The organism is Hymenobacter mucosus (assembly GCF_900188255.1).
GTDB lineage: Bacteria > Bacteroidota > Bacteroidia > Cytophagales > Hymenobacteraceae > Hymenobacter > Hymenobacter mucosus.
Genome location: NZ_FZNS01000001.1, coordinates 517,116 through 574,164 on the forward strand (window position 1 = coordinate 517,116; position 57,049 = coordinate 574,164).

Below are 57,049 nucleotides of genomic sequence, written 5' to 3' on the forward strand. Positions count from 1 at the left end.
ACCACATCCCCGTTACGCTCTTGTTCAACAAAACCGACCTGTACGACGAGGACTTAGCCGACTACCAAGAGCAGGTCCTGAAGATGTACCAGCGCGTGGGCTACCCCGGGCTACGCTGCTCGGCCCATTCCGGCGAGGGTGTACCGGCCATTGATGCCTTGCTAGATGGCAAAGTATCCCTACTGTCGGGCCACTCTGGGGTTGGCAAGAGCACGTTGATTAATGTGCTAGTACCGGATTTGGATTTGAAGACGGCTGAAATCAGCGAGTTTTCCGACAAGGGCGTGCACACCACTACGTTTGCCGAAATGCTGGAAGTACGGCCCGGGACCTACCTCATTGACACGCCAGGCATCAAGGAATTGGGCCTCGTGGATATGAAACCCGGGGAACTGGCGCACTATTTCCCCGAAATGCGGGCCTTGCTGAATCAGTGCCGCTACCACAACTGCCAGCACACCCACGAACCTGGTTGCGCCGTGCGTGAAGCCGTAGACAAAGGTAAAATTGCCCTCCCTCGCTACGACAGCTACGTAAGCATGCTGGAAGGCGATGATAACCGGAAATAGCCTATTCGCGTGCTCAAAACATCGTATTGCTTTGGGTAGCAGACTTTTTTCAGGCTTGATAGTTACTCGGTAAACCATCATGTCCCGGAGCCTGGGTTCTTTGAACTCTGGCCGCCACCTACTACACTCTTCTTTCGCATCTAATTTTTCTTCCATGTCGCACCGCATTGCCTTCCTCGGCCTTGGAAATATGGGCGAGGCCATGGCCGCCAACCTGCTCAAAGCCGGGCATTCGCTCACGGTATATAATCGCACTGCTAGCAAAGCTGCTGGCCTGCAAGCCCAGGGCGCTACCGTAGCAGCTACACCCACAGAAGCCGTACAGAACGCCGATTTCGTGTTTACGATGGTAACCGATGATGCCGCCCTTGAAAGCTTGTGCACGGGTCCTGAAGGCTTCTTACCGGCCATGAAGCCTGGTGCCGTTCATGCATCGTGCAGCACCGTGGCTCCCGATACGAACCGCCGCTTGGCAGAAGCACACGCCCAACACGGCACTTATCTAGTCTCAACGCCCGTGTTTGGTAAGCCCGACGTGGCTGCTGCTGGCAAGTTGTGGCTGGCTGCCGCCGGCCCCGCTTCTGCCCGGCAGCAACTGCTTCCTCTTTTGGAGGCAGTTGGTCAGGGTACGTATGAGTTCGGGGACGACCCCGGCGCAGCCAGCACGGTAAAGCTCTGCGGCAACTTTATGCTGGGCGCGGCCATTGAGGCCATGGCCGAGGCTTTTACCCTGGCGCAAAAAAGTGGCCTTGATCGACAGCAGGTGTACGAGTTCTTCACGAACACGCTGTTCAACATCCCCATCTACAAAAACTACGGCAAGCTGGTAGCCGACCGTCGGTACGAACCCGTTGGCGCAGCTCCGGCCATCATTCGCAAAGATTTGCGCTTGGTGTTGGACGAGTCGCGCACATACGTAGCTCCTATGCCCTTTGCCAACATCATTCATGACAACCTCTCCATTAGCGTAGCCAAGGGCGAGCAGAATGACTGGGCTGGTTTTGCGGAGCGGGCCGCCGAGAATGCCGGTTTGTAGCGTACAGCTAAGTAGATAGCTGCCCGGAAGGAAAACGAGCTATGTCCTTTTCCTTCCGGGCACTTTGCTTTTTGGAGCACGCAAAAAAGCCCGACTGAAGCAGCCGGGCCTTTTCAACCAATCAGGAAATCAAAAGGGGTTACATGGGGGGCAGCAGCACCCCATCAATCACGTGTGTGACACCGTTGCTAGACACCACATCCGCTATTTGCACGGTTGCGGGAGCGTCCTTGCCATTGCTGATCATCACCTTGCCGCCCTGCACAGATATCTTTATTTTTTCGCCGTTCACGGTCGTCAGTTGCTGCCCATCTTTAAGGTCGGCGGCCAGCAACCGGCCCTGGATTACGTGGTAGGTAAGCACGCCTTTGAGATTTTCCTTGCTTTCAGGCTTCATCAGGCCAGCTAGGGCTCCCGTGGGCAGCTTATCGAAGGCAGCATTAGTAGGCGCAAAAACTGTGAATGGGCCGGGGCCGCTGAGTGTGCCGTCAAGCTCAGCCGCTTTCACGGCTTTCACTAGCGTAGTCACGCTGCTGGCCTGCACCGCATTTTGCACGATTGTTTTGTCGGGCGTCATCGCCACACCGTCCACCAATACACCTTTCGGCTTACCCATCCGAGCCGAGTCCGACATCATGGCCGCAGAATCCACGGTGGGAGTGGTCGTCTCGGTGGTAACAGTAGCAGTTTCGGTGGTCGAGTTTTCGCCGCAGCTGGTTAAGCCACTGGTAACGATGCCAGCTGACAACAAAGCCAAGGAAGCAGCGCGCAGGTTCTTCTTCATTGAAGCAGTTAGAAGTTTTGGTAGAGAATAGTGCAAGAAAGTAATTCTGTAAGTGCTACGGTAGTACAGATACGAGAGTAGCTCATCTACTGGATGTAGGACAGGACGTAATTTGGCTACCTTTGCGCCCCCAGCGGCACCCGCTGGGCGGCACTTGCCGTATACTCGCCCGTACCACCCATTTTTCACCCCGATGAAAACTGCCGAAATCCACACCGCAAAAGGTGTAATGAAAGTGGAGTTCTACGAAAAGGACGCTCCGAACACTGTTAAAAACTTCACTGACCTTGCGAAGAAAGGTTTCTACGACGGCCTGAAGTTTCACCGTGTAATTCCAAACTTCGTAATTCAGGGCGGCTGCCCTAACACCCGCGAGGGAGCCAAAGGTGCTCCTGGCACTGGCGGCCCCGGCTACAAAATCGACTGCGAGTTGAGCGGCGACCATCAGTACCACGAACGCGGCGCCCTAAGCATGGCTCATGCTGGCCGCAACACGGGGGGCTCGCAGTTCTTCATTGTGCACGACCGTCAGAATACGGCTCACCTCGACCGCAACCACACCGTATTTGGTAAAGTGGTAGAAGGCCTGGACGTTATCGACCAGATTCGCGCCAACGACGAGATTCAAAAGATTGTAGTAACTGAAGAGGCGTAAGGTTAGCTTCTCTTCTAGTAGTACTGAGTTTACAAAAGCCCGCCGGATTTTCCGGTGGGCTTTTGTGCGTTTAAGCTGGTTATTCAACCTCACTTAGGTGTAGCTCAGAACTGTAAACACTTCTACAAAGTCAGAATAAATTGTTGCAATACGTTTGTAGTCAATACTATATATAATCACATAGATATACAGAAAGTCTTGACAGCAAGGCAGTTGGTTTTGCTGCGGCACGGGGGCTAAGTACGTTCGGAGCAACAAAGCCACCTGCTACTGTAGGGCGCTACGCCTGCCTCTATTAGTACACGTAAGATTATCCTATTCTGTATGGAAACGTCCTGTACTACGCGCCCAGGAGTGCTTGCAGCATTCCGACGGCGCCTACCTGCTTCCTTGCTGAGTGGGGTGACGCTTGTGATCCACATGGTGCTGGCTTCCGGCTGCAATTACTACTGGCCCCAGCAGCAAACAGCTGACCCCGCTGGGGTAGCTAGCTTGGCCTCGTCTAAGTTATTCCTAGTGCACCAAGGCAATAGCGTGTGGCAGCTTCAAAATCCGCAGTTGAGCGGCGAGGCTCTACAAGGACAAAAAGCCGACCTAACGTTGGAATTGCGCCAGTATGCTACTCCCATTATAGGTCAGGGATTGCGCTACAAGCGTCGTGACAAGCATACGGCCCTGAATCTCGTTCATCTCTACCTTACTGATTCGCATACGTTCACGGGCTCCCAGGTTAGTATTCCGCTAGCGGACATGCAGCGCTTGGAGGTGATAGAGCGGGATACCGGCAAAACCATTTTTTCTCATGTGCTTGTTGGCGCTGGAGTTGTAGGCGGGGCCTATGTTATCCTAGGCATCATCGTACTGCTCACCAAGAGTTCTTGTCCTTTCGTGTATGCTTACAATGGGGCGAATTACCAGTTTGTGGGCGAAGCATACGGGGGTGCCATCTTCGCACCTGCTGAGCGCGACGATTACATGCCCCTACCCAACCTGCAGGCCCAGGGGCAGGACTATCAGCTCAAAATCACGAACGAACTGCGGGAGCGGCAGTATACCAACGTGGCAGAGCTGTGGTTGGTGCATCATCCGGCGGCTACGTCCGTGTTGATAGACAGCCAGGGTAATATGCACACCATTGGGCGCCCAATGGCCGCCGTGCAAGCAACTTCCGACGCTGGCACCGACTACACCACCCACCTCGCAACGCGCGACAAGATCGCGCTACTCTTCAACGACGAAACGCCTGGCACTGCTCCCAACAGCGTGGTGCTCACCTTTCCGAACCCCACGCAGGCTAGGGCTGGCAAGTTGGTACTACACGCCCAAAACTCCTTGTGGCTGGATTACCTCTACGGCGAGTTCACAAAGAAATTCGGGTCGTACTACGGCCAGTGGGCCAGCACCCAGCACAACGTACCAGCGCGGGAGCTACGGGAGTGGTCGGAGCAACAGGGCGTTCCGTTGCGAGTATCCATAGAAACGACGCAGGGTTGGCAACTCGTCGAGCAAATCCAGACGGTAGGCCCCCTGGCGTCGCGCGACCTAGTAGTCCCGTTCACGGTGCCGGGCACCACGTCTTCCGGCCCTATTCGCTTGAAGCTGGAAACGGGCTTCATGTTTTGGGAGGTAGACTATGCAGCCGTTGATTTCAGCGCCGATGCGCCCGTGCACATCGAGAAGCTGACGCCGCACAGCGCCCGCGATGAGCAGGGCCGTGACCAGCGCACGGCCCTCGCCACCACCGATAGCCACTACCTCGCCCAAACCCATCCGGGCACCGAGGTGGCCCTGCGCTACCGTGCGGCCAGCACGCCTACGCCAGACCACATGGGCACTACTGCTTTCCTACATACGCGTGGCTACTACGAGCACATCCGCAACTACGAAGGCCTACCCAACCTGCCAGAGCTGTACTCTTTCCGCAAGCCAGGACGGTTTATCACGTTTTCTAAAGACAAGTACCACCAGTCATATCAGGAGCTACACCTAGCAGCCGCTACTCACTAACGTTATGCAAGCTACTATCCTACCCGACCTACCTTACTTAGACCATCCTGCACCGGCTACCACCAAAGCATCGGGCCCCGTAACGGTGCCTACCTTGTCGCCTACCATGGTAGCATCGGGGCTACGGCGCGATGTACTCAACCGCTGCCTAACGCTCGTTGAGACTGGCCTGACTTTACACTACTTGCGCAGCCCCAGCCGCATTCGGCAGGCTGGAGCCGAAGTGCAGGTGCTGCGGCAAGCGTACTATGGCAATTTACGGGTGCAAAAGGTGGCGCACGTAGCCGGGCGGTATTACCGCGAGTTTCAGACGCCGGGCTGGCCTTCGGTGGCCCACGCACGCTACGTAGCTACTACCCTACACCGCCTAACACCCTTCCGGCCCGACGCCCATTCCTTGCAAATGGTGTTTCTGGCTATTACCAAGAAGTGTCCACTTGCCTGCGCCCACTGCTTTGAGTGGGATGCGCTCAACCAACGCGAAAAGCTCACCCTGCCCGACTTACGCCGCATGGTAGCCGAGTTTCAGAGCCGCCACGTTACCCAAATCTTATTTAGCGGCGGAGAGCCCATGCTACGCGTGCACGATATCCTGGATGTGCTACGCACCGCCCAGCCCGGTACCGATTTTTGGGTGTTCACCTCGGGCTTTCATTTTACCCGCAAAAATGCGCAGCTACTCAAGCATGCTGGCCTAACCGGCGTATCCATCAGCCTAGACCATCACGACCCTGCTCAGCACAATGCCTTCCGGGGCTCGCCAGACGCGTACCAACATGCCATAAACGCTGCGCAGTACGCCCACGAAGCTGGGTTGGTAGTGGCCCTCACGGTGTGCGCCACCCGTGAGTTTACTACCCCCGAAAATCTTATGGCCTACGCCCGCTTAGCCAAGCAACTGGGTGTCACGTTTATACACATACTGGAGCCCCGGGCCGTAGGTCACTACGCCGGGCAGGTGGTAGACCTAGGCGCTGCTGAACTAGAACTATTGGAAGAGTTCTACCTAAAGCTTAACTATAGCAAGGACTATCTGGATTGGCCCATTGTGCACTACTACGGTTACCACCAGCGGCGCATGGGCTGCAGCGGAGCCGCCGACCGGTTCTTGTACGTGGACACCGATGGCGATATGCACGCCTGTCCTTTCTGCCAGCAGAAAGCCGGTAGCGCCCTCACCGGGGCGCTAGACACTTCCTTAGCCGCCTTGAAGTGCAACGGCTGTAAGGCCTTCGCGCACGCTCCTATATAAACCGACGTTTGGCCCACTAACACGGACGGGCCATGGTATTACTTTATCCAATTATTAGCTGCACGTATTCTTATCGTCTTATACCTGGCTGTGCTGCTGTTGTAGAGAACTAGTAAGCAACGCCATATGAATTGGAAACAAAACAGCCGCTCCTGGTAGGAGCGGCTGTTTTAGGTTAGTGAGTCGAGCCTTCGTAGTGCTTATTTGCGCTTACGCTTGCGCGACGATTGGTACTCGTCGTCATCGTCGTCATCGCCAAAGTTTGGCATGGTGAACATCGACGACAGCAAGTCCTTGAACTGGGCTCCAGCCGTGAGGCGGTTGCGAGAAATCAGGCTATGCTCGGCCATACCGTGCAAAGCAAACTCCATCCAGAAGTGCATGTTGTCCTTACTTAACTCACCGGGTACGCTCTGCTTCACCAAATCCTGCAAACCAGGCACTACGTCCAGCACCTTGCGGTAGTCGTCATCGGAAGCATCGTGCAGCAGGTCGATGGTGCGCGACCCAAACCAATCCTGTACGGGTTTGTATGGATTGGGCTTGTCGCGCTGCTTTTTGGTTTTCTCGGGGTCGGGGAAGTAGCTCAGGAACTGGGTGCGCAGAGCCTTGCCCATCAGCTTCTCGGCCACAATACCCGCGCCTTCTTGCTCACCTTCGTACACTAGCTCCACCTTGCCCGTTACGGCCGGTACAGCGCCCAAGAAGTCAGCAATGCGCACGTAAGTCTGTTTTTCGCCATTGATGAGAGCTCGGCGCTCAGCAGCAGCAATAACTTGCTCGTAGGCTGAAATAGTGAGACGAGCCGACACGCCCGACTTCGCATCAACGAACTCAGAGCCGCGGGCCTCAATAGCCACTTGTTCTACCAAGTCGTGTACTACCTCATTGGTTGTCACCAAGCCGCGCTGCTCCTCCCGGATGCGCGCCTCTTGTTTGGTGATGCGCTTCCCGATTTCAATGCTCTTAGGATAGTGCGTGATAATCTGAGCGTCAATCCGGTCCTTCAGTGGCGTTACAATGGAACCACGGTTGGTGTAGTCTTCGGGGTTAGCCGTGAAGACGAACTGGATATCGAGGGGCAAACGCACCTTGAAACCACGAATCTGGATGTCGCCTTCCTGCAGGATGTTAAACAATGATACCTGAATACGGGCCTGCAAGTCGGGTAGCTCGTTGATTACAAAGATGCCCCGGTGGGCTCTCGGAATCAAGCCAAAGTGAATTACGCGCTCATCTGAATACGGCAGCTTCAAGGTAGCAGCCTTAATGGGGTCAGCATCACCAATCAAGTCGGCCACCGACACGTCGGGAGTTGCCAGCTTTTCAGTGTAGCGGTCGTCGCGGTGCAACCAAGTAATGGGAGTGTCATCACCCTGCTCGGCCACGAGGTTACGCGCAAATACCGACAGGGGCTGCATAGGGTCATCGTTCAGCTCCGAGCCAGCTACCACGGGCACGTACTCGTCTAGCAGGCTTACCAGCAAGCGGGCAATGCGCGTTTTAGCTTGTCCACGCAAGCCGAGTAGGTTAATGTGGTGACCGGCCAAAATGGCCCGCTGCAATTCTGGAATAACGGTTTCCTCGTAGCCATAAATGCCAGGAAACACATCTTCTTTGCTTTGAAGCTTCTTAATCAAATTGTCGCGCAGCTCCTGCTTCACGGAGCGAGGCTGATAGCCGGATTGCTTCAGGGCACCGAGGGTGCGGATGTCAGGTTGAGTCATACGGGGAGTGGATTACCGGCTTGCCTACGTATCCGGGCTAGTAGCAGTCTGGTTCAGGCCGCCGGATTAGTAGTATAACTAGTAAGCCGGGCGGTTGGTTCGGGCAAAATAAAGTATGCTACCGGAAAGATTAAGGTTGTTGATGCCGGGCGTGGGCAGTTTGGTATCTGTCTGCCCCACGCGGTTGATTCAATATGGCGCGTAGTTCACAACTTGCGGCCGGCTAATCTTTCCGCAAAGCGAAAAAGGCTATGAAGTAAGGAGGCTTTAAAAGTACGCTGCAAGCTTCAGCCGCTGGCAATAGTAAGCCGGCTACTGTTGTCCCTCTCATTTATTACCCGCATGAGCCTACAAGACCATTATGATGCAATGCGCACAACTGCCTTTTCTCATTTCATACAAGGCAAGGCGGAGCTCGACCCGTTACTTACTTCAGGGGAGGACACCCGCCGGGGCATTACGTTATTGGCTCGTCCGCCGGGGCATATCCTCGCTACCATTGAGCGCGTTTTAGCTGATTTTCAGAAGCTAGACCCTACTCAGTACTACTACCCTGCTTCTGACATCCACCTCACCATTCTGTCCATCATCTCCTGTCACAGCGGGTTCACTCTGTCGCAGGCTGACCCAACGGCCTACCAGGACTTAGTGCGCACCGTTCTGCGTAAGGCCCGCCCGTTTACCGTTCGCTACACGGGGCTTACAGCATCGCCGGGGGGCATCATAGTCCAAGGGTTTCTGGAAGATGACAGCCTAGAAAAACTGCGTAGCAAGATTCGGATGGCCTTTCTTAGCTCTGGCTTACAACAATCCATAGACCAGCGCTACACTATCCAAACGGCGCACTCTACTGTTGTTCGCTTCATAGCGCCGCTCCCCCAGCCAGAGGGCCTTGTTACTGCCCTTCAGAACTACCGGTCCGTGCCTATTGGCTTATTTGAGGTAGACGCGCTTGAGTTGGTGTACAACGATTGGTACCAACGAGCGGCCAATACGGTACTGCTAGAACACTACTCGCTTACGCCCAACTAAGCAGCCTGAACGCGGGCGGGGCATTATAAAAGCCGAGCTACCAAGGTAGTTATACCCTGGCGGCTCGGCTTTTATAATGCAGTTATCGTTTCCTACTGCCGGCGCTACACCGACTTGCGGCGGTTGCGCTTGTAGTCCTCGAAGATCAAGTGGCCTAGTCCTTTCAGACCGCTGTAGTAGGCTTTGCCTTGGTTTACTTCCGTAAATTCTTCCACAAACTGCTGCAAGTACGGGTCGGAGGCAATCATGAAGGTAGTGATGGGCACCTTAAGCCGGCGGGCCGCTGCCGCTAAGTTCAGCGTCTTGTTGACAACTTTGCGGTCGAGGCCAAAGCTATTTTTATAATACCCGTTGCCTTCTTTCAAGCAAGTAGGCTTACCATCCGTAATCATAAAAATCTGCTTGTTGGGCGTCTTGCGCTTGCGGAGCAGATCTAAGGCCAGTTCCAAACCAGCCACCGTATTGGTATGGTAGGGCCCTACCTGCAGGTAAGGCAGCTCTTTAACCTCAATCTGCCAAGCGTCGTTACCAAATACGATAACGTCGAGGAAGTCCTTGGGGTACTTCTGCTTCACTAGCTCCGACAGGGCCATGGCAACTTTTTTGGCCGGCGTAATGCGGTCCTCGCCGTACAGAATCATGGAGTGCGAAATGTCGATCATCAGCACCGTGCTGGTCTGCGACTTATGTTCATTTTCGCGTACTTCCAGGTCTCCCTCCGTCAGGATGAAGCTGTCGCCCTCCATGCCGTGGTTGAGCTGGGCGTTGCGAATAGACTCCGTCATCTGAATTTGGTCCAGGGAGTCGCCGAAGCGGAATTCCCGCATGTCGGTGCTCAGCTCGTCGCCCTGGCCGGTGTGGGGAGTGCGGTGATTGCCCTGGCCCGACTTCTTCAGCTTGCCAAAGATTTCTTCCAGCGCCGAGCGGCGAATGTTCTGCTCGCTTTTGGCCGTGATATTGAATGCACCCGGCTCCTGCGGGTCTTCATCGATATACCCTTTCTTCTTCAGGTCTTCAATGAAGTCGCCCATGCCGTACTCATTATCCGTAAGGCCGTGCTGCTTATCTAGCTCGTTTAGCCACGAAAGAGCCTCACTCACGTCGCCGCTGGTGATGGTGACGAGCTGCATGAATATCTTAAAAAGGGAGTCGAAGCCTTTCTCGGTCGACTCCTCGGGCGTAAAGTCCCGAAAACGAAAGCCTGCGGACATAAATCAAGGGGAATGAGTTACCAGAACAACGAGCAGCCGGGCAATGTTCGTTTTCCGCCGGGCCCACGGCGGTAATTGTGCGACTGTCTACCTAAGATAAGTTGTTTTCACTTTTTGGCTGCTGGGCTGTTATTCTCTAACCTCAACCTTACCTCCCCCAATGAAAGCTATCTGGAACAACACTGTCGTGGCTGAGAGCAATGATACCGTGGTAGTAGAAAACAACCACTATTTTCCGGCCGATGCTATTAAGCACGAATACTTCGAGGACAGCATTGCAGGTACCACCTGCCCCTGGAAAGGCCGCGCCAGCTACTACTCCTTGCGCGTAAATGGCGAGCTGAACAAAGATGCCGCGTGGTTTTACCCCGAGCCAAAGGAAGCTGCTCAGCAAATCAAAGGCCGCGTGGCTTTCTGGAAAGGCGTACAAATTGTGCCGTAGGCGGCTACAGAGCGGTTATTTGCGTATACTAGCGCATACGCTTCTTTCTACATGATACCCGCTTCTTTCCGCTTTCCGGCTGCAGCTACTGTTCTGCTAGCCCTGGCTGCCTGCGACACTACTCGCGACACCATCGTAACATCGTCTCCCTCCGTGGCACTACGCAGCGCCGAGTCGGGGCAGGTAGACACGGTCACCAGCTTCCGCCGCAGCTTCACCCAGGGGCCCACTCAATACCAAGTGCGCACCATTGGTGAGGGCAGCCTGCGGTTGCTTACCGTGCGCACTTTGCTAAACGGGCAGGAAATAGGTACGCTGCGCGACACCCTTGATGGAGAAGTGCAGGACGCTGCCCTGGCTTCCCTCAGCGGCCAAACTAACCCCGAGCTGTTGGTTTTTGTGCGTAGCGCCGGCAGTGGTTCCTATGGGTCGGTGTACGGGTATTGGTACGCCGAACAAGGCATGAACCGCTTGCCCGCACTGCCTGAGCTACCCGATCCGGCCGCTCAGGGGTACCAGGGCCAGGACACCTTCCGTATTGAGGGCAAGGAGCTCCTTCGCTCGTTTCCGGTGTACCGTCCAGCTGATGCCAACTGCTGCCCTTCGGGTGGACGGCGTACCGTTCGATATACCCTGCCCACCCGCGCCCGCGGGTTTCAGCAAGTACCAGCTACTAAGACTACTACGCGTTCCTGAGCTACCAAGGGCCTTCTCCGGAATCTTTTGCACGCAGATGGGTTACAATATCCATTCAGGTATATTAATCAATATGTAACAGGAAAAATACAACTCAATTCTGTTACTTGCGTTACCTACAGCTAGTCTCTCTCCCGGGACTTCGTAGTATGTACAACCCCGTGTAGTCTTACCTCGGCCCTTCCTAAAATTTCCCCTTTTCTATATGCTTACTTCTCAGCTTCACCGTCTCCTGCTTGCTTCCGGCATGATTGCAGCGCTGTCTGCCTGCGACACTACGCGTCCCGTAGCCAGCGAATCTTCTTCCGCCGATAATGTGTCGTCGCCTACCGTCGAGGCTTCAGATGTAAGCTTTGACCGGGAAGTAACGCAAGGCAACTATCGGTTCGCGGTTAAGACCTTTGGTTCACAGCCTCAGCGGATAGTTAGCATTCGTTCTTACCGCGGCGCTGCCCAAACTATCGACCCACTACGGGTTGACATTATGGGTGCCGTTACCAACGTAGCCTCTGGTGATTTGAACGGCAACGGCAAGCCTGAGCTCTATATCTTCACGGACAACAAGAACACCAACGGCGGCCTGTACGCCTACGAGTTTGGCGAGCGGGGCTACACCCCCATCACTAACCCTGGTACACCGGCTGGGGCGGCAGGTGCTGGTTACAGCGGCCAAGACACGTACCAGATCAGCGGCAATACGCTTACCCGTACGTTCCCCGTAACGCCGGCTGAAAATGCTACCACTCCCGCGGGCAACCGTACCGTAGAGTACACGCTTGATCCTAGTGGCAAGCTAGTAATGAGCCGTTCTACCGATAGCCCTAACTAGTAACTCCATTACCCAATATCACTGCTGTAGCTTACACAAAAGCCCCCGCTCCTTACGGTGCGGGGGCTTTTATTTGGTATAACCTCCTGGATTGGTAGCTATCTACTCAATCCACTTGAACTTGTATTCCAGCTTGGGCACCGGCATCCGGTCGGCTACGCGGCGCAAGCGGTTTGGTAAGGCCGTAATGTAGTCGCGGGCTTTTTCGGCGGCGCCGTTCAGGCCCGTAATCTGCTCGATCTTCCAGTCCTTAATCAGCGTTTCCAGAATATCGGTGTAGTCTTGGCTGGTGTATACTCCCAAGCGCTGGGCGGCATCGGTGAAGTGGCCAAATGTTTTGCCCATCTCTACGCCTAGCTCACGCATGTAGTGAGCGGGCATCACGATTTTCTTGCGCATCATGTCCTCGAAGGCCAACATCATTTCTGAAGGGTCTACTTCAAAGATTTTCTCAACGAACGTCTTGTAGACACGAGCATGGCGGGTTTCGTCGCCGGCAATCATACCGCAAATTTTCGACAGCTGATCTTCCCCGGCTTTCCGGGCCAGTGTACCTACCCGGCGGTGCGAGAGGTTGGTAGCCATTTCCTGGTAGCTCGTGTACACGAATGCGCGGTAAGGGTCGTGAGCGGTACCCAGATCAAAACCGTCGGCAATGAGATATTGAGTGCTCACCTCAAACTCGCGCATGTTTACGCGGCCCGAGAGGTAGAGGTACCGGTTGAGCAAGTCGCCGTGGCGGTTTTCTTCGGCCGACCAGCCCCGAATCCACTGCGCCCAGCCGTTGTCACGGTCCCGATTCAGGTCATCGAGTTCGTGAAACCAAGCTTCATAGTTGGGTAGAGCCTCCTCCGTAATCGTATCGCCAATGAGGACGGCCAGCAAATCGTAGCTGAGCTCTTTGGCGCGCTCACGCAGGATTTTCACCTCATCAAAAAACGTATCGACACGGGAATCGGGCAGAAAGTCAGATGGTTGCCAGCTGCCTTCCACGCTTTTTAGAAAGGTCCCAATGTTTTCTTTCACAAAAGACTCCATATGCTGGAGAACTTCTGCACGGGAGGTGACACTTGCAATCATGGCGGTGCGGAGTAGGGAAAAAGGAGAATTCTGGCTCAAATGTATGTATTCACTACCCCGCATTCCGCGAAATAAGTCCCAATACCCCCCTATAAAATTTTGGCCTTAGGAGCTATTTCACGTCTTCTACCCAAGCTTTATACGCCTGCGGGCCGACTTCAGGGGCGCGTTGCAACCGCACGTGGGGCTGCTGAGTTTGGCGCCGTAGAGCTAGCTGACGGTTAAGTAGCGCTGCCCCCTCCGGCGAAAGAACCCAAGCTACGTGGGGTTGCTCTGCCAAACGGCGCATACTAGTAGTAAAGTCACGCGTGTCCGTGAGGGCGTGGCGAAGCACGGGCTGCGACGGATCGAGGGTGGGCCAGCCGGCTATTCCTAACAAATGGCCCTGAGTTGGCACTAGATGCTCCTGGAAAGGCGAGGCCGATTTATACGTTTCCTCAACGATATCTGACACCAAGATGCCTCCTCGCACTTTACCAAAAAGTAGGCGCTGCCGCTCATGGTTGCGGCTTCTTTCAGCGCTGAGCACCACCCGCCGGTGGCTGGTTTTGTACGCGTAAGGTACGGCAGCTACCAATAGCAGCACCAACAACAGCAGTGCCGACCGCAACGGAAAGCGGGCGGCGGGCTGCAGGCAGAAGATAAGGTTGCCGAGAACCCAGAAATCCAGTACGGGGAGGGCGAGGCGGGGCGGCAGCTTCAACCCTACCCCCAGGCCTACTACAACAATTGCAAACGCCAGCTGTACTACCCAAAATACCCCCCGCGGCTGCCCACTCCGCCACGCAACCAGGCAGGTACCCACCAGCAGCAGCAACAACGGAAAATAGTCGCGCCCGAGTTGCAGTAGCAGGTTACGCAGCTTGGGCAGTGCCGTGTGCTCTACAAAGTAAGGCAAGTGAACGGGGGTAGCCCGGTTGAAAAAAGCCTCGTTGATAAGCGTGGAGTCGCCTACCATCCAGTGGTGCGTTAGGGCTAGCCCTAAGCTGTCGGGGGCAGATAGTGGGCGGGCGGGCGGGGCCGTGAGGTGGAAGTCGTTTAGGTTTGACTTCAGCACATCGAGGCGGCGGTACGTAGCGGCGGCATCAGAACGGGTGAAGGTAACAAGCAGCCCTGCTACCACTGCAAAGCCTGCCGCTGAGGCCAAGATGGGTACCGCCCGTCGCTGCGCTAACCACCAGGCACCAGGTGCCACGACCAGCAGCGCTAGTACGGCGGCGCTGGGTCGTATCAACCACGCCAGTGCGAAGGCCAGCAGCCCCAGAATAGCAGCTTTCCGTCCAGGCGCTCGTTGCGCGGCATATAGCAAGCCAACGCCAGCGAGCAGCACGGGGATGCGCACGTAGCTAAACCAAAAGCCGTGCTCCAGCCACGCAACTTCAAACAACAGCGTGCTGCACACCAGCACCCAGCCCATAGACAGTCTGGTACTCAACACCTTATCGAGCACAGCAAACAATAGGACGGTAGCAACTACCAGCAGGCCATAGAGCGTAAGCCCATACCACGGCACTGCGGGCGCCGTGGTGTAGAGCCAGGCCCAGAGTGCCGCGTAGCCATGAAAGTACAGGTGCAAGTCGGTGACGGGGGACGCCGCCGATACACCCCGCAGCAACGCCACAATCGTTAGGTCGTCGTTGGTTTCGTAGTAGCACCCCAGCAGCAGGCCATTACCCGCCAAGCATAGCAGCGGCAAGAGCAACATGATAAAACGACGGGCCCGGCCAGAAAAGGTCATGCCGCAAGTTATTGTTTCTAGTACTTGCGCAGACGTAGCAGTGGCTTCTACTCCCCAGGAAAAGCTTACGCGTTTCGCTGAGTCGAATACTTTGCGCATTACTCTGGCCGTTCGATGGCCCGTTGCTATTCCGCTGGCTTGTGAAATAGGAATGACTGCCCAGACCACAATTTGCATTTCGTCGACGCCGGTCCTGCCCGTAGCTTTGCCAACGTGACCCGCTATTCTACCCGCCTGGCCGACTGGACCTTCCTGTTTGTGGCCGTATTTACAGTTGCGTATTTTCTACTAACCCACGAAGGGCTGTATGCGCTAGATGATTACTTCTATTCGCGCTATGCTCATCAGGTGCTTACTGGCACGTTTCAGCTAGCCCCCGATCCGGAAGGCTTGCTTCATGACCCGTTGAAAGAGCGCCCCCTGATTTTTGGGCCCGTGGCATTGTGCTACGCGTTGTTCGGTATCAATATCATCAGCACGACCCTTTGGCCGCTGCTTGCTACGCTGGGCTGCGCGGGCATTCTCTGGAAGCTATACCGCCGAGATGAGCCCCTAGTAGCGGCCACGGCCATGCTGCTACTCGGGCTGCACTACTTCACCCTCAACCTCACCAACTACCTCTACCCCGACAACATTCTGATGTTCTGGTGCTTGGCTGGAGCCGCCACCTTGCTCACTGGCCGCCACCGGCCACGCAACGGTGTCGCCTGGGGCGTGGGGTTTGCAGTGTTGAGCTTTGCCGCTCTCCTCAGCAAAGAAACCATTACTTATTACGTACCCTTCTACCTCGCCGTGCTGGGATGCGATGCCTACCGGCGCAAAAATGGGAGGTTCTGGCTAGCAGCTGTTGGTAGTGGAACCGCTTTGTTGGCTGGCTACCTAGCTTTCTATCAGATATTCACGAATGACGCATTCTACCGCATTCACCTGATTGAGAATACCAACAATTTCCTCAAGGAGGGCAACTACCTAGAGGGCAACCACAGCGCCCTGCTAGCGCGCCTGACCTGGCAGCCTTTCACGTTCTTTCTAGGTATTGGGCTAGGCCCACTACTTGTACTAGCCGGTCGAGCCTTGTTTCCCGACAACGTACCTAGTGAGCCAGACCGGCAGTTTTGGCTGGGACTGGGTTTTAGCGCGCTAGCATTTTACTGGTTAGGTAGCACGTCTATCAGTCAGTATAACCCCATCACCCTACTGCCCCGTATGACCACGCCCTTGCTCCCACCACTGGCCCTGGCGGCGGGGTTTGGCCTTCGCCAGCTACTACAAACGGGGCGCGGACTGGGCCTGGTGGGCCTGCTACTCCTGGCGGGCGGTGGGTGGCTGCACAACAGCTTGTCGGTGCTCTACGGTGGATTGGGACTCTGCTTCGTGGGTTTAGCCCTGGCTCTGCGGTGGCAACGGCGGCCCGCTTGGCTGCAACTAGGCGCCCCTGCTTTAGTAGGCTGCACGCTGGTAGTGCTAGCCGGCAGCCTGGCCCTGCGGCCCACTTATTTTATGACCAAGCCCTCCGTATCGGCCCACTTTGCCCAGGAGCGCGTTATTCGGCGGCAACTCCAAGCGCCGGCGCGGGGAGTGGTATTTGTGGATGACTACCTAATTGGCAACTACGACTTTTACTATGGCTACCGTGTGCCTGCTGGCTTGCAGTACCGCCGCTACTGGGCCCGCGACTCCGTGCGCTTAGCTCCCGGGCAGCGCGCATGGCTGCTACTCAACCGCAGCACTTTAAGCAACGATGAGCTAACCCGCAAGCTTATTCGCTACTCCCCCGATTCAGTACTAAGCTGGTACCCTCGGCGGCACCTGCTGGCCCATGATGGCCAAGTAGAACTGTACCAAGTAAAGCTCGCCTCGCAGTAGAGTATTGCCTTACAAACAGCCCATCACTCTTATTTCCACTAGCTCACAATAGCTGGTGCTTATTTCTGCCAAAAACGCATTTCCAGGGAGATGCGAGTTTCGTCGGGGTTGAGGTTGACGGCCCCGCCGTGGAGCAAGTAGGGCGAAAACAAAAGCACCTGCTCGGCGCCTGGGTTCGGGCGAATAAGCTGCAGTTCGGTGGGTGAACTAGTCACACCAGGTACTGTGTAGGTGGCCCCATTGTATACAGCACCGCCCTGGGTGCGGCCGGTGCGGCTTTCGGGCCACCAGTGGCTTCCCGGCACCAAGCTCAGCGAAGATTGCGGCGTGCTGCCACATACGGGCACATATATATTGATGCAGTCATCATAATCAGGCAGCCATACGTCACGATGCAGTGGGTTATTGTCGGATCGGCCCGGGCGTACCAAGCGCAAGTGAAATACCTCTAGCTCCTCAAACGGGTTGTGGGCCTGCACCGGTCGGCCACACAGCTGCGCCACGCGGGCCTCTACTGCCGAGACTGGTACGGGCAGGCGCACCTGCTGAATTTCTTTAAGCTGCTGCACCACGGCTAAGTGCCGGGCCTGGTCGTCGCCGATAAGGTGATGGTAGGCCGTCATGGGCGCATGGGCGGGTACTGGCAAGCCGGTGGCACGCACGGCCTCGCGCACCAGTTCTTCCAGACCTGCTCGCAGCCTTTCCTGCTCGGGAACTGCCAGAAAAGGAGCTACCACATAACCAGTGTCGGCCCAGGCTGTGCCCGCAGTCAGGTCAAGGCTACTGGCTAGTAGTACCCGGTCGTCGGGCATCTGTACCTCGCCGTCAATCTGGTAGTGAATTTCACGCTCGTTTATGCGGGCTTTCATCATGCAAGGTAGGGCTGGAAGAAAGATGCAAGGTAGCCAAAAGCGCTGTTTTGGGAAGATACAGGCCAAGCACCTTTTGCCAGCGGCGTGCTAGTTGGTGGGTCCGTGGTTACCTTTCCAGTCCGTTTCTTCTCCTGCTTTGCCCGCTGCCATCCACTTGCGCCGACTATCCCTGCCCACGGTTACGCTGCTCATCGTCGGCCTCTTTACAGTTGCGTATTTCTTTCTCACGCACGAAGGCATCTACGACTACGATGATTATACCTACGCCCGCTACGCCCATCAGCTAGCCACGGGTACGTTTGTACCCGCCCCGCCCCCAACTCACCCCGACCACACCCCCCTGCATAACCGCTGGCTGGTGTTTGGGCCCGTGGCGTTGTGTTACAAGCTATTCGGCGTCAATATCTTCAGCACTACTCTCTGGCCCCTGCTGGGCACACTAGGCAGCGTAGGGCTGATATACGCGGCTTACCGCCACCGGGCGCCGGTAGCTGCCAGCGCCTCAATGCTGCTACTCGGGCTGCACTACTTCACCCTCAACCTCACCAACTACCTCTACCCCGATAATGTGCAGCTGTTTTTTGCAATGGCTAGCGCCACTGCCCTCTTACTGGGGCGGCGGAGCAAACCAGCCAAGGCCGCAGCCTGGGGCGGGGGCTTTGCTTTGGCAAACTTTGCGGGCCTGCTCAGCAAGGAAACCATTGTGTACTACTTGCCTTTTTACCTGGTGGTTTTAGCCCGTGACGTAAGGTGTCGCCACCACGGCCGTTTTTGGGGGGCAGCCGTGGCAACGGGGGCCGTAGTACTGGTTGCCTACCTAGGATATTATTCCTGGGTTGCCGATGATGCCCTGTATCCTTTTCACGTAGTAGAGCACACCAACGAAGCCCGCAAGTACCACAGCTACGCTCTGGGCCGCACCGATTTGCTGGCTCGCATTACCTGGCAGCCACTGGCATTGCTAGTAAGCACAGGCCTAGGCACGGTGATGTTGCTAGCCGGGCGGGCTGTAGTACAGTGGCGGCGCCCCACGGACCCAGAAATGCGCTTCTGGTTAGCCCTGGCGGGTAGCTCTCTGGCATTCTACTGGCTGGGCAGCACTTCCCTCACCTATTACAACCCCAATTCCTTGCTACCTCGTATGCTAACGCCATTGCTGCCGCCTTTGTGCTTGGCGGCAGGCTTCGGGTTGGAGCAGTATTGGCGCACGGGCCGCGGCGGCCAGTGGCTAGCAGTGGGGTTCCTGGCGGCAGCAGCGTGGCTTCACAACAGTCTATCTATTGCGTATGCGGTGCCGGGGCTGTTTCTAGCCTTGGTGGCCGGACTTACCCCAGGAACTGAGCGTCAGGGCAACTGGTGTCAGCCCGGCTCCCAAGTCTTCGCTCGAGGCATGTTGCTGGTGCTAGGACTGAGCTTAGCCTTACGCCCTGCATACTTCATGACCAAGCCCAGCCGCTCAGAGTATACAGCTCAGCACCGGCTCCTGCAGCGGGAACTGCGCGGCGCGGCAGGCGGTATAGTATTCGTCGATGATTTCTTAGTGCGCAACTTCGATTTTTCTTACGGCTTTGCTGTACCCCACGGCCTGCAGTTCCTCCCCTACAACTCCTACGATACAGTGAAGGCAACTCCTGCCCGCCCTGCGTGGCTTTTGCTTAATCGTGCCACTCTACGCAACGACGATTTAGTTCCAAGCATCATCTCTTACTCCGCCGAGCAGGTACTGGCTCCGTTTCCGCAGCGCCAACTCGTTGCCCACGACGGGGCCGTGGAACTATACCGAGTAAAGTAAAAGGTCAGTAGCGAAGAACTGATAGTCTTTTCAACTGCACCGCCAACGGCTCCAACGTGCCAGTAGCTGATCAAGAGCAGAAAGATGGCGGGTTTGAGATAACAGATCCGCCAACTGTACGGCGTGCTGATGGTTACCGTGGCGTACGCACTGGCGCATCTCCCAGCGCAGGCGCACGGCCAGGGCCTCGCACTCAGCAGCAGTTCGACACAGTGCCAAGGCTTTACGGCAGGTAGCTAAGGTAGAGTCCAGGTGCGGGTCGCCGGGACGATAGGCGGTGCGCGACATGGCCTGCGGGTGCTTACGCTTCTGCGTGGTTACGGCGTCGAGGAACTGGAAATGCCAGTCGCGCGCGGCCCGCACCCAGAAATCAAAGTCCTCGTAGTACAGCGTTTCATCGTAGCCGCCCAAGGCATCGAGGGTAGCGCGGCGCATGAGCATGGTAGGCGTGCTGATAAAATAGCGCCGCAACACTTCAGCAAACACCTCTCCCGATGCTGGCTGTGGGTGCAACCTGTTCCCTTCGCGCCGAATGTGAAAGCGCAAGTGGCTTCCCTGCTCGTCAATTAGTTCGGCATCGGAGTACAGTACTCCATAGTGCGCAGGCAACTGTTGAAATAGCGCCACCTGCTGGGTCAGGCGTGAGGGTAGCAGCACATCATCAGTGGCGAAATCCACCAAATATTCGCCCGCCGACTGCCGGTAGCCTAAGTTGAAGGCACGACATAAGCCAATATTCTCGGGTAGTAGATGAAGCTGCCAGTGAGGCTGCTGCGCCGCATACTCTTGTAAGATATTGGGGCTACAATCGGTACTACCGTTGTCGATAAGAATGACTTCTACCTGCGGATAGGTTTGAGCCAAGATGGAGTTGAGGGCGTGGCGCAGAAAGGGTGCATGGTTGTGGCAGGTGGCTACAATACTTACTAAAGGCAGGCCAGCGGCCGGAGAAGAGCAGGAACTAGCGGAAGCATTAGCCATGGATCAGCGGCGTAGATAGGTCCGAAAATAGACTACACTGCCTAGTAGCATCAGCCCAAAGCGGGCAGCATGCGCCAATGAAGCTCCCAGCAGTCCGTAACGCGGCAGCAACCCAGCCAACAACGCTGCATAAAGTACCGCCGAGCCGGCCTGCACAGCTACGTAATGTCCTACCCGGGCCTGCACCATCAGTAGAAACAGTAGCATCCAGGTAAGAAACTTAGCCCAGTCGCCAATCAGTTGGGGGGCCAGAAGGAAGCCAGCCGTGGCAAAATGCTGGTCGAAGAGCAAGGGCAACAGCCAGCCGCGTAGCAACCACAGCAGCCCAAACCCGAATGCCAGCAAGCCGGCCAATCCTAGCAGCACTGTGCGCACCAGCAGACGCTGCCGCGCGGGGTCGGCACTCAGGGCAGCCAGGCGCGGATAGTACACGCTGCTCATCACGGCCGAAAACACCATGGTATAGTTGTCGGAGAGTTTGGCTACGGCCTGCCAAAGGTCGGTTTGCCCGAGTCCAACCTGTCGGATCAGTATTTCGCGCAAACTGAAATCCACACTTTTCCCAAACAGCAGCACGCTCAAGGCCATCAGTAGAAAGCGCCCCAGCGTACGCACAGCTTGGCGGCTAATACGCCCACGCAGCTGAGGCAGCAGACCTACCCGGCGCGCTACCACCACGGTGGGTGCCAGCGTCAGGCCTTGAGCCAATAGGTAGGCCAGCAGCGCTGTCGGCACCGAACCGTCGAGCAGGAGTACGGCCCCTACTGCGGTTGGCCCTAGCAGGCTGAGCAGTACGGTGAGTCCCACGTAGGCCTGAAGCTGCCCGGCCGCCAGCAGCATCGAAATTAGGAAGGCATGCCCCGTTAATAGCCCTAGCCCCAACCCAAACAGCGCCATCCAGCCAATGCCTACCTGGAACACGCCCACTAACGGAGCCGGCGCAACCAATAAAACCAGCATGCCCAGCCCAAGAGCAGCCCCGTTGAGTACCACCCCGGCCCCGAGCCACCCCCGGTAACGACCCGAGCCGGGCCGCAACGGGGCTAAGTATTTCACCAGGCCCACGTGCACTCCGTCGTTGGGCAGGGTGGTAAACAGAGACATCAGGTTTTGGAAGTGGGCCAGCAGCGTAAGTCCCCCTGGCCCGCCGTATACGGCCAGCAGTTTGTTGAGTACCAGAGCGCCACCGGCGCGGGCCAGCACGGCCACTCCCGAGCCCACCGACCCGCGCAGGAAACGCCCGAGCACAGCAGCACGGGTTTCGGGCTGGGTGGCAGGCGTATCGGGGTTAGCAGGCAGCATTAGGAGAACTGTAGCCAGGAAAAGCTGATGGGAATGAATGGGCAGCACCCAGTGCTAGTTTACTACTTCTCAAACGTCAGCTTCAGGCTTAGCACACCACCCAAGTGGCGCTTAAACTGCAGCAAGGAGTAGTTGGGGCCCTCCGGCAGCATAGAGGTGCCCAAATCGAGCAAGCGCATGCCGCTAGCTTGACCAAAGGCGTGCAGACCGGCGTTGAGCAGTACTACCGGGCTGAAGCTATTATATGCCAGCGGACTAGCGGGGTAAAAGTTATATAGCACTCCATCATTTACTTGGAGGGCTACCGTCAGAGCGGCCCACTCGCCGTCGGCATCCCGCACCGAGAAAAGAAAGTAGTGCTGTGGAAACAATCGAAACAGCTCCTGCAGGCGCTCTAGCGACAACGACAAGGTCTGGCCTTTCTCCCGGCGGCAACGAGCCAGGAACTCGTAGGCCAAGGGTAGCAGCAGCGGCGTTTCCTGCTCAAAACGGAAGCCGTGCTGCTCGCACTTCCGTAGGCGCCGCCGCTCCGAAGGGTGCAAGTGGGCCCGAAAATCCTGGTGTAGGGGCAGGTGGTTATTAAGCTCGGCGGTTGCAATATGGTAGCCCCGCTGCGTGAAAGCCTGCGTAAGCAGGGCGCTGCCCGCCTCATCGTAGCAACAGGGGTAGTTGCGTACTTGCACCTGCTGCACCCCGCGCCGGCTCATCTGCTCGTCCACTAGTGCAATGAAAGCATCTACCACGGTAGCAGACAAACCCGGCGCTAGTTGTGCGCTACCAAAGGGTGCTTGCCAAGGACTACGTGCCTGGTGCCCAGCAGCATCCAAAAACACGTGAAGCTGGGCTACGGTGCGCCCTAGGCGTTGGTCCTCCAGGTAAAACGTGAGCCGCTCGCCGGGAGCTGGCTGTAGGGCTAGGTGGGCGGGCGTGAGGTAGAGAAAAGAGCTAAAGGCTGTCGGCAACACGGGTTCTACTGGGCTACCCACGCAGCACCGCACCGCGTAATGACCCTCTTCTAAGGGCAAGGGCAGCAAGGCGGGAGTAGAAGCGGCAGTATCCAATGGAAAATGGAGTAGGTGCAACGGGCAGAGGACGAAAGTACGAGGAAAAGCGCCATTCGGCTTACGCTTTAGCATAAACTAGCGCGCTTCCCATCCCCACAATGAGATGCTATATATTGCGCTGGTACGCTCGTTACGCCACTGACTGCTTACGTTTGCAACTCTTCTGGCAAGCACTCATGTGGAGGGGTGGCTAACAACCCGCCGGCATAACTCCACAACGTTTTGGAAGCCAACACTCGTACATTACACGTATTACCTCTGCTCGCCCTTGCATGCACTCCCCTACTTCTGAGCCGACTTCTCCCCCTGCGCATCCGAACCTGGCCGAAGACGAATTGACGCAGACACATCCGAACCTGGCCGACCGCGCCGCTACCCGCCAAGCGCACGAACAGGCCGTGGGCTCCCGGCCGGGCACGCTCATTGTGCGCGAGAATGCGCTGAAACCGCGCCTGTTTCTGATTTCTTACAACGACCAAATCATTGCGGATCGGGAGTATCACGACTATGGTGCCCTGTTTGCTTTTGTGCAGGAGCACCCCGACCACAAGCACTGGATTGATGTGCGGGGGTACGGCGACCTGGGCTTGATGCAGCGCATTCAGGATGACTTTAAGATTCATCCGCTGATGATGGAGGACGTGCTCAACGACTACCAGCGCGCGAAGGTGGAAGAAACCGACCACGGCTTGTTTTTGGTATCCCGCATGACGGAGTTCACGAACATGCTGGACATCGACGACGATCAGCTGTCCATCTTCACTGGCCCGAACTACGTCCTCTCTTTTCAGGATGACTACGAGGACTGCCTGAATGCCGTGCGCATGCGCCTGCTTTCCACCCGCAGCACCATCCGGCGGCGTACCCCGCTGTACTTAGCCTACGCCCTCACCGACGTAGTCTTGGACCACTACTACCCGACTATGGCGGCCATCGGCGACTATATTGAGACGCTGGAAGACCGTATCCTCACCGGCCGCTCCGACCGACGACTTCTTAACCGCATCCTGCACATTAAGAAGGACATCATCCGCTTTCGACGCCTAGTGTACCCTGAGCGGGAGAAGATTTCCGAAATTCTGCGTATGCCAGAAGAAGTAGTACCAGAGGACATTAAGGCCTACTTCAAGGACTGCTACGACCACGCAATTCAAGCCCTCGACTTAGCCGAAACCTACCGCGAAACGGTGAGCAGCCTCGTGGACCTGTACATGTCGAACCAAAGCAACCGCATGAATGAAGTAATGAAAGTGCTGACCATTATTAGTAGCATTTTCATTCCCCTGAGCTTTGTGGTAGGCTTGTACGGCATGAACTTCCAGCGTGAGGGGCCCGATGGGCGCATCAACTACCTTAACATGCCGGAGCTATACAGTCCGTGGGGTTACCCGGTATTGCTGCTCATCTTATTCCTTATTGTTGTTTTCCAGCTCGTGTACTTCTACCGTAAAGGCTGGCTTACTAATCGGTAAGGCCCAAGCACTCTACCCATCGTCGTACCCCCACAAAAGGCTTTGTCATTCTCCGGAATGGCGGTCTTTTGTGGGGGTGTAGTGGAAAAACAGATGATAAAACGGTAGGACGCCCTTGCTGTCTTTGGCTTACACCTTGCTTACGCTAGAAGTAATCAGTTCAGCTTAAGATCAGTACGGCGCAAATCGGCCCCTACCACTCGGAATAAGTAGTACGTAGCAGCCGAGGCATCGTACCCGAGGCCAACAGAAGGCGCCGTGTTGTCAAAGGGCTGCCCTCCTACCAGGCGGAAACTGGCATCGTAGAGGTAGGATTTGCCGGGGCCCGTTTCAGTGAGTACGTATACCTGCCGCCCCGACCCAAAATCGAAAAACTGCACCGGCTTGGGGGCCGACGTCACGAAGGTTTGGGCCAGCAACTGCTTGCCCGCTGGGCTAAACAGAGTGAGGCGCCCACCATCTTCCCGGGCTACTACGTATGAGCGGTTTTGCTGGTCGGGAACGAGGCGGAAAGTGCTGGTCCGGCTCCACGTTCCTACCCGGTTGCGGGCTACTACGTCGCCACTCAAGTTGAAGGTCACCCGCTCGCCATGCTGGGTTACTACCGTAACCCGACTCCGGCGTAGCGTGGGGCCCGTTTCTGCGAGGCCCCCGCCTTGTAGGCGCGCGCCCATGCTGATGGGGAAGCCCGGGTATACGCCGCCGGCTTGGTCATACGCATACACGTAGCCATTTTCCAGCAGCACCACAATCACATCGCGCCCGCCCACGCTGAGGTAATGCGGCGGTGCGGCCAGCCGAAACTCTAGCTGCCGGGGCTGCCAGCCGGGGTAGCTGCGGCCCTGAGTATCGTAAAGAAACAAATTGCCGCTGCCCCCAGCTATTAGCAAGCGCGTCGCCTGCCGGCCCTCCACCGGCGACACCGTGAAAGAGGTTGCCAGCACCGTATCCGGCAGGTTGAGTGGGAAGTTAGGACGGCGCTGGCCTTGCCCGGTGTAGCCAAACACCTGATTGTTGGTGGCCACTAGGTAGCCAGTGCCGCCGGGCAGCCGGTAGGGCGCGCCAACCACTGGCCCCGGTAATGTATCAGACCAGGCCACAGCATTGTCGGGTGTCACGTAGTGCAGTACGAAGGCGGTATCCTGCACTAATACGCCCGGGAGGCGCGTGCCACTCACAGGCACTAAGGTGGGAGCTCCTAGCAGTGGGGTTTTGAAAGCAAGCACCCCACCTGTGCTATTGGGAGTTTGGGGGCTAGCAATGGCAGGGCCCACGGCCGGATGGCGCAGCACCAAATGAGTGAAATACTGCGCGCCTGCTTCACTCTCGTTGGTAGCGGGCACCCATTGCAGGGCAACCTGCGGAAAGCGTTTAAATAGGGTTTCGTTGCGCAGCAAACCCGCACGGCGCTCTTCCTGCAAGCCTCGCAGCAGGAGGTTCCAGGCATTGCGAGTATCCAGAAGTACGCTGAGCCGGGCCAGGGGCTGGGTATCTTGCAGGAAGGCTACCTGCGTAGGCGACCGGCTCCATACCTCCCCAGCGGCTACATCCAAAAGGTACTGCCGAAGAGCATTCACATCGGCCCCGAACACCACGTAGTTGCCCACTTGGGCTACCACCGGCTGCGGGAAGCCCTCAAACAACGACCCGAGCAGGCGCTGAGGCAGTTCGGGCGTGCCGGTCTGGTGTAGCTGGTAGGGACCTACTTTCTCGAAGGACGGGCTGGCGCCGGTGGCACGGCGCAGCTTCCCCAGCAGTATTCCTACGCGCGTAGGGTCGGCGCACCATGCTACGGCTAGCTTGCCGGGCCGCACCCGCGCGGTGGGAGTAGCTAGATAACATAAGGCCACTTCCTGGCGCAGTTGCACGGCGATACTGTCGATGAGGCCTCCCGTAAGGGCCCCTATTAAGTCGGTAGGGGCCACTGCAGGACGGTTTGCGCGCAAGGCAGTGGCCTGCCCTAGGCCTAAGTGCACCAACAGGGCTGTGCGTAAGGGCAATACCTCAGCCATGTGTAAGCGCTGGCTTGGTTGCCCGCGCAGGCGCTGATGCAGGCTACCCCGGGCTGGCTCGGGGTTGGCAAAGCCATTCAGCACGATTTTGTTGCCGGCCAGCTTCATCTGCACCATCTCCTTGCTAGCCAAGCCAGCGGCTTCCGTAAGATCGGCACCCAGCTCAGCCCGGAAGAAGACCCCCAGGAACTGAGGTAGTCGCTGCTGGTTCAGCAGTACGGTGGCATCTACGTCCTTAAGGCGAAAGAAATCAGTGCTTTGAAACTGCGCAATTACTGTCGGCTGCTCAGGATGCTCTAGGCGGCGGGCTACATCTTCTACCAGCTTGGGGCTGGCGCTCAGCAGCAAATGGTTGCGGTAGTTCATCACCGTCAGGCCCTCCCCCGTCTGGCGCACCCGCACCCGCGTAAGCTGCTGGTCGTGGTAGTCGCGGGTGGTTACTAAGTAGCGGGGGTCACGCTCGAAAGCTTCCAGCAAGCCGCGTATTTGCCGGTACTGTCGCACACTGCTGATGGGTACCTGAAACAACACGTCGAAGCGGCCGGGCCCGGTTACGTGCAGGGAGGTAAGCACTTGTTTGCGACCTAAAAACCGAAGTACCACGTTCCGGCCGCCCGCCAAGCTATCTGCCAAAGCCAAGTTGTCTTCTACCTGCTGGAAGTATCGTACCGCCGTGAGGTTATCCCAGAGCTGGGTTTCCTTTAGGTGCCGTACCAGGGTAGGGTGGTCGCGCGTGACGGCTACCAGCACAGCATCGTCGGGCACCAGGGCCCAGGGGTCTACGGGCACTCGCGCTACGGTGCGGCGGTAGTACACGTAGGATCCTAGCGCTGTGAAAACCAGTAGAGCCGTGAAAAATACGAGTACGCGTTGCGACATGCAGAACTGCAAAAGGGCGGGCAACAAAGGTAAGCGGCTGTAGGGAATGCACACAGTCTGGGGCCCACCCCTCCTATAACGCAACCGGCACCTACTTGGCTACATTTCTCGCGTCACTACCTGATGGTGGTACCAGCCCGTTGCCCAACGCGGGCAAGCCAAGGGTTCCTCAGCTAGCGGCTCACCAGCGTCCTTTCAGGCGGCTTTAGTAGGCGGGAGAGAGTAGCATGCAGGCTCGGTGCTGTGTTTTGCCAGCGTATTCGCTTGACTACAGGCCTGCCTGGGTGCTTTTCTTTTCTATCTTCCGGCCCTGTAACTCCTCTACTTCCCTTTATGTCCGAAAAACAAGGCCATTTTCAACGGGCCATCACGCTGTTCGACGCCGTCATGATTGTGACGGGCAGTATGATTGGCTCCGGTATCTTTATTGTGTCGGCCGACATTGCGCGCCGGGTAGGCTCGGCCGGGTGGCTGCTCGTCGTGTGGCTGGTCACGGGCTTTATTACCTTGGCCGGGGCCATTAGCTACGGCGAGCTATCCTCCATGTTCCCAAAAGTAGGCGGGCAATACGTGTACCTGCGCGAGGCCTACAACCGCCTAGTAGCCTTTCTCTATGGCTGGACGCTGTTCTTAGTTATTCAGACCGGCGTAATTGCAGCCGTGGCCGTGGCCTTTGCCCGCTTCACGGGCGTGCTCTTCCCGAGTTTATCGGAAACCAACGTATTGCTGGAGGTGCGCAACATTCCGGGGCTGGGTACCTTCACGTTCACCACCGTACAGCTACTAGCCATTCTGCTGCTGGTGGGCCTCACCTACATCAACTCGCGGGGGGTGCGCTCGGGCAAGCTCATTGCCAACATTTTCGGTAGCACCAAGCTGGTAGCCCTAGGCTTGTTGATTCTGCTGGGCCTGGCCCTAGGTATCAATGAGCAGGCCGTCAGCCTCAACTTCCACGATATGTGGCGGGCCGTGAGCTACGATGCCCAGGGCAACGCTTCGCCCCTAACCACGTCGGCCCTGATTACGGCCATCGGCCTGGGTATGACGGGCTCCCTCTTCAGTTCCGATGCCTGGAATAACATTGGCTTCTCGGGCGACGAAATTGTGAAGCCGGAGCGCACCATTGTCATGAGCATGGCCCTGGGAACAGGTATTGTAACCGCCCTTTATATTCTGATCAACGTGGTGTACCTGCTGGTGCTTCCACTTCACGGCGACCCTACCGCTACCGATGTGGCAGGCCGGGGTATTATGTACGCCGCCAACGACCGGGTAGCTACTGCCGTGGTCGAGAGTATTTTGGGTAAAGTAGGCGCCTACTTCATGGCGCTGCTGATTATGATTAGCACGTTCAGCGCCGACAACAGCATTCTGCTTTCGGGCGCCCGCGCTTACTACGCCATGGCTGCCGATGGCCTGTTCTTCCCGGGTATGGCGAAGCTCAACAAAGCTGGCGTACCTGGGGTAGCGCTCTGGGCCCAATGTGGCTGGGCCTGCCTGCTCTGCCTCACGGGGTCTTACGGTCAGCTGCTCGACTACGTGATGTTCTCAGTAATTCTGTTTTACGTCATTACGATCATCGGCATTTTCGTGCTGCGCCGCACCCGCCCGGAGGCTCCGCGCCCCTACCGCGCCTGGGGCTACCCCGTGTTGCCCTTGCTCTACGTGGTGCTGGCCCTGGCTTTCTGCGCAATTCTGCTGTTCGACCCAGAAAAAGGACCACAAGCCCAACGCGGTTTGCTGCTGGTAGCCCTTGGTATCCCAGTGTTCTTCCTGTTTGGCAAGCGCTTCGCCCGGGTTGAGCCCCCACAGGAAGATACCCTCTAGCTAGGTTCAACTAGTAATATTGGTAGCAACAGAAAGCCCCGCTGGAATACTCCAGTGGGGCTTTCTGTTGGTGGCGACGGCGCTATACGTAGCGTTTACTTCCGACGGCGCCGACCCATATTCTCGCTCGGCAGCAGCGTTACGGTTAGCGGCTGGGTGCCATGCGGCCGCACCTCGTGGTCTTGATACCCGCCGTAGCCATATACCAGGGTATTATCACCGGCTGAGGCTTCTAGGGTGTAGTTACCGTTGGCATCGGTGCCCGTTGCCTTACGCGAGCCTTTCACCATCACGGTGGCACCAGCCAGGGGGCGGCCATCTTCATCCAGAATACGACCCGAGTACGTCACATTCTCGGGGGTAGCCTCCGCGGCTGGGGCCGCGGCTGGCACGGGCTCTATTTCAATTTCTGAGGTAGCAACCGATGCGGTAACGGGTGCAGCAGGAGTTGCTGCCGTTGCTGGGTGGACAGCCAGCCTGGGCGTTTCCTCCGGCTCATCGGCATCCTCTGCTTCATCCGTTGGCGTTTCGGCCGCGGAGGCGCTTTCGGCAGGGAGGCGGCTGGCCGTTACGGTAGCGTCGCCTAGCTCAATACCGGGCATGGCATTCACAATCTGCCGACTAGCTTGGGCAGGCAACATAATGTAGCCCGCAATTACCAGGGCTAACAACGCGCCTACTATCATTGCCAGGCGGCTGTTGCCCGAGGATAAGTCTTCCTCTTCTGGCAATAGGTTGCCGTTGGCTTCCTTTGACTCTACTGGAGTAGTTTTATTAGCATTCATACTGGGTAAAAAGGATGACAAAGAGGGGAACTTGCAGGTAAGTGTCTGAAGAGAATAATAAAAGCGTAGTATTTCTCTGACTTCGTTATGGATGTGATAGTAATTGCTAAAGATAGTTGAGGTTCCAAGCAAAATCCTAACTCGCTTCTATTTATCATATTAGCAATTAGGCACCTGTCTATGCTGATAAGCGCAAAAAAGCCTCGCTCCTACCGGAGCGAGGCTTTCACAAAGTATTAGGAAGTAACCAGATTGGTTAGTCTTCTACGGGCTTGGCAGGTCCTTTGGTAGTAGACTCACCAAACTCCTGGTCGCGGGTACGCAACTGGTGGTCCAGCTCTACACTACCTTCTACGCCAAAGCCAGGGCCGCTGCCCTGCTGGGTGTCGTTATGGTCGTTGCCGCCCTGAGGTACGCCTTCGGCGCCACCAATGTGGAGATTTTCTAGCTGGTCCATTTGGCCAGAACGCTGGGTGGTTCCGCCTGGGCCCTGACTACGATGAGCGGAGGCGTCGTCTTCCGACTTGCCATTGCTTACCAGTTCCTTAAACTCTTTCTCTTCACGCTGTTGCTCGTCCTGGGAAAAGCCTTCGTTATTGCTAGCCATATGGGCGGGGATTTAGTAGTGGGTATGGTTTGATTTACGCGCTACTGGGCGGGAAGTTGAGTGTCGAGCGTAAAAAAGCTACTTTCTCAGTCCCCGGAAGCGCCACGCTAGCTCATCCAAGCTTGGGCAGTGTACGTATGAAACGCCGGGCCGCTTCCTTGTGGCTTCGAAGGCCGGTCGCAACCTTTTTTCCTTCACCTTTGCAGGGCGGCCGGCCCGGCGGCGGTTCTCACTCGCTTATGCAACTTGTTATCATCGGCAATGGCATCACTGGCGTTAGCTGCGCCATTACAGCTCGCCGCCTGCGCCCAGATGCCCACATTACCTTGGTATCAGACGAAAGTCCCTACCATATTTCGCGACCAGCCCTGATGTATGCGTACCTGGGGCACCTGCGCGCTCAGGACCTGAAACCGTATGCCGACTGGTTTTGGGCCGAGAATGCCCTGGAACTGGTGCACGCCACGGCTATGCGCATTGCGCCGGCCCAGCGGCAGGTAGAACTTAGTACCGGCGCAGTTCTCTCCTACGATAAGCTGGTGGTGGCCGCTGGTTCGGTAAGCCGATTTGCTGCCTGGCCCGGGCAAGACCTGGAAGGCGTGCAAGGCCTTTACAGCTTGCCCGATTTGGAGCGTATGCACCGCAACACGCATGGAGTGCAACAAGCCGTAGTAGTGGGTGGAGGCCTCATCGGTATCGAGCTTGCTGAAATGCTTCACTCCCGTGGTGTTAGCGTTACCATGCTGGTGCGTGATGAGCACTACTGGGGCTCGGTGCTGCCTCCGCAGGAAGCAGCTTTGGTGCAGGGCCAGCTTGATGCTCACCACATTCGCGTGCAGTACAGCACAGAGCTTACCGGAATTCTGGGTGATACCCAGGGCCGCGTGCGGGCCGTAGTCGCCTCCGATGAACAGGAAATTCCCTGTCAGTGGGTAGGCTTGGCTACGGGCGTAACGCCCAACCTTGCGCTAGCGCAAGCTTCCGGCTTAGAAACCGACCGGGGCATTTTAGTTGACCGCTACCTGCAAACTAGTCAGCCCCACATTTATGCCGCCGGCGACTGTGCCCAGCACCGGGAGCCAGTGGCCAATGAGGTAGCTATTGAGCAGTTGTGGTACACGGGCCGCAACCAGGGCGAAACCATTGCGCATACCGTGTGCGGAGAGCCGAAACCTTACCAGCGGGGACCGTGGTTTAACTCGGCCAAGTTCTTTCAGCTTGAGTACCAAACCTACGGCAGAGTGCCCGCCCGCGCCTTACCCACCCAGGAGCACTCCTTTTGCTGGCAGCATCCGGCGGGCACGGCCTTGCTCCGCATCAACTTCCGCGCCGATAGCACACTGGCAGTAACGGGAATGAATGCCCTGGGCCTGCGCCAGCGTCACGACACCTGGGACCAGTGGCTACGTGCCGCTACGCCTGTAACTGAGGTGTTGGCTGCGCTGGGGGCCGCTAACTTTGACCCGGAGTTTTTCCGCCAGCACGAGCCGGCCATCGTACAGGAGTTTAATCGGCAATTTCCGCAGTACCCTGTTGCCTTGCGGCGCCGTAAAGGCTTGTTCTCGTTTATGTAATCTCCCGCGGCTCCAATAAGCGCGGGCTGGGGCAGTCCAACTCCATGTTTCGGCTGCTACTTGCTGCCTCGCCTTCTTTCTTGCTCTTTCGCTTACCTACCTACTATGGATCTTTCCAAACTCTACCGCCTCAATGCCCTCAATAGCTTCCAGTACATTGCGCTAGTGGGGGTAGTAATGAGCGCAGGCGCCCAGTTGGTTATTCGGCTGCTGGGCCAGCCCCAACCCAACGGCTACAATTACCTCTACCTCTGCTGGCTTGTGCTGTATATTCTGGGTTCTCTGCTTAACCTGTTTGGTAAGCCCGACGACCATCACCACCACCATCATCACTAACAGAGGCCTCCTCTCACAACTTAAGCAAGCCAGTATACACTGGCTGCTTGCGGTTTCTTTGCTTTCCCACCTATGTCTTCTCCTACCCTATCGGCGGCCCCCACTACCCCGGTTTCTCCTGCCGAAAAGCTCACCCTCACCGTTATTGGGCTAGGGTTGCTGGCCCTACTGCCCGCTACCTTCGATGCCGACCCCTGGCGGGCGCAGCTGTTCTTTTACGTAGCGTTGGGGCTGGTTAGCGCAGGCACGCTGGTGTGGGCAGCGCGCACCTTTGGCCGTCGGCCCGCCGGAGTGCAGCAAGACAACTTGTGGCAGCGGAGTAGTACGGGCCGGGGCGCAGTGGCTTGGCTGACGGCTCTGGTGCTCACCGGCTTTTATGTGATTCTCTACTGGTTTAGCAGCCCCGATGAACACGGCAACTTTGGCGTACTCAACAACCTAGTGCACGCCCTCGACCCGCTCAGCCAGGTCTTGCGCAACCGCCCCGCCGACCAGTGGTTTCTCTACGGCACGTTTTACACCCTAGCCGTACTGGTAATGGGAGGCCGGGCCCTGTGGAAATACCGCCACTCGCCCTACCAGCGTATCCGCACCGTATCGGTGATGTTCTTTCAGTTGGGGTTTGCCTGGCTGCTACCGGGGCTACTACTGGCCTTGCAAAAACCAGAATACTACTTTAGCTACTTCTGGCCCCTGAAATACGACTACCTGTTTCCGGGCACCGTGAGCTACTTACTACAGGATGGCGGCCCCGGCTTGGGTGTGTTTCTTATCTTCTGGGGCGTGGTGATGTCGTTTGTGGGAACCCCGATCCTCACTTACTTCTTCGGAAAACGCTGGTACTGCTCCTGGGTGTGCGGCTGCGGGGGCCTCGCCGAAACGGCCGGCGACCCTTACCGCCACCTTTCCGACAAAAGCCGCGGCGCCTGGCGCTGGGAGGTTCGCCTCATCTATCCTATTCTAGTTCTAATTGTACTGGTTACGGCCCTGCTGTGGCTAGGGGCAGCGGGCGTGCTCCCAGCGTGGTTTACCACGGCGCGCCCTTCCCAGTTTTCCCTTGTCACCAACCTTAGCCCTGTTGATGGCCTCGGAAAAATCTACGGGTTCTTTATTGGCTCCATCTTCTCCGGGGTGATTGGCGTCGGCTTTTACCCCTTGCTGGGCAACCGGGTGTGGTGCCGTTTTGGGTGCCCCATGGCGGCTTACCTGGGCTTGCTCCAGAAACACTTTTCCCGCTTCCGCATTAGCACCAATGGCGCCCAGTGCATTTCCTGCGGCAACTGCTCCAACGTGTGCGAAATGGGCATCGATGTAAAGCAGTACGCTCAGCGTGGCGAGCCCATCATTCGGGCCTCTTGCGTAGGCTGCGGAATGTGTTCTACTGCCTGTCCTCGCGGCGTACTCAACTTGGAAAACGGCCCGCGTGAAGGCCGCTACCAGGCCAGCCCCCTCATTCACGCCGATAGCCTGCGCATCTTGTCTTAATCTGGCTGCTTTGGTATAATAGCCACGAAACAGAGCGGGGCCGCCTAGCTGATGCTAAGCGGCCCCGCTCTGTTTGTGTTTTTAGAAAGCTACTTGATAAATGCCATCAAGGCTGCTAGAAATTTGGGGGTAGCTTCTAGGTGAGGAATGTGACCTACTCCTGCTATGGGTACGAGTTTGGCTCCTTTTATCTTAGTTGCCGTACGCCGCCCAAGCTCCGGGTATTGGCCCATAGTAGCCAGCACGTTGGGGTCCTTAACAAGACCTTTCCCTACCACGGTACGGTCCTCCTGACCTATGATAAGCAGCGTAGGCACTTGCACGCGACTGAACTCGTAGCTCACGGGTTGCTGGTAGATCATGTCGAAGGTGAGGGCATTGGAACGGGCTACCTGCGGAAAATCAGGGTGGCGGGTTTGGGCCGCCAGCGGCAGAAGCCACTGGTCGTGCGCTTTGGGGTAGCCGTGGGGGTAGTAGGTAGCGTGGTACTTGCGTATGCTTTCTTCCGTGCTCTTCCGCTCGGTGGCCTCGGCCTGGTCCACGGTTTGGAATGGCACTCCCACGCGGTAGTCTTCCAGCCCAATGGGGTTTTCCAGTACTAGCTTCTCCGTGGCGGCCGGGTACATTAGGGCAAAGCGCGTAGCCAGCATCCCGCCCATGCTATGCCCCACCACCACGGCTTTCTGTATCCCAAGAGTATCGAGGATGTGCTTGGTGTTGCGGGCCAACTGGTGGAAGGAGTAATGAATATCGGGCTTGTCAGACTTGCCAAATCCAATTTGGTCGGGCACTATCACCCGGAAGCCTGCCGCCGCCAACGCCTTGATGGTTTCGCGCCAGTAGGCCCCGAAGAAGTTCTTGCCGTGCAGCAACACTACCGTACGTCCATTGGCGCGGGCCGTGGGCGCTACGTTCATGTACGCCATGCGCAGCTTTTGCCCTTCCAAGGTGAGGGGCAGATACGCTACAGGGTACGGATACTCATACCCATCAAGGGTGGCATTAAGAGAATTAGGAACTACCGCCTGAGCAGCGGCTGACCACGTACAGGCCACCGAAATTAGGAGCAAAAACAAACAGCGCAGCATCTAGAAGCTAGGGTAAGTGAGCCGTTTCGTACGCAAATGCCCGCAGAAAGGCTGCAACCGTGCGCGTACCAGCCAATGTAGCACCCAGTTTGCGGGGCATGGGCACGCAGGCTATACTGCTGGGCTTAGTCAGGCGTTTCGGGGGTACGCTGGCGAATTAGCAGCTCAATGGTGCGGGTGTCCTCGTCGCTCCAAATGACACTGCGCACGTTTTCAAGGTCAACCACCGTGTGCCCGTCCGGCTCCCCGTACTGGGTGTAGATGGCCAGCAGCAATTCGTCTTCCGTGAGGCGCTCCACGTAGCCGTAGAGGTCGTTGTCGGTCAACATATCCAGGAAGATTAACTGCCGCACTTCCTGGGCCCGCTGCAACAAGGCCGCGATACTGAGGTACTGGTTTTCCAAGCCGTCGGGGGCGGCGGGCAGGCCGTACACAACCTCCGGGTTGTGCTCCTTAAACTCAATCAGGCGAACGTATCGGTCGTCGAAGTGTCCTTGCGAAACGGTGTGCAGGCTGATGGTGCGTACTCCCGTCAGCAACCCCTGCCGCGTGATGGTGCGCAGTACCACCAAATCGGGGTTGTGGCTCAGCACATAGCCCAAAAACATGCCGCCGCTGGTTTGCAGGGCTACTACGCGCCGGTTGCGTTGGGCGCGCTGTAGCATATCCAATAATAAAGCTCCCATATAGTACTGATGATGTAAAAATGCCCGGCCGCTACAAACGGCCGGGCATCAAAACTACTCAGAGATTCTTCGAAATAGACGAGCTAGGCGGATTTTGTGGGGGCTGTTTCTGCTGCTACGCTGGCTGCCACCGCTATACTACTACTTACGGAAGCGGCGCAAACACCCCCTTGCGGCAGATGGTCGGCACCAAAGTCAGTATTACGCCCGCAGGCCTTGCAGTACCTCCTTGGCTTGGGCCACGTGGTCGGTAGCGCGGCTCATAGAGTTGAAGATGTATTGGATACGCCCCTCTGGGTCAATCACAAAGGTTACGCGCCCGGGCAACAGCCCAAGTAGAGCACGGGGTACCTCGTACAGCTTACGCACGCTGCCGCCCGTATCGGCTAACAAGGGAAAGGGCAGCCGGTGCTTCTGAGTAAACTTCTGGTGAGAGGCTTCGCTGTCGGAGCTGATGCCTACTACCTCGGCTCCCAGGTCCTGAAAATCCTGGTACTGGTCGCGGAACGAGCAGGCCTCGGCCGTGCAGCCTGGCGTGTCATCTTTGGGGTAGAAATAGAGCACTAGGCTGCGCCCGCGTTGCTCGCTGAGCCGGAAGGTAGCGCCGGTAGTGGTGGTGAGGGTAAAGTCGGGGGCTTGGTCGCTGATTTGGAGCATGGGAAGAAGCTGGTTAAGGCAGGAATGTAGGGCAGAAAACGCCATCGGGCCCGGAATGTTCAGCTTTGAGCGAGGCGATGCCGGCCCATCACCGCCGACCGTGCATCTTTGTTGCTCCATACACCTCCGGAGTACCCGCCGCTCCCCTCCCACTTCGCCTCCCTGCCGCTACCCATGCCTGCTACCCAGCCCCCGCTTATTGATGTTATCATTCCGGCCTACAACGAGGAGAAGTCCATTGCCAACGTGCTGGCTGAAATTCCGGCTGGCTTGGTGCGGGAGGTGATGGTGGTGGACAACAACTCAACCGACCGCACCGGTGAAGTGGCTGAGGCAGCTGGTGCCACCGTGCTTCGGGAGAACCGCCCTGGGTATGGCTACGCCTGTTTGACTGGTATGGCGCGCTGCTTTGGGCGCCCTGCCCCCGAGCAACCCGATATTATTGTGTTTCTGGATGGTGACTACTCCGACTACCCCGAGGAAATGACGGCATTGGTGGCGCCCATTCTGCGCGGCGAGGCCGACATGGTGATTGGCTCGCGGGCCCTTGGGCAGCGGGAAGCCGGCTCCATGCTACCCCAGCAGATTTTTGGCAACTGGCTGGCTACTAGCCTACTGCGTCGTCTTTACGGTGCCCAGTTCACCGACTTGGGGCCTTTCCGGGCCATCCGCCGCGAGGCCTTGCAGCGCATTAATATGCAGGATACTACCTACGGCTGGACGGTAGAAATGCAGCTGAAAGCCGCTCGACTGAAGCTACGCAGCGTAGAAGTGCCCGTACGCTACCGCCGACGCATTGGCATTTCCAAGGTTTCGGGCACCGTGAAGGGCACGCTGGGCGCAGGCTACAAGATTCTCTGGACCATTTTCCGGTATTTGTAAGTTTGAGTTGCCGCGCTGGCTGCTTCACTGTTTACCTGTTCTTCATGTGCTTTTCTTACCCTGATGCTGATAGTTGAACTTCTGCTCGTGGCGCTTTACGGGCTATGTCTGCTGTTCATCCTCAGCTTCAGCCTCACGCAATTTCACCTCACCCGCTTGGCGCGGCAGGCGTATCAGCAGCCCGCGGCGCCGGCACCGCCCGCGCCGGCCGCGTGGCCCCGCGTGACGGTGCAGCTCCCCATCTATAATGAGTTGTACGTGGTCGAACGCATCATCGACGCCTGCGCCGCCCTCCGCTATCCTACCGACCGCCTACACCTGCAAGTCCTCGACGATTCTACCGACGAAACGGTGGCCCTGGCAGCCGCGCGCGTGGCACACTACCGAGCCCAGGGCCTGCGCATCGACCATGTGCGGCGCCCTACCCGGGAAGGATTTAAGGCGGGTGCGCTACGCCACGGCCTAGAGCAGACCGATGGTGAGTTCATTGCTATTTTCGACGCCGACTTTGTGCCCGAGCCGGACTTCCTGCGTCGCACTATTCCGCATTTTCAGGACGCCCATACGGGTGTGGTACAAACCCGGTGGGGGCATCTCAATGAAGAATATTCTCTACTGACAGAGCTACAAGCCTTTGGCCTGAACGCTCACTTCTACGTGGAGCAAGTAGGGCGCACCGCCGGTGGCCACTTTATCAACTTCAACGGTACCGGCGGCGTGTGGCGACGTACCTGCATTGAAGATGCCGGGGGATGGCACGCCGACACGCTGACCGAGGATCTGGACCTGAGCTACCGGGCCCAGCTGCGGGGCTGGCGCTTTCGCTACCTCCCCCGCGTGGTGGCCCCCGCCGAGCTGCCCGCCGCCATGGACGCTATCAAGTCGCAGCAGTTCCGTTGGACCAAGGGAGCCGCCGAAACGGCCCGCAAGCACCTAGGGCAAATGTGGCGCTCGGGGCAGCCTCTTAGTACCAAAGTGCACGCCACTTTTCACTTGCTCAACAGCTCCGTGTTCGGGGCCATTTTGCTGATGGCGGTGCTAAGTGTACCCCTCGTATTTGTGCGGGCCGATTTGCCAGCGCTACGCCCCGTGTTCCAACTGGCCTCGGTGTTTCTACTGGGCTTTGTACCTCTCACGTACTATTACTACACCTCCTGGCAGCTCGCCACCCACGACCGGAAGCCTACTGGTTGGTTCCTGATGCGGTTTATTCTGTTTTTATCGGTCATGATGGGGTTGTCGTTGCACAATGCTCGGGCCGTGTGGCTGGGCCTGCGTCGGCAGCCCTCGGCCTTCGTCCGCACGCCCAAGCTGGGACTAGTGCGGCGGCAGGGTCCGTGGCAGGGACGGCGCTACCACACCAGCCGTCTCAGCGGCCTTACCTTGCTGGAGGGTGGGCTTACGCTGTATTTCCTGTCTGGACTGGTGGCCGGGCTCTACTACCAAGACTTTGGCCTGTTCCCGTTTCATTTGATGCTTACTGGGGGCTTTGGTATCGTTTTTTACTACTCGGTTCGTCATCGTCGCTAAGCCGCTTGCCTAGCTATTGTATTCGCTTAGCCGAGCACCCCATGGGCCCCACGCCACACCACACCACTCCTGCTAATCAGCCGCGGCCCCACTCAAGCATAATTTGCTGGCTGCTCGTGCTCCTTGCTGTGGCAGCCTACGGAGGCCTTGCTTACTACACCCCACGCCACCACTTTGGGCAGCTTCTTGGGTTAATGATGCTAGCGTTTGGAGCGTATGCTGGGTTGTGGCGGGCTCGGATTTCCCTGCGGGTAGGTCTAGCAGTAGCGCTAGGTGTGCGCCTACTGTGGCTACCAGCCCTGCCCGCCTTCTCCGATGATTACTACCGTTTCCGTTGGGACGGCCTATTGGTAGCCCACGGCCTAAGCCCGTTCCAGTACCGGCCCGACGAGCTTCTTCGCCCGCTTTCTCTCCCAATTTCTCCTTCCGACACCGCGGCCCAACAGTCTGAACTCTCCCCAACGGACTTGCGCCCAGTTCTAAGCGTACGGGAGGAATTGGGAGAACTGTACAGCAAGCTCAACTCACCGCATTACTATTCCGTGTATCCGCCGGTGTGCCAGGCTGTTTTTGGGGTGGCGGCCTGGCTTTTTCCCAGCAGTGCCCTGGGGTTTGTGGTGGTACTACGGCTGGTGGTACTAGCCGCCGAAATAGCTACGGCGGTTCTCCTTTTGGCCTTACTGCGCACCTTACGATTGCCTACCCGCCTGGCCCTCCTGTATTTACTCAACCCCTTGGTAGTGGTAGAGCTTACTGGCAATCTGCACTTTGAAGCCGTAGTCATTACTTTCCTGCTCTTGATGTTTTGGCTGCTGGGCAGGAACCGCGTAGGGCTGGCGGGTGGCGCACTGGGCTTGGCCGCCGCCGCCAAGCTCTTGCCCCTACTGGTGGTACCTCTATTGGTACGGCGCCTTGGTTGGAAGCAATTTGTAGTATTTGGCAGCGTGGCAGGCGGAGTGTTGCTTCTGCTGTTTGTGCCATTCCTATCCGCCCAACTGCTATCCAACATTGGCCGTAGCCTCAACCTGTATTTCCGCAACTTCGAGTTCAATGCCAGCGTGTACTATCTGCTGCGGCCCATTGGAGAGTGGCTAACTGGTTGGAATCAGATTGCCCGTATTGGGCCTGCGCTGGCTCTTACTACGGCAATAGGTAGTTTAGCATTGGCCGGTTTAGAACAGACTCCTTCCTGGCGCACACTATTTACAAGCGCGCTGGGCCTGCTCACGCTCTACTTCCTACTGGCCACCACTGTGCACCCGTGGTATCTCACCCCATTAGTGGCGCTGAGTATTTTCACCCGATTTCGCTACCCGCTGGTATGGTCGGGCCTGGCGGTGCTATCGTACGCTACCTACCAAACAGCGGCCTATACCGAAAATCTCTGGCTCGTAGCTTTGGAGTATGCCGGAGTGGGTACCATGCTACTTTGGGAACTGCGGCGAGGTTCCCTAACTCCTACTGTACGGGCAGTGTAGTAGCGGCATTTTCCCCTACCGAATCAGTGGGCCGAGTGGCAGATGGAGTTTGGGGCCAGTAGGCGTAGCGCCGTACTTGCTTCAAGGACAAGGTGCGGCCGTCCCAAGTAGTTTGCCGCAACAGCAGGTTAGGATATTCCTTGGCAAACCAGTATACGTTCTGCTTCTGCGGGGCCAGGGCAACAACTACCCGCCAGGCGGGCTGGGGGGCATCGGTGGTGAGGGCTTCTTCTACCCGTATGCGAGCTTGGTACAGCACGGGCACGTTGGCTTGGCTGGTTTGCTGTAGCTCGTAGATGGGCGATGTGAAGCTAAGGTTGGGAGCAAAACGCAGGCTGCGCAACGTATAGGGCAGCGCATCTTCAAATAGCACTTCGCGGCGTAGCTGGCGCCGCCCGGCCCCCTGCCCATCCCAATAAGAGTTATAGGCTTGGGTATACTGGAGCCCATCATCGGTAATAGCCTTAAAGGTATTGCCACACCACTCCTGCGACGAGGTGGTGAGTTTGTGCAGCATGGCCGGCTGGTCGCGCCGGAAGAATAAGGAGGTTAGAAAATGGTAGGGGTAGCTGTCGGTTGGGATGGCGCAGAACTGGTTTACTTTCATCACCGGAAAGTTGTCCTTACGCTGGTAGTCGTCGGTCTTGACGTTGTAGTGCTGGTTGAATTCCTCCTTAACCGTAATTTGCGTGTGCTCGAACTGGCGGGGCTCACCATCCACTACCCGAGTGGCGGCATAGGTTGCTACTTCGGCCTTGCCGTCCTCCCACAGCCTATCCATGGCCCACTGCTGCCGAAATACGCCCCCGCGGTGCGTCAGCACGTTGTCGGTAGGTACGTATGGTTTTGGCGCTACTTTCTTTTTGCTGTCGGAAGAGCAACCCGTCAGGCACGTAGCTACTACTACACTACCAAGAAGGGCCACATGTGAGGGAAGGTACATACGCAGAATAGACGGCAGTAGGAATACTGCCCCCTAACATACGCGGAAACTGCACCCCAGTGTTGCACCCAACTTACGTACCCGCACCACGCCAGGCAGCCAAATCAGCGGCCGTGTCCACGTCTCGCAACTCGGGGAGCAAATGAACCTGGAGGTGTAAACGAGTAGCATCCGCCAGCGTATCATGGCGCACCGAATCGGTGCTCCATTGCTTATGCAAGAACAAATCGGGCCACAGCTGCTTCATTCCCAGCAGGTAGTAGCCGCCGTCCGTAGCTGGGCCTAGCACAAGATCGTGGGTGGTAAGGGCCGCGTACGCTTCCGTGAGGTGAGCTGTAGTAAGGCCCGGGCAGTCGGTACCAATGATAACAACTTGGGTGGCACCCTCGGAAAAGGCGTGCGCAAACGCCGTGTGCATACGGTGGCCTAAGTCGCCGGAGGGCTGGGGCCTCACTTCATACCCCTGCCAGGGGTCGGTGCGGTCGGCGGTGGGACCTGCTTCGGCTAGCCACAGCCATTTGCGGGCAGAAACTGGCGCGGCCACTGTCTGGGTATGCGCCAGCAATTCCCGGTATACGGCTAGGGCGGCTTTATCTCCAATTCCGGCAGCTAGGCGGGTTTTCACTCGCCCTAGCTCGGGGTAGCGGGCAAACATCAACAGGTGTTTCATATAAACAAAGCCGCCTACTCGTAAGCCGCTGTTCCACTTTTGAGCCAGGGCCGCCACAGCACCGAGTACGGATGCACCTTCGTAGTAACGCCCTGACTATTGTAAACCGGAAGACCATCGTTTACCCACTGAAAGATGCCGCCGTACAAGTTTTGCACGTTTTGAAAACCCAGGGCGCGCAACTGGGCTCCTACTTGCTCGCTTCGGGCCCCTACGCTACAGTACACCACCACGGGGCGCGTGCGCGGCACGTCCTGAAAGTCAGTGGCTTTAAAGGAATCAAAGTCTACTAGTTGGGCGCCTTGCAAGTGGCTTACCTGGTACTCGGCGGGAGTACGCGTATCCAGTAGCAACACGCTGGTTGGTGCTTGGCGCAGAGTAGTGGCAAGCGAGGCCGGCCGCACGGTGGGAACTGTCTGCTTGTACAACACGCTCAACATTCGGTCGTAAGCCGTCATGGTCAGCTCTTTTCCAGTAGGTTTCTGCCCGCAAGCGCCAGTGCTTAACGCGACTAGCAATAGCATGGCTCCCACCACGCGGCATCCGGTTCTAGTTCTATATTTCACGACTTTCGTAGTCAATCGTCTCTATTTGCGCCTCGTGGGCTTCTCCCCACAGGCAGGGTAGCTCCGGCCGGGTTACCTACTCCGGCTTACTTCACGAGAACACCACCCATGCTGCGGCAAGTTTCTACTGCGCGTGGCGAGGTGCTATAAAAGGCGGCTAGCTCGCAAGGGCTGGGAGCAGAAGAAATAATTCATTCCAAGCCAGCGGCGGCGAGCGACGGTGCGCAACAACGTTGTGTGGCGTTGACCTTCACTCGCCGCGCTCTGCTCACATGGTCATTTCTTTGGTCTTGTTCATCATCTGTACGCCATGCACTAGCACAGCACCACCTTTGATGGCGGCGGCTACGTGCACTGCCTCCATCATCTGAGCCTCATCGGCGCCTTTTTGTAGGGAGTCCGAGGTGTAGGCATCAATGCAGTAGGGACATTGCACGGCGTGCGCCACGGCCAGAGCAATAAGGGCTTTTTCGCGTTCCGTGAGGGCTCCTTCCTTAAACACTTCCGCGTAGTAAGAGAAGAACTTGTTGCCCATTTCGGCTTGCCATTCGGTGATGTTACCAAATTTAGCTAGGTCGGCGGGGTTATAGTAGGTGCTTTTTTCCATGAGGATAAGGTTATCGAACCGCTACGCGGAGTCAGAAATGAATGTGTGAGTGGAAAAGAAAAAGGGGTTGGGAAGCCTATACTTGGCCAAGGACTACGCTGGCGTGCGGCGCACCCGAATGCGCACGTGGGCTCCATCCTCGCTAGTAGTAGGCTCCACTTCAATCTGGTCGGCTTCGTCGTAGTACTTGGCCACGCCCCGCACAATGCCTACCGCCAACGCGCCCATGCGCCGCTCCGAGACGTAGTCAATTAGCAGTTCGTTCTGCGAGAGGCGCGTTACGTGCAGTACGGGCGGGGAGTTTTCTACGTGCTCGGCACGCACCTGCCGATGCATGGTTCCCTCGGTATGCTCTAGCATATCAAGCGTAGTCCAGTTCGGCTGCAGCAGGCGTTGGTACATGTACATCAGGTCGGGCACGAGGTATTCCCCAAACTTCTCCTGTAGCTCGTGGGCAGGAATGCCCGTCATCTCGGCGGCGTGCCCTACCAGCGCATACATGTGCTCATCGGGGTACACGTGCTTATGGTCAAACTGTTCCGCGGTTAGGCCTGCCCGTTCTACTAGCCGTACCCACGTACTGTGGTCGTACTGGGTTTGAACGTAGCGCTTTAGAAGAGAAAATATGGTTCCGTGCACGGCAGAGCAAGCAATTGTGATGGTACGGCAAGCACCCCATCCTGACCAAAAATAAGAAGAGCGGACCATTCCACGTGGTCCGCTCTTCTCCTTACTCAACAGTAGGCTTAGATGTTGCCTACCACCGTCATGGTGCTCAGCGTGGGTGTGGGGCTACCACCCGCGTCTTCCACCGTTACAGCAAAGGCCTGCGCGCTGGCAATGTCCTTCATCTGCTGAATAGTGTCGCCAGCGGTTGTGTTAGCGGCCAGCACACCGGCATCCACCGGCTTGCCATTGTCGAGGGCCCAAAGCTGATATTGCTTGCCGGCAGGCAGAGCAGGTAGGTTGCGCACATCCATGTACACGGCTTTGGTCCGCGCGTTGTAGTATACTCGGGCCAGCGCATCAGGGGCTTTGGGCGTACCCTTCAGTTCTACTGGCTGGAACTGCTCGTCGCGCAGAATGGAGAGCTGACGAGCCCGCTCATCGCTTTCTCGTAGCGTAGCCTGTTGGGTAGCGGCGTAGCGAGACTGCTCCGTTTGGGCTACTTCCAAGTTGGCTTCGGTTTCACGAAGGCGGTTGTACAATAAGAAATTTCCCAGAGCACTCAGCACCAGTAGGGCCACGGAGGCCGCTACTAACCACCGAGTACGCCCGGCCGCAGAAGTGTCGGCCACAGGCATCTGGCGGACTACAGCCTCGTCGCTCGCGGCAGGTGCTGGCGCGGCGGCGGGGGCTGACGTCACCGTCATAGGCGAAACAGGAGCCTCCTGCTTCTGAATGGCTTGTTGCCACCCGGTGAGCACCCGTTCCCGCATTCCGGACGGCGGGGTTACGGCGTGCGCCTGGGCGTAGGCATCAAGGCCATGCATGATTTCGTCCAGCTCCTGCCGAATTTCGGGATGCTGGGCGGCCAGCCGCTCCACATCTGTGCGGCCAGCGTCATCGAGTACACCCAAGGCATACTCCTCAAGGATACCCGATTCGATATATTCCTGAATGTTCACGATTACCGAATCAGTTTAGAAAGTACTTTAATAGCCGCCCGGGCACGGGTTTTCACCGTTCCCAGGGGAAGATTGAGTTCTTCTGCCACTTCGCTTTGGGTAAAACCACCAAAATAAAGCAGGTCAACAATTTGCCGCTGCTCCGGATTCAGCTGGCGCGTCATTTCCTGCAGACCAATGTGCTCAGGCCGAAACGTGGGTTCGGCGGCCTGGCGCAGCGCTGCACTTTCCTCTATTGGCTGCGTACGACTACCTACGCGGTACTGTCGAGACCGGATTTTGTCGATGGCTAAATTTCGACACACATTCATTACCCACGTAAACAAACGCCCTTTTCCGGCGTCGTAGGAGGGAAATGCATGCCATATTTTTACCATAGCTTCCTGCAACACATCCTCGGCTAGCTCCTCCTTCTTGACGATTCGCAGAATCACACCGTAGAGGGCCGAAGAGTACTTGTCGTAGAAGATGGTCATGGCTCCCTCATCCCGGTCGCGCAGGCGTTGCACGAGCAGGTCTTCGGTGGCAGGAGCAGTAGACTCGGGAGTAGTAGCAGACACAGGCAGCAACTAAGAGAAACAAGGCGCGTAGAAAAAAATGCCCTGCGGATGGGACGAAAGTACACCATTCGCCTTTATTCCGGCGCACGGCAAACCAAAATGTACTACCACAGAATGCGGCCCTTGTGCTACGAACTGCACTAATACGATGTTGCACGTAGCATTGCCGGGCTAGTGCTGCCCGTAGTCAGCTAGCCGTTGCACGTGCTACCTACCCGGCAAGCCCTTGCCGCCTTCTTCCTTCCCCGATTTACTTTATGGCAATTGAATCCTTCAACCCTCACACAGGACGCGTAGAGCGCCGCTTTCGGGCATTTAGTTGGTCGAAAACAGAACAAGTGCTTGCTCAGGCTCACCGGGCGTTCAGCACCTGGCGCACTACCTCCTTTGCTCATCGAGCCGAGCGTATGCACCGCGCCGCCGACTTACTGCGGGAGCGTCAGCAAGAGCTGGCGCACCTCATGGCCGTGGAAATGGGCAAGCCCGTAGTGGACGGTCGCGCAGAAATAGAAAAGTGTGCCCTGTGCTGCGACTATTACGCCGACCATGCTGAGCAGTTCTTGGCCGATGAGGAAATAAAAACGGAGGCTCAGCACAGTTTTATCGCCCACGAGCCCATTGGGGTAGTGCTGGCCGTGATGCCTTGGAACTTCCCCTTCTGGCAAGTAGTCCGGTTTGCGGCTCCGGCCCTCATGGCGGGCAACGTGGGCTTGCTAAAGCACGCCTCCAACGTACCACAGTGCGCCCTGGCGCTCGAGAAGATTTTCCATGATGCAGGCTTTCCGCCCGCTACCTTCCGAACCCTACTTATCGGCTCCGACTTGGTAAGTAAACTTATTGAGGATGATCGAGTGCGGGCCGTAACCCTTACCGGCTCGGAACCGGCCGGCGCGCAAGTGGCTGCCACGGCAGGCCGGGAAATCAAGAAAACAGTGCTGGAGCTAGGTGGCTCCGATGCCTTTATTGTGCTGGCCGATGCAGACCTAGAACTGGCCGCCAAAACGGCAGCTCAGGCCCGCATGATTAACTCCGGCCAAAGCTGCATTGCCGCTAAGCGGTTCATCGTCGAGAAATCTATCCTAAAAGAGTTCGTTGCCAAGATGAAAGCCCACTTGCTGGCTTTTCGCCCCGGTGACCCCCTCAACGAAGCTACCCAATATGGCCCCCTTGCCCGCCCCGACTTAGCCGATGAGCTAACCCAGCAAGTGGAGGACTCCGTGAAGCAAGGCGCCAAGGTAGAACTACCCGGCGGCCAAAGTGAGCCGGGCACCGCCCTGTTCCGCCCCATGATACTAAGCCGGGTGAAGCCGGGGCAGCGCGCCTACGTGGAGGAGTTCTTCGGGCCAGTGGCTATCATTCTAGAAGCCAAAGACGCCGACGACGCCATCCGTCTCGCCAACGACTCGCGCTTCGGCCTGGGGGGCTCTGTTTGGACCCGCGACGCAAAGCGCGGGCAAGAGCTGGCGCGCCGCGTAGAAGCCGGGGCTGTTTTTGTAAACAGCATGGTAAAGTCGGCGCCGGAGATGCCGTTTGGAGGCGTCAAGAAGTCAGGCTATGGGCGTGAGCTTTCCCACTTAGGTATCCGGGAGTTTGTCAACCAGAAGTCTATTTGGGTGGCGAAGGAAGAGAAGCCCGAAGCCAAGAAAAAAGTGGAGTAGCCCTTCCCAAAGACGAGTGCCACAACAGCCGCCTAGTTTTCTGCCTCCATTGAGGGCGGAAGACTAGGCGGCTGTCTTTTTCTTTTCCCCACTAGGCCTTCCAACCCCACTCCCGCCAAGATACCTACCCCGTAACACGCCAGATCGGACCACAGAAAGCCGTGCCCGAGAACTAAGGCGCCCAGCCTAGTAGCCCGCAACTGCATAAGCCAGGGGGTATGGCAAAGCTGGCTTAGCTCAATGGCTAATGCAAACCCAGCCGCTACCCCTACCACTCGCCAACTCGACCAGCGCGGCCACCCTAAGCCTACCAACCAAAACACCAGCAAGGCCCACAGCGCGTCGCCGGCGTAGGCGCCTACCCACACCGGTAAGGCCACAGCATACCGGCGCGAAGCCAGACCGAGCCCCATTGTAAGCAATAGCAGCAGGACGTAGACAAACCTATTTCTTTGCAGCACGCAAGTAAAGTTGGTGGATTTGGGATTACTCGTTTACTTTGTAATTCAAAGTTATTTGAAAACATATTAAAACAAGTTACAAGCAGGCACCTACCCGCGGCTTACGCTGTTGCTGGGCTACCTAATCGCATACCTGCATGGAATACTTCGTAGCAAAACAGTCAGTCGTTCGTACTATTTGGGGTAAGGCAGATACCGTGCTGTTCATCTTTGCCGGGGCAGCGGCCGAGTTTGCCGTAAATAAGGCAGTAGATTGGCTATACTTCACCGGCCGCTTACCAGCCGACCCATTGGCCCGCTTGTTCTCTACCGTGGAATACGCACGCCAAATTGTGTTTGCCGACCGCATAGGGGCCGAACGGGCCATTGATACTATTGCGGCCATTCACGGGGCAGTGGAGGCCAAGCGTGGCCAGAGCATTCCAGCCTGGGCCTACCGCGACGTTTTGTATATGCTCATTGATTATTCTATCCGAGCGTTTGAGCTGCTGGACCGGCCGCTTACTGAGCCAGAGCGCACGGAAGTATTTGAGGTATTCTGCCGGGTAGGGCAGCGCATGGGTATTCCCGAACTACCTACTACCTACCCCGCCTGGCTAGCCGACCGGGAGCATCATCTAGCCCAGGACTTAGTGCACAGCCGCTTTACTACCGACTTGTACTACCAGTACCGTAAGCACCTAGGTCCGGTGCGCTATCAACTGCTGCTGCAGGGCCAGCGACTGGTAGCGCCCCCGCTGGTACTTAACCTCTTGCAACTACGCGGGCCGTCCTGGCTACAGTCGGTAGTGCCCCTCTACCGCCACACCCAGCACTTGGCCCTCAGTAAGTGGGTAAAGACCAGCTTGCTGCCACCTACCTACCGGGCCCAAATTCAGGCACTGGACCTGGAGCCTGCGCCCGTCAGAGCACGGGCAGCGTAAGCCCGCCAAGGCTAAGCATCGACTGTGCTGGTACCTATTAGCGGCCACCTCAGAACCCAAAAAAATACGGGCAAAATCGCATGTTTTTTAAGCGCTACCGAGCGCTACGGCAACCCCGCTACCCCGCTTCTGTGAGCCGAGGTAGCGGGGTTGCTGGCGTGTGCAGTAAGCGTATAGGACTGGGCAAAGAAGGCAAATTGGGGCCGAAAAAGGCCAAAACAGGGCTTGGAATTGCGTGCACAAGGGCAATACATTAGCAGTATTCGCCGCCACCTAAGTGGCTGAGGGTATGATAAGATACCCGCCTCTACCCTGCTAGGTCAGCTCTACTAGCTGCGGGGTACCCTCCCCTATTTCGCTCTGATTCGACAGCTGACCGTCAGGGGTCTATTGCTCTTTTGTCCTACCATTTTTCCGTCCCACATCCCACCCGTATGAAAAGAACGCTCTACAAGTATGCCCAACGAGTCCGTATCCGCAGCTTTGCCCTGCTTTGCGGACTCTTTTTTATGACCCAATTTTCTGCCCGAGCCCAGCAGCAGCTCGTGTGGGAGGAAAACTTCGATGGCACCACCATCAACCCCGGCACCTGGACCTTCGACCAGGGCGACGGCTGCGCCCAGGGGGTGTGCGGTTGGGGCAATAGTGAGTTGGAAACTTATACTAACCGGCCCGAAAATGCCCGCGTGGAAAATGGCAACTTAGTACTAGAAGCCCGCCGGGAGAACTACCAAGGCAAGGCATTCACCTCGGCCCGCCTAAAAACACTGGGCCGCGTGCAATTCAAGTACGGCACGTTGGAAGCTCGTATCAAGGTACCAAACTTGCAAAACGGGCTCTGGCCGGCCTTTTGGCTGCTGGGAGCCAGTGGCACTTGGCCCGCCAGCGGAGAAACCGATATTATGGAAATGGGCTCGGCGGCGGCCATTCAGGCAGGGCTGACCAACCGCCGCCTAGGGGGAGCTACCCACTGGGAAAACGGAGGCACGCACGCCGCCTACGATACGCACTACGATAGCCCCACCGACCTGACTGCCGACTACCACGTGTACCGCATGACCTGGGATAGTCAGTTCATTCGCATGTTCATCGACGGCACCGAGTACTACGCCATCGACATCTCGCGGGCCGATGCAGCCGACCTAGAGGAATTTCATAAGGCACAGTACATTCTGCTAAACTTGGCCGTGGGGGGGCAGTACACCGGCATTTATGCCCCCAGTGATATAACGGCTCCCCTACCCGGCCAAATGCTGGTAGACTACATCCGCCTCTACCAAAGCCCCGGCGACGAACTGTACCTGGGCACCAACAATGGCATTGCCGGTGACTTTGGCATTTACACCGAAAGCCCAACCATTACCAACCGGTTGGTATACGGCTCCGATGCCAACCTCTACATCTGGAACAACCTAACCCCCATTGCCGGCGCGGCGCCCTTCGAGGGCCAGGAAGGCCTGGCCTTGCGTGCCAATGCGGGCGGTTGGTTTGGCTTCGGCATCGACAATCAGGTGAAAAATCTAGTGGCCTTTGCCAACGGCTCCTTGAAGTTCCAGTTTAAAACGTCGTACGCGGGGCAGTTCAAATTCGGCATTAAGTCGGGAGCGGGGGAAAGCTGGGTGGATTTCCCGGCCGGCGTTAGCCGCTACGGGCTAGTGCGCGATGGGCAGTGGCATGAGGTAGTCATTCCCCTGTCGGCGTTTGGCAATGGCGACCTTGCTTCCGTGACCCAGACGTTCATGTTTGCCGGCGACGCCGCCAGCACGCAGGCCGATTTTTACCTGGACAATATCTACTATAGCGGTGGCGTGGCCACCAACCCGGCACCCACCGTCAGCCTAACTTCTCCCGCTACGGAGGCGCTGATTACAACTCCCGCTACCGTTACGCTGAGCGCCAACGCCGCCGATGCCAACGGGTCGGTAACGAAGGTGGAGTTTTACAGTGGCTTCACGCTGATTGGAACGGCTACTACTGCTCCCTACTCGGCTACCTGGGCGGGCGTGGCGCCGGGCGTTTACACCATCACCGCCAAGGCTACCGACAACCAAGGAGTCGTAACAACCTCGGCTCCGATTACGGTATTTGTGGCCGCCCCTAACAACACCCCACCCACGGCTACTCTCACGGCTCCCACCGCCAGCGGCAGCTTTACCACGCCCGCTACCATTACCCTGGCGGCCGATGCAGCCGATGCTGATGGCACCGTGTACAAGGTGGACTTTTACAACGGCACTACGCTTCTCGGCACCGATTTCACTAGCCCATATACCTATACTTGGAGCGGGGTAGCGGCCGGAACCTACTCGCTCACGGCTAGAGTAACGGACAACGGCAAGCTGACCGCCACCTCGGCCCCAGTCAGCGTCACGGTGAAAAGCAACGTGATGGCCGGGCCCAACTTTGGCGTGTACACCGACAATGCGCAGATAAGTGACCGGTTGGTAGTAGGTCAGGATGCGAACCTGTACTTGTGGAATAACCTGGCGCCCATCGCATCGCCTACCCCCTACGAGGGCACTAATGTGCTGGCCCTGCGCGCTAATGCGGGCGGCTGGTTTGGCTTTGGTATTGCCAACGACCTAAAGAACCTGGCAGCCTTTGCTAACGGCTCCCTGAAGTTCCACTTCAAAACCACCTACGCGGGACAGTTTAAGGTAGGCGTGAGCAGCGGCGGCAAAGAAGGCTGGGTAGAGTTTCCGGCGGGTAGCACCCAGTATGGCCTCGCCCGCGACGGGCAGTGGCACGAAGTCATCATTCCTCTTCAAGCCTTTGGCACCCTCGACTGGTCGAAGCTGGAACAGGCCTTCATGTTTGCGGGTGATGCCCCCAGCAACCAGACCGATTTCTACATTGACAACATCTACTACAACACCCAGCCCGTGGTGCTGCCCGAGGTAACCTACTGCGCCACCGCCGCCAGTGGCGACTACAGCTATGCTGCCACCACTACCGGCCCCAACGTTACCTTCACATTTCACCCTTTGGGTGCCGTGGCCGGCGGCAACCTAGCCATTCTGTACGTGAACGGCGGGGGCTACACCATGACGAAGAATGGGCTGGGCGACTTCACGTATACCTTGCCCAACCAAACCAGCGGCCAAGTACTGCGGGTATACTTCACTTACCAAGTAGGAGCCGGCGGGGGCGAAAAGAATTCTGCCGCCGCACCGCATACCTACACCGTGGGTACTACATGCGGGGAAGCACCAACGCCTACGCCCCCCGTTGTTACGCTGACTTCTCCCGCCACGGGTGCCAGCTACGCTGCTCCCGCCACCATCACCCTCACTGCCGACGCTACGGATGCAGATGGCGCCATTGGCCAAGTAGCTTTCTACCAAGGCACTACTTTACTAGGCACCAGCACCACCACTCCCTATACCTATACCTGGGCGGGCGCGCCAGCCGGCACCTACTCGCTCACGGCCAAGGCCACCGACAACGCCGGCCTTACTACCACCTCGGCGGCAATATCCGTGACGGTGGGCGCTACTACCCCCGGCGATGCGGGCGGTTACTGCGGCATGGCCAGCAATGGCGACTACAGTTGGCAGGCCGTGACAAGTGGCTCCAACGTCACGTTCACGTTCCACCCTTTGGGCACGGTAGCCGGCGGTAATCTAGCTATCCTCTATGTAAACGGCCCAGGCTATGGCATGACCAAAAATGCAGCCGGCGACTTCACCTTCACCGTGCCTAACCAAACTAGTGGCGCTACCTTATCCATCTACTTCACCTACCAGGTGGGGCCCGGCGGCCTGGAGCGCAACACAGCGGCCTCTCCGCACACGTACACGGTTGGTACCTCCTGCGCTCCTGTCACCGCCAATGCAGCGCCCACAGTTAACCTGACGACGCCTACCCCCAATGCGGTAGTTGCGCCAGGTTCTGTAACGCTAACTGCTAGCGCCGCCGATACCGATGGCTCCATCAGCAGCGTAGCGTTTTACGAGGGCACCACGCTGCTAGGCACCGTGGCTACTGCCCCCTACAGCTTCACCTGGACGAACGCAAAGGCTGGCACGTATTCAATCACGGCCAAAGCCACCGACAACCAAGGCCTCACTACTACGTCGGCCGCCGTTGCCCTTACAGTAGCGGTACCCGATGCCGACAATGACGGCTACCCCGCCGACCAGGACTGCGACGACAACAACGCGGCGGTGCATCCCGGCACCGTGTTCTATGCAGATGCTGATGGTGATGGATTCGGTAATGCGGTAGCGCCCACGGTTACGGCTTGCCTAGCCCCGGCCGGCTACTCTGCCCAAGCCGGCGACTGCAACGACCAGAATGCAGCCATCAACCCAACTGCAAAAGATGTGTGCGGTGAGGACCGGAACTGCGACGGTAAATTAGACTTACCGGCTCAGGCAGCACCTACTGTAGCCGCGCAGCCTAGCTCTACGGAATACACCGGCGCCGATGCGTACACTTTGTACTTAGGGTACGGGCCGCAAAGCATCCGCCTGACGGCCTCGGCTTCTGCGGCCGCTACCTTCACGTGGAGCGCAAACTTAGCACTGAATGCTACTAGCGGAGCCAGCGTAGTGTTCGCGCCCACCCAGCCCGGCAGCTACCCCCTGACCGTTACGGCTAGCAATGAAGCCGGCTGCACGGCCAGCACCACCGTTACGATTACCGTGCTGGATGCGCGGGGCATCAAGAATACCGACAAAGTGCTGGTCTGCCACGAGGGCAACACGTTGGAAATAGCCTCCCAGGCTGTACCCGCCCACCTCAGCCACGGCGATAAGCTGGGCGGCTGTGGTAGCATGGCTGCCCGGCCAGCCACGGCGCCCACCCGTACTTCGGCTATACAGCACGCAGCCGTTGAATTCACTACTGCGCCTAACCCAACCCAGGGCCTCACCAGCGTGGAAGCGACTCTTCCCCAGGGCAACTACAGCCTGGCAGTGTACGACCTGAAAGGCTCCCTAGTAAAGCTGCTTAGCACCGGGCAAGCCACCGACCGCCAGCACCTACGCTTTGAGTGGAATGCCCAAGACTACGCCAATGGCATCTATCTGATTCGGCTTGTTACCAGCCAGGAGGTGCAAACTAAGCGCTTGGTAGTGCAGCACTAAGTAGCTGTCTTCATTTCAACAAAAAGAGCCCCGACCACATGGCCGGGGCTCTTTTTTGTTTCGATATACCAGGTGTCTACTCTAGTATGATGGGGTAGAGCCTACCAACCTACTCTGCGCTAACTAGGCTTCGGCGCGGGCCAGCTCGGGAGTGGTTTGGATTTTCCTCTTCAGTTCGGCTAAGATTTCGTACGAGCGGAGGCGGGCGGCGTGGTCGTAGATGTGGGCAACAACCATCAGTTCATCAATTTTGGTTTGAGCAACGAAAGCCTCCAGCTTGCGGGCAATGGTTTCGGGGCCGCCAATGAACACGTAGGTCATCATCTGCCGCACGGCAGCTTCCTCGTATTCTGTCCAGTACCCTTCCATGGTGGCAATGGGAGCCTGCAAGGGGTGGGTAGTACCCCGAATGATACCCAGCGCAAACATGTAAAACGACGTTGCCAAGCGTTCGGCCTCCTCGTCAGTATCGGCGGCAATAACGTTGACGCAGGCTACGGCGTGGGGCGTGGCCTGCTGGGCCGAGGGTCGGAAGTTTTGCCGGTAGAGCCCCAGCGCTTCGTACAGATAGGTGGGGGCAAAGTGGCTGGCAAAAGCGAATGGCAAGCCTAGCATGCCTGCCAGCTGAGCACTGTAGGTGCTAGAGCCTAGTAGCCACATGGGAATATCGAGGCCCTCGCCTGGCACGGCACGCACCCGGGCCGTGCGGTTTTCGGCCGAGAGGTAGGTTTGCAGTTCCTGCACATTTTCGGGGAAGTCGTTGGCCGCGCTACGGGCGTCTCGGCGCAGAGCCAGGGCCGTGAGCTGGTCGGTGCCGGGGGCGCGGCCGAGGCCCAGGTCGATGCGGCCGGGGTACAGGGTAGCCAGCGTGCCGAACTGCTCAGCCACTACCAGCGGGGCATGGTTGGGCAGCATAATACCGCCCGAGCCTACCCGGATGGTGGAAGTATGACCTGCTACGTGGCCAATGAGAATAGACGTGGCCGAGCTGGCAATGCTGGCCATGTTATGGTGCTCGGCCAGCCAGTAGCGCTGGTAGCCCCATTGCTCGGCGTGTTGGGCCAGATCTACGGTGTTGCGGAACGTATCGGCTGGGGTGTGGCCCGCCAATATTGCAGCCAAATCCAGCACGGACAAGGGCAGGGTGGCAAGTGATGAACCAGACATGAGGATATGAGTTACGAGGAGGAACTGCTGCCACGGCCGCCGCCCAAACGGTCATTAGGTAGTGCTAGTGGCTCATTGAAAGCAGAAGTCTTAAAAACCGGTGGGGCCCAGGAAAGGTTTATGGCTTGTGGGGTGCGCGGCCCATCCCGTAAGGCTTTGTCACTGGCCGCGCACCTGCTCCTAACTGCTGAACTGCCGATGTGTTGACACCTGCTGGCAAAAGGCCCTGGTCCGTCCGCACTTTTCCTGCTCTCAGTTCCGCAGCTTATCTTTCTTCGGTTCTACCCTTTCTTCTATGCAGAATCCGTTCTTCAACCGTGGTTTTCAGCGCAAGCGGCCCGCTCCCACTGGGCATGTGCTCCCTCCTGGCCAATACGAAACCCAAGATTTTCCTGTGCTCAGTGCTGGCCCTACCCCCCGCATTGCTACAGCCAAGTGGTCGTTTGCCTTGGATGGCTTGGTAGAGACTCCGCAGAAATGGAACTGGGCCGAGTTCAACGCCCTGCCCCACCAAGACCTAACCGTGGACATCCACTGCGTCACGCAGTGGTCGAAGTTTGGGACTACCTGGCAAGGCGTGAGCCTAGATACCCTTCTGGCCCTGGCTGGCCCCAAACAAGAGGCGCGCTACGTAATGGCTCACTGCTACGGGGGCTACACGACCAACCTTCCCCTGGCCGACCTCACCGGCGGTAAGGCCTTCATTGGGTTGCTCTACGATGGCAAGCCCTTGGCCCCGGAGCACGGCGGCCCGGCCCGCCTGGTAGTACCTCACCTCTACTTCTGGAAAAGTGCCAAGTGGATTCAGCGCCTAGAACTGCTGGCCGACGATGCGCCCGGCTTTTGGGAGCGGGCAGGCTATAGCATGTACGGCGACCCGTGGAAGGAGCAGCGCTACCGCGACGATGATGAGGACCAGGCCGCCGCGGGTCTATGAGTGCCCTACAGTGGCAGCTGGCTACCGTGACGGCGTTGCGTCCAGAAACACCCCGGGTGAAAACCTTCGTACTGCACCTACCCTACTGGACGCCCCATCGGGCGGGCCAGCACTACACGGTGCGCCTCACCGCCCCCGACGGCTACCAGGCCCAGCGTAGCTATTCGGTGGCATCTCCACCCGAGCAAACCAGCCAAATAGAGCTAACCGTGGAGCTTATTGAGGAAGGAGAAGTATCGGGCTACCTGTTTGAGGGCGTAACAGTGGGCGACCAGCTAGAGGTGCGCGGCCCCATTGGCGGCTACTTTGTGTGGGAAGCCACACCACTAGCTGGACCTCTGCTGCTAGTGGCGGGTGGTTCTGGGGTGGTGCCTCTCATGGCAATGCTGCGCCACCGCCACCGCTCCGGCATTCACAACGCTACCGTGCTGCTGTACAGTGTCCGCACGCCCGATGACGTCATCTTTTATGAGGAGCTAGCTCGCATGGCTGCCGCAGATGCTACGTTCACGCTGCTACTCACCTACACCCGCCACTCCCCCGCCAACTGGTCCGGCTACCAGCGGCGCATTGACGCGGCAATGCTGGCAGAAGCCGTAAAGTTGGCGGGTAGTTCGCCGCAGTGTTTCATCTGTGGCCCCACCAGCTTAGTGGAAACTGCCGCTAGTAGCTTGCAGGCTCAAGGCATACCTCCCGTCAGCATCCGCACGGAGCGGTTTGGGCCTTCCGGCACCTAGGCAGTAAACGTTCGGTAGGGGCTTCCCCTGGGCCGGTGCCCAATTTTGACGACTAGCTAGTGACGGACAGATTCTGGAGCGTTTGGGTGCCAGCTCCTGACTATTCCAGGTAGCCCCGTACCCAATAGGCTGCGTAGCCTACCATTTCGTGCACCAAAACACCCCACAGCCGAGGGGCTTCGTCGCTAGGCAGTAGCCAATACGCCAGGGAAAGTTCTCGATCCGTAGAATAAAAGGATGCGGGAAACACGGCCGGCTGCAAACCTACTTTGCGGAAGCACCCCAGGGCCCGCCGCTCATGAAATGCCGACGTGACCAGCACAATGGACTTAATTTCTGGATGCTGAGCTAGCAGGTCTTTGGTGTTGAGGGCGTTTTCGCGCGTGTTGCGGCTACGGGTTTCCAGCAGAATATCCCCCTGGGGCACGCCAGCCAGCCGCAGCAGCGTACTTAGCTCCTGGGCCTCAGTGCGGTGCTTAGTACCTCCCAAAGCCCCCGAGCCGCCTGACACGATGATTTTACGGATGTAGCCGGCCCGGTAAAGCCATAGAGTGTGCAAAAGCCGGTCGGCACCCTGTTCTACGTACACCCGGTCGTGGGGCGACTTGTGCCCCTTGGTGATGCCCGTGAGCAAAATGCCGGCATCGTGGCGGCCAAGGGCCTGCAACCGTACCGGCGGCATCTCCCAGGCTAGCAGAGCCTCGTTTACCAAGGCCCCATTGGTAAGCACCAGCCCTAGCCCCGCGGCTGACGCCAGCAGCCATTTGCTCCAGCGCGTATGGCGCAGCAAAATAGCCAGCAGTAGCAGCCCCATTAGCCACAGCGTAGGCGACAATACAAAGTCGAGCAGCTTTGATAAAATAAAGAAC

At 57.5% G+C, this 57,049-nt stretch carries 49 protein-coding genes (2 of these 49 only partly in view); 24 read left to right on the plus strand and 25 right to left on the minus strand.

What is annotated here, in order from left to right; all coding sequences use genetic code 11:
• Positions 1-569, plus strand: partial view of a ribosome small subunit-dependent GTPase A gene (rsgA, locus tag CHB83_RS02230; protein WP_045687545.1) — the 3' portion only. The gene continues 358 nt to the left of window position 1, outside the view; only the last 569 of its 927 coding nucleotides appear in the window; its start codon lies beyond the left edge, outside the window; the stop codon is at positions 567-569.
• Positions 570-723: 154 nt separating this feature from the next.
• A complete protein-coding gene (locus CHB83_RS02235; RefSeq protein ID WP_245855254.1) occupies positions 724-1,605 on the plus strand; it encodes an NAD(P)-dependent oxidoreductase in 882 nt (293 codons plus the stop codon).
• Between the two features lie 139 nt (positions 1,606-1,744).
• On the opposite strand, the gene CHB83_RS02240 is transcribed toward CHB83_RS02235, so the two are convergent.
• Entirely contained in the window at positions 1,745-2,389 is a 645-nt protein-coding gene (locus CHB83_RS02240) for a fasciclin domain-containing protein (RefSeq protein WP_089331515.1), read from the minus strand.
• Between the two features lie 193 nt (positions 2,390-2,582).
• On the opposite strand from CHB83_RS02240, the gene CHB83_RS02245 reads away from it, so the two are divergent.
• From CHB83_RS02245 to CHB83_RS02255, 3 genes are all read left to right on the plus strand, one after another.
• The gene (locus tag CHB83_RS02245; protein ID WP_055562418.1) at positions 2,583-3,044 is read left to right on the plus strand and encodes a peptidylprolyl isomerase; all 462 of its coding nucleotides are present in this window, start codon (positions 2,583-2,585) and stop codon (positions 3,042-3,044) included.
• A gap of 324 nt (positions 3,045-3,368) precedes the next feature.
• Entirely contained in the window at positions 3,369-5,051 is a 1,683-nt protein-coding gene (locus CHB83_RS02250; RefSeq protein ID WP_143436968.1) for a hypothetical protein, read from the plus strand.
• A gap of 4 nt (positions 5,052-5,055) precedes the next feature.
• Positions 5,056-6,303 carry a radical SAM protein gene (locus tag CHB83_RS02255; RefSeq protein WP_089331517.1) on the plus strand — a complete coding sequence of 416 codons (1,248 nt, stop codon included), beginning with the start codon at positions 5,056-5,058 and terminating at the stop codon, positions 6,301-6,303.
• 200 nt (positions 6,304-6,503) lie between these two features.
• On the opposite strand, the gene CHB83_RS02260 is transcribed toward CHB83_RS02255, so the two are convergent.
• Positions 6,504-8,030 carry a sigma 54-interacting transcriptional regulator gene (locus tag CHB83_RS02260; protein WP_045687551.1) on the minus strand — a complete coding sequence of 509 codons (1,527 nt, stop codon included), beginning with the start codon at positions 8,028-8,030 and terminating at the stop codon, positions 6,504-6,506.
• A gap of 342 nt (positions 8,031-8,372) precedes the next feature.
• Between CHB83_RS02260 and CHB83_RS02265 the strand changes: the two genes are divergently transcribed.
• The gene (locus CHB83_RS02265; RefSeq protein ID WP_089331518.1) at positions 8,373-9,062 is read left to right on the plus strand and encodes a 2'-5' RNA ligase family protein; all 690 of its coding nucleotides are present in this window, start codon (positions 8,373-8,375) and stop codon (positions 9,060-9,062) included.
• A gap of 104 nt (positions 9,063-9,166) precedes the next feature.
• Here the strand turns inward: CHB83_RS02265 and CHB83_RS02270 are convergent, their stop codons facing one another.
• On the minus strand, positions 9,167-10,273 hold the full coding sequence (locus CHB83_RS02270) for a vWA domain-containing protein (RefSeq protein ID WP_045687553.1): 1,107 nt from the start codon (positions 10,271-10,273) through the stop codon (positions 9,167-9,169).
• A 160-nt stretch (positions 10,274-10,433) separates the two neighbouring features.
• On the opposite strand from CHB83_RS02270, the gene CHB83_RS02275 reads away from it, so the two are divergent.
• From CHB83_RS02275 to CHB83_RS02285, 3 genes are all read left to right on the plus strand, one after another.
• Positions 10,434-10,715 carry a DUF427 domain-containing protein gene (locus tag CHB83_RS02275; protein ID WP_045687554.1) on the plus strand — a complete coding sequence of 94 codons (282 nt, stop codon included), beginning with the start codon at positions 10,434-10,436 and terminating at the stop codon, positions 10,713-10,715.
• Positions 10,716-10,766: 51 nt separating this feature from the next.
• Positions 10,767-11,411, plus strand: a complete 645-nt coding sequence (locus tag CHB83_RS02280) for a PliI family lysozyme inhibitor of I-type lysozyme (RefSeq protein WP_052695024.1) — start codon at positions 10,767-10,769, stop codon at positions 11,409-11,411.
• A 205-nt stretch (positions 11,412-11,616) separates the two neighbouring features.
• Complete coding sequence (locus CHB83_RS02285; protein ID WP_045687555.1) at positions 11,617-12,240, plus strand: hypothetical protein; 624 nt, start codon at positions 11,617-11,619, stop codon at positions 12,238-12,240.
• Positions 12,241-12,342: 102 nt separating this feature from the next.
• Here CHB83_RS02285 and CHB83_RS02290 read toward each other — a convergent pair whose 3' ends face one another.
• Positions 12,343-13,320, minus strand: a complete 978-nt coding sequence (locus CHB83_RS02290) for an acyl-ACP desaturase (RefSeq protein ID WP_089331519.1) — start codon at positions 13,318-13,320, stop codon at positions 12,343-12,345.
• A 112-nt stretch (positions 13,321-13,432) separates the two neighbouring features.
• Positions 13,433-15,058, minus strand: a complete 1,626-nt coding sequence (locus tag CHB83_RS02295; protein WP_089331520.1) for a hypothetical protein — start codon at positions 15,056-15,058, stop codon at positions 13,433-13,435.
• A gap of 171 nt (positions 15,059-15,229) precedes the next feature.
• On the opposite strand from CHB83_RS02295, the gene CHB83_RS02300 reads away from it, so the two are divergent.
• Positions 15,230-16,924, plus strand: coding sequence for an ArnT family glycosyltransferase (locus CHB83_RS02300; protein WP_089331521.1), 1,695 nt, complete (start codon positions 15,230-15,232; stop codon positions 16,922-16,924).
• A gap of 59 nt (positions 16,925-16,983) precedes the next feature.
• Here CHB83_RS02300 and CHB83_RS02305 read toward each other — a convergent pair whose 3' ends face one another.
• The gene (locus CHB83_RS02305) at positions 16,984-17,796 is read right to left on the minus strand and encodes a phytanoyl-CoA dioxygenase family protein (RefSeq protein ID WP_089331522.1); all 813 of its coding nucleotides are present in this window, start codon (positions 17,794-17,796) and stop codon (positions 16,984-16,986) included.
• 136 nt (positions 17,797-17,932) lie between these two features.
• On the opposite strand from CHB83_RS02305, the gene CHB83_RS02310 reads away from it, so the two are divergent.
• On the plus strand, positions 17,933-19,588 hold the full coding sequence (locus CHB83_RS02310; protein ID WP_089331523.1) for an ArnT family glycosyltransferase: 1,656 nt from the start codon (positions 17,933-17,935) through the stop codon (positions 19,586-19,588).
• Between the two features lie 30 nt (positions 19,589-19,618).
• Here CHB83_RS02310 and CHB83_RS02315 read toward each other — a convergent pair whose 3' ends face one another.
• From CHB83_RS02315 to CHB83_RS02325, 3 genes are all read right to left on the minus strand, one after another.
• Positions 19,619-20,569, minus strand: coding sequence for a glycosyltransferase family 2 protein (locus CHB83_RS02315; RefSeq protein WP_089331524.1), 951 nt, complete (start codon positions 20,567-20,569; stop codon positions 19,619-19,621).
• A 3-nt stretch (positions 20,570-20,572) separates the two neighbouring features.
• Positions 20,573-21,871: an MATE family efflux transporter gene (locus CHB83_RS02320; protein WP_089331525.1), complete on the minus strand. Its 1,299-nt coding sequence runs from the start codon at positions 21,869-21,871 to the stop codon at positions 20,573-20,575.
• Positions 21,872-21,933: 62 nt separating this feature from the next.
• Positions 21,934-22,932 carry a GNAT family N-acetyltransferase gene (locus tag CHB83_RS02325; protein ID WP_089331526.1) on the minus strand — a complete coding sequence of 333 codons (999 nt, stop codon included), beginning with the start codon at positions 22,930-22,932 and terminating at the stop codon, positions 21,934-21,936.
• Between the two features lie 275 nt (positions 22,933-23,207).
• On the opposite strand from CHB83_RS02325, the gene corA reads away from it, so the two are divergent.
• Positions 23,208-24,407: a magnesium/cobalt transporter CorA gene (gene corA, locus CHB83_RS02330; RefSeq protein ID WP_089331527.1), complete on the plus strand. Its 1,200-nt coding sequence runs from the start codon at positions 23,208-23,210 to the stop codon at positions 24,405-24,407.
• A gap of 155 nt (positions 24,408-24,562) precedes the next feature.
• On the opposite strand, the gene CHB83_RS02335 is transcribed toward corA, so the two are convergent.
• Entirely contained in the window at positions 24,563-27,298 is a 2,736-nt protein-coding gene (locus CHB83_RS02335) for a PQQ-binding-like beta-propeller repeat protein (protein ID WP_089331528.1), read from the minus strand.
• Positions 27,299-27,631: 333 nt separating this feature from the next.
• Here CHB83_RS02335 and CHB83_RS02340 point away from each other — a divergent pair, with 333 nt between their 5' ends.
• Positions 27,632-29,125: an APC family permease gene (locus CHB83_RS02340; protein ID WP_089331529.1), complete on the plus strand. Its 1,494-nt coding sequence runs from the start codon at positions 27,632-27,634 to the stop codon at positions 29,123-29,125.
• Between the two features lie 95 nt (positions 29,126-29,220).
• Here CHB83_RS02340 and CHB83_RS02345 read toward each other — a convergent pair whose 3' ends face one another.
• Together CHB83_RS02345 and CHB83_RS02350 are read right to left on the minus strand one after the other, a co-directional pair.
• Complete coding sequence (locus tag CHB83_RS02345) at positions 29,221-29,910, minus strand: carboxypeptidase-like regulatory domain-containing protein (RefSeq protein ID WP_089331530.1); 690 nt, start codon at positions 29,908-29,910, stop codon at positions 29,221-29,223.
• Between the two features lie 256 nt (positions 29,911-30,166).
• Positions 30,167-30,517, minus strand: coding sequence for a hypothetical protein (locus CHB83_RS02350; RefSeq protein WP_089331531.1), 351 nt, complete (start codon positions 30,515-30,517; stop codon positions 30,167-30,169).
• A 239-nt stretch (positions 30,518-30,756) separates the two neighbouring features.
• Between CHB83_RS02350 and CHB83_RS02355 the strand changes: the two genes are divergently transcribed.
• The 3 genes from CHB83_RS02355 to CHB83_RS02365 all read left to right on the plus strand — a co-directional run bounded on the left by CHB83_RS02355 (position 30,757) and on the right by CHB83_RS02365 (position 33,912).
• Positions 30,757-32,091, plus strand: a complete 1,335-nt coding sequence (locus tag CHB83_RS02355; protein ID WP_089331743.1) for an NAD(P)/FAD-dependent oxidoreductase — start codon at positions 30,757-30,759, stop codon at positions 32,089-32,091.
• A gap of 105 nt (positions 32,092-32,196) precedes the next feature.
• Positions 32,197-32,427, plus strand: coding sequence for a hypothetical protein (locus CHB83_RS02360; RefSeq protein WP_045688562.1), 231 nt, complete (start codon positions 32,197-32,199; stop codon positions 32,425-32,427).
• A gap of 72 nt (positions 32,428-32,499) precedes the next feature.
• Complete coding sequence (locus CHB83_RS02365) at positions 32,500-33,912, plus strand: 4Fe-4S binding protein (RefSeq protein ID WP_089331532.1); 1,413 nt, start codon at positions 32,500-32,502, stop codon at positions 33,910-33,912.
• Positions 33,913-34,001: 89 nt separating this feature from the next.
• Here CHB83_RS02365 and CHB83_RS02370 read toward each other — a convergent pair whose 3' ends face one another.
• The 3 genes from CHB83_RS02370 to CHB83_RS02380 form a co-directional block, all read right to left on the minus strand.
• Positions 34,002-35,000, minus strand: coding sequence for an alpha/beta fold hydrolase (locus CHB83_RS02370; protein ID WP_089331533.1), 999 nt, complete (start codon positions 34,998-35,000; stop codon positions 34,002-34,004).
• A gap of 125 nt (positions 35,001-35,125) precedes the next feature.
• The gene (locus tag CHB83_RS02375; RefSeq protein WP_055562324.1) at positions 35,126-35,686 is read right to left on the minus strand and encodes a hypothetical protein; all 561 of its coding nucleotides are present in this window, start codon (positions 35,684-35,686) and stop codon (positions 35,126-35,128) included.
• A gap of 201 nt (positions 35,687-35,887) precedes the next feature.
• Entirely contained in the window at positions 35,888-36,343 is a 456-nt protein-coding gene (locus CHB83_RS02380) for a peroxiredoxin (protein WP_089331534.1), read from the minus strand.
• Between the two features lie 174 nt (positions 36,344-36,517).
• Here CHB83_RS02380 and CHB83_RS02385 point away from each other — a divergent pair, with 174 nt between their 5' ends.
• The 3 genes from CHB83_RS02385 to CHB83_RS02395 all read left to right on the plus strand — a co-directional run bounded on the left by CHB83_RS02385 (position 36,518) and on the right by CHB83_RS02395 (position 40,233).
• A complete protein-coding gene (locus CHB83_RS02385) occupies positions 36,518-37,225 on the plus strand; it encodes a glycosyltransferase family 2 protein (RefSeq protein ID WP_089331535.1) in 708 nt (235 codons plus the stop codon).
• 63 nt (positions 37,226-37,288) lie between these two features.
• Entirely contained in the window at positions 37,289-38,755 is a 1,467-nt protein-coding gene (locus tag CHB83_RS02390; RefSeq protein WP_089331536.1) for a cellulose synthase family protein, read from the plus strand.
• Between the two features lie 116 nt (positions 38,756-38,871).
• Entirely contained in the window at positions 38,872-40,233 is a 1,362-nt protein-coding gene (locus tag CHB83_RS02395; RefSeq protein ID WP_179225435.1) for a glycosyltransferase 87 family protein, read from the plus strand.
• On the opposite strand, the gene CHB83_RS02400 is transcribed toward CHB83_RS02395, so the two are convergent.
• From CHB83_RS02400 to CHB83_RS02430, 7 genes are all read right to left on the minus strand, one after another.
• Complete coding sequence (locus CHB83_RS02400) at positions 40,214-41,176, minus strand: hypothetical protein (protein ID WP_089331538.1); 963 nt, start codon at positions 41,174-41,176, stop codon at positions 40,214-40,216. The two genes, CHB83_RS02395 and CHB83_RS02400, sit on opposite strands and share 20 nt — an antisense overlap.
• Before the next feature lie 73 nt (positions 41,177-41,249).
• A complete protein-coding gene (locus CHB83_RS02405) occupies positions 41,250-41,846 on the minus strand; it encodes a TIGR04282 family arsenosugar biosynthesis glycosyltransferase (protein ID WP_089331539.1) in 597 nt (198 codons plus the stop codon).
• 14 nt (positions 41,847-41,860) lie between these two features.
• On the minus strand, positions 41,861-42,304 hold the full coding sequence (locus CHB83_RS02410; RefSeq protein ID WP_245855255.1) for a rhodanese-like domain-containing protein: 444 nt from the start codon (positions 42,302-42,304) through the stop codon (positions 41,861-41,863).
• A 376-nt stretch (positions 42,305-42,680) separates the two neighbouring features.
• Positions 42,681-43,019: an arsenosugar biosynthesis-associated peroxidase-like protein gene (locus CHB83_RS02415; protein WP_045688555.1), complete on the minus strand. Its 339-nt coding sequence runs from the start codon at positions 43,017-43,019 to the stop codon at positions 42,681-42,683.
• 93 nt (positions 43,020-43,112) lie between these two features.
• Entirely contained in the window at positions 43,113-43,658 is a 546-nt protein-coding gene (locus tag CHB83_RS02420) for a heme NO-binding domain-containing protein (RefSeq protein ID WP_045688554.1), read from the minus strand.
• Positions 43,659-43,765: 107 nt separating this feature from the next.
• On the minus strand, positions 43,766-44,647 hold the full coding sequence (locus tag CHB83_RS02425) for an anti-sigma factor (protein WP_045688553.1): 882 nt from the start codon (positions 44,645-44,647) through the stop codon (positions 43,766-43,768).
• A 2-nt stretch (positions 44,648-44,649) separates the two neighbouring features.
• Complete coding sequence (locus tag CHB83_RS02430; RefSeq protein ID WP_089331744.1) at positions 44,650-45,207, minus strand: RNA polymerase sigma factor; 558 nt, start codon at positions 45,205-45,207, stop codon at positions 44,650-44,652.
• 257 nt (positions 45,208-45,464) lie between these two features.
• Between CHB83_RS02430 and CHB83_RS02435 the strand changes: the two genes are divergently transcribed.
• On the plus strand, positions 45,465-46,865 hold the full coding sequence (locus CHB83_RS02435; protein WP_089331542.1) for an NAD-dependent succinate-semialdehyde dehydrogenase: 1,401 nt from the start codon (positions 45,465-45,467) through the stop codon (positions 46,863-46,865).
• A 32-nt stretch (positions 46,866-46,897) separates the two neighbouring features.
• Here CHB83_RS02435 and CHB83_RS24350 read toward each other — a convergent pair whose 3' ends face one another.
• On the minus strand, positions 46,898-47,278 hold the full coding sequence (locus CHB83_RS24350; protein WP_089331745.1) for a ribosomal maturation YjgA family protein: 381 nt from the start codon (positions 47,276-47,278) through the stop codon (positions 46,898-46,900).
• Positions 47,279-47,463: 185 nt separating this feature from the next.
• Here CHB83_RS24350 and CHB83_RS02445 point away from each other — a divergent pair, with 185 nt between their 5' ends.
• Positions 47,464-48,249 (plus strand): oxygenase MpaB family protein, encoded by a 786-nt coding sequence (locus CHB83_RS02445; RefSeq protein ID WP_089331543.1) that lies wholly within the window; start codon positions 47,464-47,466, stop codon positions 48,247-48,249.
• Positions 48,250-48,758: 509 nt separating this feature from the next.
• Positions 48,759-53,339, plus strand: coding sequence for an Ig-like domain-containing protein (locus CHB83_RS02450; protein WP_179225436.1), 4,581 nt, complete (start codon positions 48,759-48,761; stop codon positions 53,337-53,339).
• A gap of 123 nt (positions 53,340-53,462) precedes the next feature.
• Here the strand turns inward: CHB83_RS02450 and CHB83_RS02455 are convergent, their stop codons facing one another.
• Positions 53,463-54,506: an LLM class flavin-dependent oxidoreductase gene (locus CHB83_RS02455; RefSeq protein ID WP_089331545.1), complete on the minus strand. Its 1,044-nt coding sequence runs from the start codon at positions 54,504-54,506 to the stop codon at positions 53,463-53,465.
• A 295-nt stretch (positions 54,507-54,801) separates the two neighbouring features.
• On the opposite strand from CHB83_RS02455, the gene CHB83_RS02460 reads away from it, so the two are divergent.
• Together CHB83_RS02460 and CHB83_RS02465 are read left to right on the plus strand one after the other, a co-directional pair.
• Positions 54,802-55,443 (plus strand): sulfite oxidase-like oxidoreductase, encoded by a 642-nt coding sequence (locus CHB83_RS02460; RefSeq protein ID WP_089331546.1) that lies wholly within the window; start codon positions 54,802-54,804, stop codon positions 55,441-55,443.
• Positions 55,440-56,180: a ferredoxin reductase gene (locus tag CHB83_RS02465; protein WP_045688547.1), complete on the plus strand. Its 741-nt coding sequence runs from the start codon at positions 55,440-55,442 to the stop codon at positions 56,178-56,180. The genes CHB83_RS02460 and CHB83_RS02465 overlap by 4 nt, the downstream gene beginning before the upstream one ends.
• A gap of 100 nt (positions 56,181-56,280) precedes the next feature.
• Here CHB83_RS02465 and CHB83_RS02470 read toward each other — a convergent pair whose 3' ends face one another.
• Positions 56,281-57,049, minus strand: the 3' portion of a protein-coding gene (locus tag CHB83_RS02470; protein ID WP_089331547.1) for a YdcF family protein. 2 nt of this gene lie beyond the right edge of the window; the window shows 769 of its 771 coding nt (coding positions 3-771); its start codon straddles the right edge of the window (only 1 of its three bases is visible, at position 57,049); it ends in the stop codon at positions 56,281-56,283.

What these genes read in the sequence shown, in the direction of transcription:
- CHB83_RS02235 (WP_245855254.1), top strand. Translation starts at nt 724, where the DNA reads ATGTCGCACCGCATTGCCTTCCTCGGCCTTGGAAATATGGGCGAGGCC.
- CHB83_RS02240 (WP_089331515.1), bottom strand. Translation starts at nt 2,389, where the DNA reads ATGAAGAAGAACCTGCGCGCTGCTTCCTTGGCTTTGTTGTCAGCTGGC.
- CHB83_RS02245 (WP_055562418.1), top strand. Translation starts at nt 2,583, where the DNA reads ATGAAAACTGCCGAAATCCACACCGCAAAAGGTGTAATGAAAGTGGAG.
- CHB83_RS02250 (WP_143436968.1), top strand. Translation starts at nt 3,369, where the DNA reads ATGGAAACGTCCTGTACTACGCGCCCAGGAGTGCTTGCAGCATTCCGA.
- CHB83_RS02255 (WP_089331517.1), top strand. Translation starts at nt 5,056, where the DNA reads ATGCAAGCTACTATCCTACCCGACCTACCTTACTTAGACCATCCTGCA.
- CHB83_RS02260 (WP_045687551.1), bottom strand. Translation starts at nt 8,030, where the DNA reads ATGACTCAACCTGACATCCGCACCCTCGGTGCCCTGAAGCAATCCGGC.
- CHB83_RS02265 (WP_089331518.1), top strand. Translation starts at nt 8,373, where the DNA reads ATGAGCCTACAAGACCATTATGATGCAATGCGCACAACTGCCTTTTCT.
- CHB83_RS02270 (WP_045687553.1), bottom strand. Translation starts at nt 10,273, where the DNA reads ATGTCCGCAGGCTTTCGTTTTCGGGACTTTACGCCCGAGGAGTCGACC.
- CHB83_RS02275 (WP_045687554.1), top strand. Translation starts at nt 10,434, where the DNA reads ATGAAAGCTATCTGGAACAACACTGTCGTGGCTGAGAGCAATGATACC.
- CHB83_RS02280 (WP_052695024.1), top strand. Translation starts at nt 10,767, where the DNA reads ATGATACCCGCTTCTTTCCGCTTTCCGGCTGCAGCTACTGTTCTGCTA.
- CHB83_RS02285 (WP_045687555.1), top strand. Translation starts at nt 11,617, where the DNA reads ATGCTTACTTCTCAGCTTCACCGTCTCCTGCTTGCTTCCGGCATGATT.
- CHB83_RS02290 (WP_089331519.1), bottom strand. Translation starts at nt 13,320, where the DNA reads ATGATTGCAAGTGTCACCTCCCGTGCAGAAGTTCTCCAGCATATGGAG.
- CHB83_RS02295 (WP_089331520.1), bottom strand. Translation starts at nt 15,058, where the DNA reads ATGACCTTTTCTGGCCGGGCCCGTCGTTTTATCATGTTGCTCTTGCCG.
- CHB83_RS02305 (WP_089331522.1), bottom strand. Translation starts at nt 17,796, where the DNA reads ATGATGAAAGCCCGCATAAACGAGCGTGAAATTCACTACCAGATTGAC.
- CHB83_RS02315 (WP_089331524.1), bottom strand. Translation starts at nt 20,569, where the DNA reads ATGGCTAATGCTTCCGCTAGTTCCTGCTCTTCTCCGGCCGCTGGCCTG.
- CHB83_RS02320 (WP_089331525.1), bottom strand. Translation starts at nt 21,871, where the DNA reads ATGCTGCCTGCTAACCCCGATACGCCTGCCACCCAGCCCGAAACCCGT.
- corA (WP_089331527.1), top strand. Translation starts at nt 23,208, where the DNA reads ATGCACTCCCCTACTTCTGAGCCGACTTCTCCCCCTGCGCATCCGAAC.
- CHB83_RS02335 (WP_089331528.1), bottom strand. Translation starts at nt 27,298, where the DNA reads ATGTCGCAACGCGTACTCGTATTTTTCACGGCTCTACTGGTTTTCACA.
- CHB83_RS02340 (WP_089331529.1), top strand. Translation starts at nt 27,632, where the DNA reads ATGTCCGAAAAACAAGGCCATTTTCAACGGGCCATCACGCTGTTCGAC.
- CHB83_RS02345 (WP_089331530.1), bottom strand. Translation starts at nt 29,910, where the DNA reads ATGAATGCTAATAAAACTACTCCAGTAGAGTCAAAGGAAGCCAACGGC.
- CHB83_RS02350 (WP_089331531.1), bottom strand. Translation starts at nt 30,517, where the DNA reads ATGGCTAGCAATAACGAAGGCTTTTCCCAGGACGAGCAACAGCGTGAA.
- CHB83_RS02355 (WP_089331743.1), top strand. Translation starts at nt 30,757, where the DNA reads ATGCAACTTGTTATCATCGGCAATGGCATCACTGGCGTTAGCTGCGCC.
- CHB83_RS02360 (WP_045688562.1), top strand. Translation starts at nt 32,197, where the DNA reads ATGGATCTTTCCAAACTCTACCGCCTCAATGCCCTCAATAGCTTCCAG.
- CHB83_RS02365 (WP_089331532.1), top strand. Translation starts at nt 32,500, where the DNA reads ATGTCTTCTCCTACCCTATCGGCGGCCCCCACTACCCCGGTTTCTCCT.
- CHB83_RS02370 (WP_089331533.1), bottom strand. Translation starts at nt 35,000, where the DNA reads ATGCTGCGCTGTTTGTTTTTGCTCCTAATTTCGGTGGCCTGTACGTGG.
- CHB83_RS02375 (WP_055562324.1), bottom strand. Translation starts at nt 35,686, where the DNA reads ATGGGAGCTTTATTATTGGATATGCTACAGCGCGCCCAACGCAACCGG.
- CHB83_RS02380 (WP_089331534.1), bottom strand. Translation starts at nt 36,343, where the DNA reads ATGCTCCAAATCAGCGACCAAGCCCCCGACTTTACCCTCACCACCACT.
- CHB83_RS02385 (WP_089331535.1), top strand. Translation starts at nt 36,518, where the DNA reads ATGCCTGCTACCCAGCCCCCGCTTATTGATGTTATCATTCCGGCCTAC.
- CHB83_RS02390 (WP_089331536.1), top strand. Translation starts at nt 37,289, where the DNA reads ATGCTGATAGTTGAACTTCTGCTCGTGGCGCTTTACGGGCTATGTCTG.
- CHB83_RS02400 (WP_089331538.1), bottom strand. Translation starts at nt 41,176, where the DNA reads ATGTACCTTCCCTCACATGTGGCCCTTCTTGGTAGTGTAGTAGTAGCT.
- CHB83_RS02405 (WP_089331539.1), bottom strand. Translation starts at nt 41,846, where the DNA reads ATGAAACACCTGTTGATGTTTGCCCGCTACCCCGAGCTAGGGCGAGTG.
- CHB83_RS02410 (WP_245855255.1), bottom strand. Translation starts at nt 42,304, where the DNA reads ATGACGGCTTACGACCGAATGTTGAGCGTGTTGTACAAGCAGACAGTT.
- CHB83_RS02415 (WP_045688555.1), bottom strand. Translation starts at nt 43,019, where the DNA reads ATGGAAAAAAGCACCTACTATAACCCCGCCGACCTAGCTAAATTTGGT.
- CHB83_RS02435 (WP_089331542.1), top strand. Translation starts at nt 45,465, where the DNA reads ATGGCAATTGAATCCTTCAACCCTCACACAGGACGCGTAGAGCGCCGC.
- CHB83_RS24350 (WP_089331745.1), bottom strand. Translation starts at nt 47,278, where the DNA reads ATGGGGCTCGGTCTGGCTTCGCGCCGGTATGCTGTGGCCTTACCGGTG.
- CHB83_RS02445 (WP_089331543.1), top strand. Translation starts at nt 47,464, where the DNA reads ATGGAATACTTCGTAGCAAAACAGTCAGTCGTTCGTACTATTTGGGGT.
- CHB83_RS02450 (WP_179225436.1), top strand. Translation starts at nt 48,759, where the DNA reads ATGACCCAATTTTCTGCCCGAGCCCAGCAGCAGCTCGTGTGGGAGGAA.
- CHB83_RS02455 (WP_089331545.1), bottom strand. Translation starts at nt 54,506, where the DNA reads ATGTCTGGTTCATCACTTGCCACCCTGCCCTTGTCCGTGCTGGATTTG.
- CHB83_RS02460 (WP_089331546.1), top strand. Translation starts at nt 54,802, where the DNA reads ATGCAGAATCCGTTCTTCAACCGTGGTTTTCAGCGCAAGCGGCCCGCT.
- CHB83_RS02465 (WP_045688547.1), top strand. Translation starts at nt 55,440, where the DNA reads ATGAGTGCCCTACAGTGGCAGCTGGCTACCGTGACGGCGTTGCGTCCA.